Origin of the sequence: Aquitalea palustris, assembly GCF_003693445.1 — a bacterium.
Lineage (GTDB): Bacteria > Pseudomonadota > Gammaproteobacteria > Burkholderiales > Chromobacteriaceae > Aquitalea > Aquitalea palustris.
In genome coordinates, this window is the sequence record NZ_RFAR01000003.1 from 1 (window position 1) to 55,352 (window position 55,352).

Here is a 55,352-nt window from a genome sequence, read left to right on the forward strand (position 1 = left end):
GTACCAGCAGGCGGTTGGCGCAGACGCAGGTCTGGCCGCTGTTGCGGAACTTGGCAAACAGCGCGCCCTGCACCGCTGCGTCCAGATCGGCATCGTCGAATACGATGAAGGGCGCATTGCCGCCCAGCTCCAGCCCCAGCTTTTTCACTGTGTCGGCGCATTGGCGCATCAGCAATTTGCCCACGGCGGTGGAGCCGGTGAAGCTGAGCGCCCGCACCAGCGGATTGCTGGTCAGCTCGCCGCCGATAGCCACGGCGTCGCTGCCGGTCACGACATTGAATACGCCGGGTGGCAGGCCAGCCTGCTCGGCCAGTGCCGCCAGTGCCAGTGCGGACAGGGGCGTTTCGGCGGCCGGTTTCAGCACCACCGTGCAGCCTGCCGCCAGCGCCGGGGCTACCTTGCGGGTAATCATGGCGTGCGGGAAATTCCACGGCGTGATGGCAGCCACTACGCCGATGCCCTGACGGATGGTGAGCAGCCGCTTGTCAGTAAAGGGGCTGGGAATCACCTCGCCGTAGACGCGCTTTCCTTCTTCGGCAAACCACTCGATATAACTGGCACCGTAGGCGATTTCGCCCAGGCTCTCGGCGGGTGGCTTGCCTTGTTCCTGGCTGATCAGATCGGCCAGTTCCTGCTGGTGTTGCAGGATCAGCGCATGCCAGCGCTGCAGGATGGCGGCACGCTGTTTGGCGCTGAGCGCTTGCCAGGCGGGCAAGGCCGCATGGGCGGCGGCAATGGCGGCGCGAGTGTCCTGCGCATCCAGATCGGCAACTTCGGCCAATAGTTGGCCACTGGCCGGATTGCGCACGGCAAAGCGGCGGCTGCCGGGCAACCACTGGCCATTGATATAGGCTTGCTCGCGCAGCAGGGAAAGAGGTTCGCTTTGCATGGGGTTCATTTCTGCCTCAGGGGAAGGCGGATCAATTGCAGGCATAGCCAGGCAGCGACTCCGCAGGCCATTACCAGCAGGTTCATGGCGCGCGGGCTGCTATCGAACAGGCTGGCCACCAGCGCACTGGCCAGCATGCCGCAGCCAAACTGGCCGGATACCGCCAGCGCCATCACCGCACCGGCACGGTCGGCGTGCAGTTGCAGCAGCCGCGCCATGGCATTGGGGCCGATGCTGCCGGTCATGCCCACGCTGAACAGCAGTGGCAACACGGTCAGCCACAGGCTGTGCCCGCCCAGCAGCCACAGTGCCAGCCCGGCCAGGGCCACCACGCCGCATTGCCACTGCAACAGGGTGTCGATGGCATGGCGCTGCAGCAGCTGGTGGTTGAGCAGGCTGAACAGCACGATGGCGACGATATTCAACCCGAACAGATAGCCGTAATGCTGGGGTGCCATGCCAAAGTACTGGATGTAAACAAAGGGCGAACCAGTGATGTAGGCGAACATCGCGCCAAAACTCAGGCCCAGCGCCAGGCTATAGCCCATGGTGGGCAGGTCTCGCAGCAGGTGGCCATAGGCACGGAAGGCCTTGGCCAGCGTGATGTCATGACGCCCGCTGGGCGGGTGGCTTTCCGGCAGGCGCAGCGTCACCACGCCAAGGCAGATGGCGCCAATCACCGCAAGCAGCAAAAACAGGCTGCGCCAACCGGCCAGCAGCAACAGCCAGCCACCCAGTAGCGGGGCCAGCAAGGGAGCGATCATGGTGATCTGCTGCATCAGGGTCAGCACATGGCTGGCCTCGCTCAGCGGAAAGGCATCACGCACGATGGCACGCGCCATCACCGTGGCCGCCCCTCCACCCATGGCCTGCAGCACACGCAGGGCAATCAGTTGCTCTGCGCTTTGCGCCGCAGCGCAAGCCAGGCTGGCGGCCAGATACAGGCTGAGGCCGGTCAGCAATACCGGGCGGCGGCCATAGCGGTCGGACAGCGGGCCGTACAGCAACATGCCGCCGCAAAAGCCAGCCAGAAAACCGCCGATGGTCAGCTGGATGCGCGCTACCGGTGCGGACAGGTCTGCCGCGATGGTGGGCAGGGCGGGCAGGTACATGTCGATGGATAGCGGACCAAAGGCCACCAGTACCCCCAGCAGCAAGATCAGCCGCACCTGCTGCTGTGCATGGCTAACGGTATGCATATTGGCTTATCTGAAGCGTTGATGGACGTTGTTGTGCTTGTAGCTGAGCTTGGCATCCAGTTCGCTCAGTTCGAAGGTGAGCGCCAGATAGCGGGCATCAAACAGCGGCGCGAAGTGTTCCTTGATCAGTGCAAACAAGCCCTGCGCGGTGCGCTCGCGCTCTTCAAAAGTGCGGCCGTGGCCGATTTTCAGGCTCATGTGGACAAAGGCGTAGTCAGCCTCGCCATCGGCCATGCGCCAGGTGTCCAGCCAGATGGCGCGGCTGCGGATGCCGGCCACCGGATAGAGACCGGTGCCAATCAGGTAGGCATGGGCTTTTTCGAACAGGCCGGGCAGGTCGGCTTGCTCACGAATATTGTCAGTACATTCGACGATGAAGTGCGGCATGGAATCCTCCGGGGAAAAACGGCCAGCCTGCCGGGGCAGGACTGGCCGTGCGGGATGGCTGGATCAGACCGGCAGTACCACGTTGATCTGGCCGGTGCCGGAGCTGCCAAAGTAAGGCGTGATCACCTCGGCCTTGCCCTGGTATTCGTCCCAGCCCAGCGCGCCCAGCAGCATGGCGGTGTCGTGCATGAAGCCTTCGCCATGGCACTTTTCCGCATACTCCGGCAGCATGGCGCAGAAGGTTTTCCAGTCGCCGCGCTGCCACATGGCCACCACATCGTGGTCGAAGCTTTCCAGGAAGGGGCTCCATACCTTGTGCAGGTATTGCTCGGCCACGCCGTTCTGGGCAAAGCGGTGCGATAGCGAACCGCTGGCCAGAAACGCCACCTTGCCCTCGTACTGTTCTTCCACCGCCTGACGCATGGCCATGCCCAGGCGGGCGCTGTCGGCCAGACTGTGTACCGTGCACATGGCGGACACCGACACCACCTTGAAATGCTGGTCGGGATTCATATAGCGCATCGGCACCAGCGTGCCGTATTCCAGTGCCAGCGTGGTGGCGTCATGGGCGCGGGTATGCACGCCGGCCTTGGTGGCGGCATCGGCCAGCAACTGACCCAGCGCCGGATTACCGGGGTAGGCATAGGGCAGGTTCTTGATGAAGTGCGGCAGTTCGTTGGAGGTGTAGACCCCTTCAAACGCCGGGGCGCAATTGACGTGATAGCCGGAATTCACCAGCCAGTGGGTGTCGAACACCACGATGGTGTCTACCCCCAGTTCGCGGCAGCGGCGGCCGATTTCCTTGTGGCCGTCGATGGCGGCCTGACGGCAGCCCTGATGCTGGCCGGGCAGTTCGGATAAATACATCGACGGCACATGCGTGATCTTGGCCGCCAGGGCGAGTTGTCCCATGGTGTGTCTCCTTTGTAGTCGTGAGGGCGGTGGGGCTGATGTGTGCCACTGCCAAGAGGCCGGGCGTTCTGTGGCGCCCTGACCATCTGTTGTCTTACTGTTGTCTTAAGAGCTGCTAACAAAATAGCGCAGCGTCCCTGATGCAAGGCGCGCCGACGCAGACAGTACAAGTAGTACGGCTAGGAGGCGCAACGCCGCAGCTGGGTTTTTGTTAGTAGCGATAAGTTCACAGGCCCCAGCGCGGAATATGGTGGCTGCCCATGGAAATGCAGACGTTCTTGATTTCGGCAAATACCTCGAAGCTGTACTCACCACCTTCGCGCCCGGTGCCGGAGGCCTTCACGCCACCAAAGGGCTGACGCAGATCGCGTACATTCTGGCTGTTGATGAACACCATGCCAGCCTCGATGCCACGCGCCAGACGGTGCGCCTTGCCGATGTCCTGGGTCCAGATATAGGACGCCAGGCCGTATTCCACATCATTGGCCAGGCGCAGCGCGTCGGCTTCATCGTCAAACGGCATCAGGCAGACGACCGGGCCGAAGATTTCTTCCTGGGCAATGCGCATGCGGTTGTCCACATCGGCAAACACCGTGGGCTGGATGAAGTTGCCGCGCGCCAGATGGGCGGGCAGACCAGCCGGGCGTTCCAGACCGCCAGCCACCAGCCGGGCACCTTCTTCCATGCCGATGCGGATGTAACCGGTGACCTTGTCGTAGTGTTGCGGGGTGATCATGGAGCCGACCTGGGTGGTCGGGTCTTGCGGATCACCAACCTTCAGGCGCTTGGCGCGGGCAGCGAATTCCTCGACAAACTTGTCGTACACCGGGCGCTGGATGAAGATGCGGCTGCCGGCGGTGCAGCGTTCGCCATTGAGCGAGAAGATGGTGAACAGCGCGGCATCCAGTGCACGGTCCAGATCGGCATCGGCAAAAATCAGCACTGGCGACTTGCCGCCCAGCTCCATGGAAAACTTCTTCAGTCCGGCATTCTGCATGATGCGCTGGCCGGTGGCGGTACCGCCGGTAAAGGACACGGCGCGTACATCAGGGTGGCGTACCAGCGCATCCCCTGCGGTGGCGCCATAGCCCTGCACCACGTTGAACACGCCGGGCGGTACACCGGCTTCCAGCGCGAGGCGACCCAGCTCGTTGGCCGTGAGCGGCGACAGTTCGGACATCTTCAGCACCGCGGTATTGCCCAGCGCCAGGCAAGGCGCGGTTTTCCAGGTGGCGGTCATGAAGGGCACATTCCACGGCGACACCAGGCCACACACACCTACCGGCTGATACAGCGTGTAGTTGAGCATGCTGTCGTCCACCGGATAGCTGTGGCCGTTCATGCGGGTACACACTTCGGCGAAGAAGTCGAAGTTGTGCGAGGCGCGCGGAATCAGCACGTTTTTGGTCTGGTGGATGGGCAGGCCGGTGTCCAGTGTTTCCAGCTCGGCCAGCATCGGCACGTTCTGGTCGATCAGCTCGCCCAGACGACGCATGATTTTGGCGCGCTCCTTGGCCGGGGTGCCCGCCCACTTGGGAAAGGCTTCCTTGGCGGCGGCCACGGCGGCGTTGATTTCGTCGGCACCGCCAGAGGCGACTTCGGTAATCACTTCGCCGGTGGCCGGGTTGACGGTTTCAAAGACTTGCTTGCTCTCGACCTCGCGGCCATTGATCCAGTGCTTGATCATCTTGTGTTCTCCTGTGCAGGCGCGCCGTCTACCGGGCCGCGCCGGATAATGTTTCACACGGTTTGTGCCTGGCGGGCTGCGTATTGCGCCTCGCTGACAATGTGGTTCACCAGACGGCCCACCCCTTCCACCTCGACAATCACCTCATCGCCCGGCACCACATCGGCCAGCCCTTCCGGCGTGCCGGTGGCGATCATGTCGCCGGGGGACAGGGTCATGAAGCTGCTGAGGTATTCGATAAGGAAGGGAATGTCGAACACCATGTCGCTGGTGTTGCCCTGTTGGCGCAGCTCGCCATTCACCCAGGTACGCAAGGTGAGCGCAGCCGGGTTGGCCACGTTGTCGCGGTCCACCCACCACGGACCTATCGGGGTGAGGGTGTCGCGGTTTTTCACCCGCAGATTGGGGCGGTAGTAGTTTTCCAGGTAGTCGCGCACCGCGTAGTCATTGCACACGCTGTAGCCGGCTACATAGTCCATCGCCTGTTCACGGCTGACGTTCTTGGCGGTCTTGCCGATGATCACCACCAGCTCGCACTCGTAGTGCATGTAAGTGATGTTGTCCGGCCGTACCGATAGCTGCCGGTGGCCGGTGAGCGTGGCCGGTGACTTCAGGAAAACCAGCGGCTCAGTCGGCGCCTTGAAGGCCAGTTCGGCGGCGTGGTCGGCATAGTTCAGCCCCAGCGCGAATACCGTGCCTTCGGCTGGTGGCAGCCATTCGACAGCGTCTTCGGCCAGGCGGCGGCCATCGGCCAGTTGTACTGAGTGGTCGTCATTCACCAGAACGGCATGAATCTCTGCCTCGCCGGGCAGGCGGATGCGGGCGTGTTTCATTGGGTGCTCTCCTCGGCAATCAGGTGGTTTTCCAGGCGGCCAATGCCGGCTATCTCCACGGCTACGGTGTCGCCGGGGCGGATTTCCAGTTGACGCAGCGGGGTGGCGGGGATGATCAGGTCGCCCGGCTGCAAGGTCATGAACTGGCTGAGGGCGGCAATCAGTTGCGGCACGGAGCGCAGCCAGTCGCGGCTGTGGTTGGTTTCAGCCAGCTCGCCATTCAGGTAGCTGCGGATTTCCACGTTCAGCGGGTCGAGGGCAGCAGCATCCACCAGCCACGGCCCCATCGGGCAGAAGCCGTCGCGGCACTTGGCCTTGACGGCCGGGCGGTAGAAGCTGCTTTCTTCCAGGCTGATTTCATTCACTACGGTGTAGCCAGCCACCACCTCCAGTGCCTGTTGTTCTGTCAGCTTGCTGGCTACCTTGCCAATCACCACACCCATCGCACCACCGGCAAACACCTTGCCCGCCTGGGTGGGCAGGGCGATGGTGCAGCCGTGGCCGGCGTGGGTATTGCGTGGCTTGATGAACAGCACCGGCGTGGCCGGGGCTTTCTGGTAGGGCGGCTGCTGGAAGTCGGCTTCCAGCTTGTCCAGCAGGCTGCGGTGGTTCAGTGCCACGCCATAGACGGTGCCGGTAACGGGTGCCAGCCATTGCGGCTGGTCCGCCAGTGGGTTGCCGTTGTCCAGCAGCAGCTTGCCAGCGGCCAGCGGCGTCACGCGGCGGGCTTGCTGGTCCAGCACGATGCGGCCTTGCTTCATCGGTCTCTTCCTTGTCGTGGGCATGGCCTGCGACTGCTAGCCATTTATTTAATATGTTAACTTTATACGGTTGCGCTAACGGGTTTGTCAACGCAGCCACCCGGCCAGCGGCTGCCCTGACTGCCACTATGCCGGCAGTGAAGCAGTACTTTCTGGACGAATAACTGTACTTTCCATGAGTATATGGATGGCACTGGCTGATAACTTAAGCCTGGTTGATGCTGGATTTTTCAGTTAAGTTGATGAAAATAAATGGATTAAGCTTTAATGCTGGTGTCGGTGGCAAATGCTGGCTGTACAAAAGCCGACATGGCCGGATGGCTGTAGTATTTTCAGCACAGCGATGCACTGGAGTGGACATGGGGCAGAACAGACGTACACCGATACCCAATATCGACATCGGCAAGGTATATGACAGCCGCTATGGCGAGTCGGACATCAATATCGAAGCCTTTGGCAAACTGGCGGAATTCTTTGGCCGCAATATGCCGGTGCATCGGCACGACCGCTTTTTCCAGCTGCATTATCTGGCCAGCGGGCAGATCCGCCTGTATCTGGAAGAGCAGCAATACCTGGCGCGGGCCCCGCTGTTTTTCTTTACCCCGCCCACGGTGCCGCATGCCTTTATCACAGAGACGGATGCCGAAGGTTTTGTGCTGACGGTCAGGCAGGAGTTGGTGCGCCTGCTCTTGCACACCCTCCCGGCAGCGCAACTGGAGCCATGGTTGATGCAGCCGGCCTGCGTCGAACTGCAAGACGAGGTGGCAGCCCAGCGTCTGCCCTTGCTGCTGGGGCTGCTAAGCGAGGAGTTCATGGGCGAGGGGCGGGGGAGGGAGGCGGCCATGCAGGGCCTGACTCAGCTGATTCTGGTAGCAGCCCTGCGCTTGTCGCAGCATGCCGGGCCTACCGCGCACTTTCGCCGCGAAGATCTGCAAATCTTCCACCGCTTCAATGCGCTGATCGAACAACATTACCGTGAGCACTGGTCGCTATGGTGCTATGGCGAAGCCATGGGAGTGACCGAGTCGCGGCTGAATGACATATGCCGGCGCATGGCGGACCTGCCGTCCAAGCGGCTGATTCACGACCGCCTGCTGCAGGAAGCCCGGCGGCTGCTGATTTTTTCTGCCAGTTCGGTCAACGAGATTGCCTATCACCTGGGCTTCAAGGACCCGGCTTACTTCTCGCGCTTTTTCCTGCGGGAAACCGGACTCAAACCCAGCGATTACCGTCGGCGCAACAGTTGATGCCTAGCTATTGCAGCAAGCCGCGGCTGCGGGTGTCCGACGGCAACTCGCAAAACAGCTTGCGGTAGTCACGGGCAAAGTGGCCCAGATGGTAAAAGCCCCAGTACCCGGCCGCTTCACGTATGCCCCGGGCAGCATGCTCGGGCGACAGCAGCATGCGCCGCACGGCATTGAGCCGGATCGAGCGCAGATAGTCCACCGGTGTGGTGTTGGCAATCAGCTGGAAACTGTTTTGCAGGGTGCGCCGGCTGATGCGCAATTGCTGGCACAGGTCGAGCACGGTGACCGGCTCGTCGCTGCTATCCATCACGATGGCCTGGCTGCGCCGCACAATATCGCTATGCGTGGCATAGGTCAGATTCAGCCGCTGCTCCGGCACACTGTCATGCAGCATGTCCAGCAGCAGGCTGATCAACTGGTGCTGCACCAGTTTCTGGCTACCGGCAAACTCCAGCAGGTCGGGGTTTTCCAGCGCCTGTTCGAACACGCCAAGCAAGGTGCTGCGGGTCGTGGCCAGTTGCTCCGGCCGCACCTGTATCACCGGCTGCCAGTGGCGTTTGCCCGATAGCTGCTGGTAAAACTCCGGAGCCAGTGCAGCCAGGTCTTCGTTGCGCACCGACAGCTGGATGGAGTCCACCGCTGGTGGCACGTGCATGATGAATTCTTCATTGCTGCGCAAGGCGGTAATGGCATGGCTGCCTACCGAGCGCCCTTGCAGGGTGAGTGGCAGCGGGGCGTGAATGGGGATGGCAAAGTGCACCATGTTGGCTGGCGCACGGCCATATTGCACCACGCGCTGGTTGAGTACTTCGCGAAACACCTCCAGATGGCCGGTGTTCAACAGCGATAGCGAGCTGCAAAAGCGGCCGCTGCTGATCTGGTCGTAAACCTGTTGCCAGCCGGGCAGATGGGCGGCATGGTGCTGTGCATCGTTGAAATGACGGATTTCGGCCAGCATGGTGGACCTCCTGAAGCATTGTCTCTCTGGCGGCGGGGCGGGCCCGGCCACTCCATTTCTCTATTGGCGTTTCTTAGTGATGGCTGACCGCTGGGCGGACATGGCGGGCGGCATCTTGGTGTCGCTTCTGCCGGTTGGGCGTGCCGAACAGCTTAAAGCAAATTCGGCCTGCCTTCGTATCTTCAGGGATTTGTCTGCTACCCGCAAAAAATACTTAACATATTATCTAATTTGACAGGGCGCAGCGGATGCCGCACCAAGCCAAGCCTTGTCTGGCAAGGCTTGCGTTGCCGTGCTGCTTGTTTCATCTCTGCAACAAGGCAGCCGTTTTTCAAGCTCGTCCATCCGGCCTGTCTTTCTGCCGAGGTCGCTGCAGGCTTTGCCGATTTGGGATAAGCCCACGAAAAAGTGCCGCGTATATTGACCTGCAACAAGATACCTCGGGAGGACGCCTGCTAGGGCGGCGCCAAGGGGACATCAGAACACATTGCCGCGCGCGCTGGCCTGGCCGCAGCGATTGGCACATCTACTGAGGAGTAAAGCGTGATGGATCAAAACCTGGTGGCAGTACTGCCGCAAGTAACGGCATTTGTGCAGAAGGAGCATGGGCTATTGATCGATGGCCGCTCGGTTACGGCCTTGTCCGGCCAGCGCAGCGAGGTGCGCAATCCGGCAACAGGGCAGGTGATCGCCAGTGTGGCGGATGGCAATGAACAGGATGTGGATGCCGTGGTGCAGAGCGCCCATCGCGCCTTTCGCTCTGGCGTGTGGTCCGGCCTGCGCCCGGCTGACCGCGAGCGCATTCTGCTGAAGCTGGCCGATGTGCTGGAAGCCCATGCCGAGGAACTGGCCCAGCTGGAAACGCTGAATCAGGGCAAGTCCATCCATATTTCACGCGCCATCGAAGTGGGCGCGGCCATCGAATTTGTCCGCTATATGGCCGGCTGGGCTACCAAGCTTGGTGGCGAAACCATGGATGTGTCGATTCCGGTACCACCCGGCACCCGCTACACCGCCTATACCCGCCGCGAGCCAATTGGCGTGGTGGCCGGCATCGTGCCGTGGAATTTCCCGCTGATGATTGCCATCTGGAAGATGGTGCCGGCCTTGGCGGCTGGCTGTACCGTGGTGCTCAAACCCTCCACCGAAACCCCGCTGACTGCACTGCGCCTGGGCGAGCTGGCGCTGGAAGCCGGCATTCCGCCTGGAGTGGTGAATGTGCTGACCGGGCGTGGTTCCCGCGCCGGTCAGGCGCTGGCAGCTCACCCGCTGGTCAGCAAGATTTCCTTTACCGGCTCTACCGAAATCGGCAAGACCGTTGGCCATGCTGCCATCGACAACATGACCCGTTTCTCGCTGGAACTGGGTGGCAAAAACCCGATGATCATGCTGGGCGACATCGATGTCGACAAGGCCATCCAGGGCGCCTTGATGGGCGGCTTCCTCAATCAGGGCCAGGTGTGCGCTGCGGCCTCGCGCCTGTACATCCATCGCAGCAAATTCAACCAGGTGGTCGAGGGGCTGGCTGCCGTCGCCAACAGCATGACGCTGGGCAGCGGGCTGGACCTGAACGCCCAGGTCAATCCGCTGGTGTCGGCACGGCAGCAGCAATCGGTGTGCCGGCTGATCGAGGCAGGTCGCAGCGAAGGTGCCAGCATTCTGGCAGGCGGCGGCGCGGCCGATCTGCCGGGTTACTTCGTCAAGCCCACCATCATGATCAATGCGGCACAGCACAGCACCATCGTGCAGGAAGAGGTATTCGGCCCGGTGCTGGTGGCGCTGCCTTTTGACAGCATCGAAGAAGCCGTTGCCATGGCCAATGACTCGCGCTATGGCCTGGCCGCCAGCCTGTGGACCAACGACCTGTCCGCCGCCATGCACATCGTGCCGCAGATCCAGGCCGGCACGGTGTGGGTCAACAGCCATATTCCACTCGACCCCAGCCTGCCGTTTGGCGGTTTCAAGCAGTCCGGCATCGGCCGCGAATTCGGCCGCGGCGCAGTGGAAAACTTTACCGAGACCAAGTCGGTCTGCATCGCGTACTGAATCAGTAGAACCCCCGCTCCTGCCTGGCCATCCATCGCGTGATGCTGGCAAACAGGCAAGCAGAGCCGGGGGATGTCTCAGATTTTGTCGGCCACGACTGGCCACGAACTGTCTTCAAAGGAGCAATACCATGTCTTACGACAAGTCCCGTTTCTGGCACCCCATGCTGCACCCCAATGAAATGAAGCAACGCGAGCCCATCCGTATCGTGCGTGGCGAAGGCTGTCATGTATTTGATGACCAGGGCCGCAAACTGGTGGATGGCGTGGCTGGATTGTGGAACGTCAACGTCGGCCACAACCGCCCCGAGATCAAACAGGCCATCGTGTCCCAGCTGGATGAGCTGGAGTACTTCCAGCTGTTTGACGGTATTTCGCACCCGCGCGCCGAAGAACTGTCCGCCACCATCATCGACATGCTGCAGCAGGAAGACATGGCGCGCGTCAGCTTCAGCTCTGGCGGGTCGGATGCGGTGGAAACCGCACTCAAGCTGGCCCGCCAGTACTGGCGTGTTTGCGGTCAGCCAGACCGTACCAAGTTCATCTCGCTCAAGCAGGGTTACCACGGCGTGCATTTTGGTGGTGCTTCGGTCAATGGCAATACCGTGTTCCGTCGCAACTACGAACCCTTGTTGCCAGGCTGCTTTCATGTGGAAACCCCGTGGCTGTACCGCAACCCCTTCACGGATGATCCGGAAGAGCTGGCACAGATGTGCGCGCAGATGCTGGAGCGGGAAATCCAGTTCCAGAGCCCGGACACCGTGGCCGCCTTTATCGCCGAGCCCATCCAGGGCGCTGGTGGTGTCATCGTGCCGCCGGCCAGCTACTGGCCGCTGATCCGTGCCGTGTGCGACAAGTACGGCGTGCTGCTGATTGCCGATGAAATCGTCACCGGCTTTGGCCGTTCCGGCTCCATGTTTGGCAGCCGGCTGTGGGGGGTGAAGCCGGACATCATGTGCCTGGCCAAGGGCATTTCTTCCGGTTATGTGCCGCTGGGCGCCACCGTGGTGAACCAGCGCGTAGCCGATGCCTTTGCTAAAAACCAGGATTTTGGCGGCGTCATCATGCATGGTTACACCTATGCCGGCCATCCGGTGGCCTGCGCAGCGGCCATTGCCAACCTCAAGATCGTGCGTGAGGAAAACCTGCCGGCCAAGGCGGCAGTGCAGGGTGAATACTTGCTGAACAAGCTCAAGCCGTTTGCCGACAAATACGCCGCTGTGGGCGAAGTACGTGGCAAGGGCCTGATGATTGCGCTGGATCTGGTACAGGACAAGCAAACCCGTGAACCCATCGACCCGATGGGTGGCTATGCCGGCAAGGTGGCCGAGATCGCCCGTGAGGCTGGTGTTCTGGTGCGCCCGGTTGGCACCAAGATCATCCTGTCGCCACCGCTGGTGATTGGCCAGGCCGAGTGCGATGCCATCGTGTCGGCACTGGCGGCCGGTTTCGACGCCGCCTGAGTTGTCTGATGACCGGGGGCGCGCTTGCCGGTGCGTCCTCTGCCTGCTGAGGGGGGCTTGTCATGCACACTCTGGTCGACTCCGCACCCACGGAACCGCAGTTGCAACGCAGTCTGGACGTGCTGCAGGATTTGCTGCCCTTGAGCGCCTGCGCCTTTTATCGGGTAAACCGGCAGCAACAGCCACATGGCTTCGTGCTGCGCAGCATGCCGGATGCGGTGCATCAGCGCTATGTCAGCCGTTACATGCAGCACGACCCCTTGCATCCGGCACGGCTTGCCGTACAGCCACGCAATGTGGTGGCTCTGGGCGAGGTGCTGGCTGCACCCTTGCAGCCGGTATCCCGCTACGGCCCCTTCCTGGCCAGCAGCCGGGTGGTGGACGTGGTGGAAATCCTGCTGCGTCGTGGCGGGCGGGTGGTGGCCGGTTTTTCGCTGCTACGGCAGGGCCGCATGCAGGGTTTTGCTGCCGAGGAGCTGCGGTTGCTGCAGCAGGTTTACGGCCTGCTGGATATGGCGCTGGAGCCCTGCCTGCAGCCTGGCCGCGAGCCAGGCGCGCAGGTGGCACTCACCGGGCGTGAGGCCGAGATAGCGCGACTGCTGTGTGCCGGTGCCTGTAACAAGAGCATGGCCCGTGAGCTGGATATTGGTCTGGCCACGGTCAAGACCCATTTGCTGCACCTGTTTCGCAAGTTTGCCGTATCCAATCGTACCGAACTGGCCTGCGCACTGTTTGCACAGCAGCAAGCGGCAGCGCCGGGCGCAGCCAGCCAGGTCTTCGCCGGAAGTCATCCATAACAACAAGGATTTCCGGCTTTAGCGTGGGAAAGAAAGCAGTGGTGCGCCACAGACGGGCCAGCAGCCCGCTGCCCTGCTGACTTTGCCATGGTTAGCGTATTTTCAGGAGGAGAAACCAGATGTCGATTGAGAAGAAACTGACCCAGCACCTGCAGCAAGGGGTGGTGGGCTTTCCGGTGGCGCTGGCCAGTTCGGTCGGCGTGGTGATGGCCAGTCCGGTCATCCTTACCGTTACCAGCGGTTTTGGCATGGCTGGCAGCACCTTTGCCCTGGCCATGCTGATTGCCTTCATCATGATGCAGGCGCAGGCCACCACTTTTGCCGAAGCGGCATCGATGATGCCCACCTCGGGTGCGGTCTACGATTATATTTCCGGTGGTCTGGGGCGCTTCTGGGCCATCACCGGCACCATCTCCGCCTATCTGCTGGTGCATGTGTTTGCCGGCACTGCCGAAACCATCCTGTCCGGCATCATGGCGCTGGTGAATTTCGAACACCTCAACACCATGATGGAGCACAGCGGTACTTCCTGGATGGTGGGGGTGGGGCTGGTCATCCTGTTCGGCCTGCTCAATGCGCTGGGCATCACCATTTTCGGCAAGGCAGAGATCATCCTCACCTTCGTGATGTGGGCCACGCTGACGGTATTCGGCGTCATCGGCCTCATCAAGGCACCGGCTGTGTCGCTGCAGGGCTGGTTTGGCAACCCGCTGGATCTGTCCGACCCCAGCGGCGTGCTCAGTCTGATCGGCATGGCCATGTTCATGTTTGTCGGCTTCGAGCTGGTGACGCCACTGGCTCCCGAGTTGAAAAACGCTGGCCGCAATATCCCGCGTGCTGCCCGCTTGGGCCTGACCGGCGTGGCGGTGACCATGGCCATTTATGGCGCAGCCATGGTGCATCAGGTGGCCAATGTGGCGATGGACCCGAAAAATCCGGCCGGCCCGCATTTGCTGGATACACCGATGGCCATTCCCGCTTTTGCCGACCAGGTGATGGGCCCGTTCGGCAAGATCTGGCTGGGCATCGGCCTGCTGTTTGCCGGGGCAGCCACCATCAATACCCTGATTGCCGCCTTGCCGCGCATCCTGTACGGCATGGCCATCGATGGCGCGCTCCCGCGTGCTTTCACCTATCTGCATCCGCGTTTCAAGACCCCGCTGCTGGGTATTCTGGTGGCTGTCATCATTCCCTGCAGTCATGCCTGGTTCATCCAGGGGGACCTGGACCGCATCATGCCGCTGGTGCTGGCTGCCGTCTGTGCCTGGGGCGTGGCTTATCTGCTGGTCAATCTGGCGGTGGCGCGCTTGCGCTTTACCCGGCCTGATTTCCCGCGCGCCTATCGTTCGCCGTGGTTTCCGCTGCCGCAGATCGTGTCCTCGGTGGGCATTCTGATTGCCATCTGGTACATCACCCCGCCGGGTATGCATGCGCGTGATATCTATCTGCCCTTTGGCATCATGCTGGGCCTGACCGCGCTGTATGCGCTGGTGTGGACGGTGTGCGTGCAGAAGGTTAATCCCTTCCGTGCCGTGGCGCTGGAGGACATTCTCACTGCCGAGTTCGGCAAGGTGGGTGGCCATGCCTCGCTGATCGACGAGGAGCTGAAGCGTGTGGCAACGAGCGCTTGATTTTGCCTTGCGCCCCCGGCTGCCCAAGGGCTACCGGCCGGGGGCAACCCTGGCGCGGCTGCAGCGAGACCTGAGCGGGCTGGACTACCTGGGAGAAGAGGATGGCCAGCGCCGCTATGCACTGCCCGGCAGTAGCTGGAGCGTGCTGGTGAGCGAAGTGGTGGACAGCCAGTTGCTACTGCATACCGTCAGCTGCCGCTTCAGCCTGCAGTTGCCACTGGCCGCTCCGATCCAGCCCTGCCGACTGGCTTTCAGCCATCGTGGCCACTGGCGGCGCAAGGGCATTGCCTGCCGTGTGCAGCGTGGTGATGCCGACGCGCTGGCTGCCTTGCGACAGCAGCTGGAGCAGGATGCCGACCTGCACACCGCACTGATGCCGCTGGATTTCAAACGTTGCGAGCTGCTGGGCGATGCCGCAGGCTGGCGCGTGGAGATAGAACCTTTCGCCGCCAGCGAAGTGGTCGGCAGGTTTCCACCATTTCGCCGCTATATCCGTCTGATCAACACCCAGAAACTGGCAGTGCTGGCCTGTATGGCAGCATTGCGCCGCCTGCTTTTGGCGCAAGATGGCCCTCCCCTGAAACAAGACTGAGGGCGGCTGCCAGGGTAGTCCGTCCGGGAGGATGGACATGCGGCAGAGCAGATTTGTACTGGGCAGCGTGCTTCTCTGGCTGGCCACGGCGGTGCAGGCCGCCGGGCCGGCAGCACGGCCCAATATCGTACTGCTGGTGGTGGACGATATGGGCTATTCCGATCTGGGGGCGATGGGCGGCGAAATCGACACCCCCCACCTGGATGCCTTGCTGCGCGAAGGCCGGCTGTTATCCAGCATGTTGGTGGCGCCCACCTGTTCACCCACCCGCGCCATGCTGCTGGCCGGCATGGACAATCATCTGGCTGGTGTCGGCAATATGGCCGAGATGATGAGCCCCACGCTGACCCCGCATCAGCTGGGGCAGGCCGGTTACGAAGGCTATCTGGCCAGCCGGGTGGTGGCCCTGCCGCAGCTGCTGCGCGAGGCCGGCTATCACACTTATATGAGTGGCAAGTGGCATCTGGGCATGGCCGATGGCCAACGACCGGAGAGCCGTGGCTTTGAGCGCTCTTTTGCGCTAATGAATGGTGGTGCCGCGCATTTCAACCAGTCGGCCCCGCAACAGATTGTGGCTGGCACGCCAGCGCCGACCTATCGCGAAGATGGCCGCCTTGTCTCCTTGCCCGCCGATTTTTACTCCAGCACTTTCTTTACCGACAAGCTGATCAGCTATCTGGACAGCCAGTCCGCCGACGGCCAGCCCTTCTTCGCTTATCTCGCCTATACCGCGCCGCACCTGCCCCTGCAGGCTCCGGACCGCTTCTTGCGGCAATATCGCGGGCGCTATGCCGCCGGTTACGAGGAGATTTCCCGCCAGCGCATTGCCCGCATGCAGCGGCTGGGGCTGATTGGCAAGCAGGTCAAGCCTGTTCCCATGCCAGCGGGTGTCCGACCCTGGGCCAGCCTCAGCCCGGCCGAGCAGGCCCGTTCCGCCCGTGATATGGAAGCCTATGCTGCCATGCTCAGTGCACTGGATGTCGAAGTGGGCAAGCTGGTTACGCACTTGAAGCAGCGCGGCCAGTTTGACAATACCGTCATCCTCTTTCTGTCCGACAACGGGCCGGAAGGCAATGACTGGGCGGCAGATGGCGGCAACAAAAGCTGGATACCCGCCAACTTTGACAACCGGCTGGAGAATATCGGCCGGCCTGATTCCTTTGCCTTTCAGGGGCCGGCCTGGGGCCAGGTCAGCGCCCAGCCTTTCCGTTATTTCAAGGCCTTTACTTACGAGGGGGGAGTGCGTTCGGCTTCCTTCATCCGCTATCCCTCTGCCATCCATGCTGGTCGCAGCACCCAGCTGCTGACCGCCATGGACGTGATGCCCACCCTGCTCGAGCTGGCAGGGGCGCGTCATCCCGGCCTGCTGTGGCAGGGACAGACCGTGCTGCCTGTGCAAGGGATGTCGATGCTGCCTTATCTGCAAGGCCGTGCTGCCGTGCACAATCCTGATTATGTGTGGGGTATGGAGCTGATGGGGCGGCAAGCCTTGCGCAAGGGCCACTGGAAAATCGTCTACCACTACCAGAATCGCAACCAGGGGCACTGGGCCTTATACGATCTGCAGCAAGATCCGGGCGAACAGCATGATATCGCTAGCCGCCATGCCGCCAAGCTGGACGAACTGCTGACGGAATGGGCGCAGTATGTGCAGCGCAATAATGTGCGCCCCGGTATGCGTGACACCGGCTATCCACTGACCGGAGACGAATGACATGCGGCGCGGCTTGATCGCAGGCGGGCTGCTGTGGGTGAGTCTGGCGGCGGCAGCCGCACCACTGCTGGGTAGTGCTGCGGCCTGCCGGCGCTATGGCGGCATGCCGGATACGGCTGCCATGGCACAAGGCTGGGTGCCGGGTGGGCGCTTCATCATGGGAGCGGATGATGCCTATCCGGAAGAAGCGCCGGCGCGCGAGGTCACCGTCGCAGGCTTCTGGATGGACAGACAGGAAGTCAGCAATGCCCAGTTTGCCCGCTTTGTGCGCGCCACCGGCTATCGCACCCTGGCCGAGCGCGGGCTGGATGTTAGGCGCTATCCCGCCGTGCCGGCCAGGCTGCGCCAACCCGGCTCCATGGTGTTTATCATGCCGACCCGGCTGGCGCCGGACCAAGTCAACTGGTGGCACTTTGTCCCAGGTGCCAACTGGCGGCAGCCGGAAGGACCGGGTAGCAGCTGGCGCGGACGGGAGAACCACCCGGTGGTGCATATCGCCCGTGAAGATGCCACAGCCTATGCCCGCTGGGCCGGGCGCAGCCTGCCTACCGAGGCTGAGTTCGAATATGCCGCGCGTGGCGGTGCCGACAGTCGTTTTCCCTGGGGGGATAGCCTGCAGCGGCAAGGCCGGCAGATGGCCAATACCTGGCAGGGGCCTTTCCCCTTCAAGAACAATACTGAGGATGGCTTTGCCGCTACCGCACCGGTGGGCTGTTTTGCCGCCAATGGCTATGGCCTGTTCGACCTGATCGGCAATGTGTGGGAATGGACGGCAGATGACTGGAGCACGCCGCTGCGCGGTGCCACGGCGCAGCCGGCGTTGAATCTGGAGGATGCGCTGTCATTGCAGGCGCGTGGCCGCCAGCTTGGCACCATCAAGGGCGGTTCCTTTTTGTGCTCGCCGCTGTATTGCCAGCGTTACCGCCCCAGCGCCCGTCATGCCCAGGAGCTGAGCCTGGGCAGCAGCCATATCGGTTTTCGCACCGTATCGCACGCGCCCGGCCCGGCAGGGCCTTAAGCTTCCTCTAGCGTGCTGCTTGGCAGCACACCGGGTTGGGGGGCGGGTAGCTGTTCCAGCTCGCTTAGCAGGCTGATCAGCAGCTCCAGTTTTTCCTCGCCGAAATGGGCTTCGATCTGTTCGTAGCAGGCGGTGGACAGCGGGGCCACCTGGCGGGTCAGGCGGCGCCCCTCCTTGGACAAGGACACGATCAGCCGGCGGCTGTCCACCTTGTCGCGGCTGCGCAGCACCAGCCCGGCCTTTTCCATGCGCACCAGGATGCCGGTCAGGCTGGGCGACAGGATGCAGGCCAGGTCGGCAATCATGCCGGCTTCCATTTCGCCGCGATCATCCAGCAGCCGCAAGATGCGCCATTGCTGTTCAGTCAGGCCCACGCTATTGAGCAGGGGGCGGAAATAAGCCATCACTGCTTCGCGGGCGCGCAGCAAATGTTGGGGCAGGCGGTGCTGGTGCTGGGGGTTCTGTTTGGGCATGGGCTAGGGATGAGCAATGTTTTTAACATCTTAACATTCAGTTTCCTGCAACCCAAGTTCGCTGCTGCGTGCACCGGGTGCTCTCCACCATTTGATGGATAGGGCGCTGCCGCGCTGCAGCCTAGACTGGTCGCTTATCCACCAACAGGAGCAAGACATGAGCGAACAGGCCCGAGTCATCGTCATTACCGGAGCCGGCAGCGGCATTGGTGCCGCCTGCGCCCGCCTGCTGGCCGCCGATGGCCACGCGCTGGTGCTGATAGGCCGCCGCTCCGCGCCATTGCAGGCAGTGGCACAGGATTGCGGTGCGCTGGCACTGGTGGGCGATGCCGCCAGCAGTGCCGACTGGGAAGCGATGCAGGCCCAGATCATGCAGCGCTACGGGCGGATTGACGGCCTGCTGTGCTGCGCCGGCGGGCTGGGCATGGGCAGTGCGCTGGCTACCGACGATGTGGCATGGCAGGCAGCCATGCGTGCCAATCTGGATTCGGCCTTTGTCAGCACGCGCGCCTGCCTGCCGGACCTGATAAACAGCCGGGGGGCTGTGGTGTTGCTGGCGTCGATTGCCTCGCTGGCCGCCGGCCCGGAAGTCTGTGGCTACACCACGGCCAAACATGCCCTGATCGGCCTCACCCGTTCGCTGGCGCGCGACTATGGCCCGCAAGGGGTGAGGGTGAATGCTGTCTGCCCCGGCTGGGTGACCACGCCGATGGCCGACGAGGAAATGCAGCCGCTGATGCAACACTACGGCGACAGCCTGCAACAAGCCTATGCCCGGGTGACGGCCGACGTGCCCTTGCGCCGCGCCGCTGCAGCGGAGGAAATCGCCACGGTATGCCGCTTTTTGCTGTCGGAGCAGGCCAGCATCATCACCGGCGCCGCCATTGTGGCGGATGGCGGCTCCAGCATTGTCGATGTGCCGACGCTGGCGTATGGCCGGCTCTGACACCATTACAAGCAGCAAGACCGCCGGGTGGCGGTCTTGCTTCGCGCTGCGAACAAATCCCTGTGGCGGCCTTGCGCCTCCTGGCGGTACTGCTGCTACTGTCGGCGCGCCTCGTCCCAAGGACTGTTGTTGATTGCTCTGAATTGGCTAAACCGTTTTGGGTCAATGCATGACGGCGCTGCTCTCCGGCAGCGTGGCCCCGCCATCCACCACGATGGTCTGGCCCGTGATATAGCCGGCAGCATCGGAGGCGAGAAACAGCATCGCCGCTGCGATATCTGTCGGCTCGCCCAGCCGGCCCAGCGGAATGCTGCCGGCAATGGCCGCATTCAGGCCGGCATCGCCCAGATTGTCCATGGCTGGTGTGCGTATCATTCCAGGCTCCACCCCGTTGACGGTAATGTGATCAGCTGCCAGTTCCAGTGCGGCGGCACGAATAAAGCCGTTGACCCCGGCCTTGGACGCGGCGTAATGCGCCAGCCCCGGATAGGCAACCCGCGGGCCGGTCACCGATGAAGTGGCAATGATGCGCCCGCCACCCTGGCCACGCATGGCAGCTTGTGCGGCCTGGCTCAGCCAGAACAGTGCCTGCAGGTTGACGGCCAGCGTGCGTTGCAGCAGTGCCGGGCTGATATCGGCAAACGCCGTTAGCGGGAAATAAGCGGCATTGTGGATCAGCACATCCAGCCGGCCCTGTTGTTCCAGCACACGGCCTACCAGTGCGGTGGCTTGTTCTGGCTCGGCCAGATCGCACTGGCAGGCGCTGGCCTGCAAGCCTTGCGCCCGCAAGGCTGCAGCCGTGGCCAGGGCCAGTTCTCCCTGCAAGTCCGCCACCACCACCGTGGCGGCATGGCGGGCAAACAGCTGGCAGATGGCCGCACCTATGCCTTGCGCGCCGCCGGTCACCAGTACCACCTTGCCGGCAAAGTCGAGCTTGAGCATGGCTAGTCCTCAGTCGTGCAGCAGGTGGCTGGTGCGGTTGAGGACCTGCGCCTTTGCGCCCACCGGGAAATTGGCAATGGCAGTGAAGTCATTGCCCTGATAGCCGAAAATCTTGCCATCGGTTTTCAGTTGCTGCAGGTCGATCAGCACCACGCCCAGCGTGGGGATGATTTTCTCGCGCCAGACAAACAGGTAGAGCGCCTCGTCCAGCTTGAAATAATGGCAACGGTCCACATCGGCCAGCCCCTGTTCCACGCCTTGCAAGCACTGCCAGGTATAAAAATGGCTGTTCAGATAGATATGCTCGTAACACTCGGTGGGGCTGTAGCGGTACTGATTGCGCAGGCCGATCAACTCGTCGCTGACGTGGTGCAGGGCGGTGCTGGCCGTAAGCGGCTGATTCAGGCTGCCATGGGCAAACTGGCAGCGCACTGCGGTCAGCTCCTGACCCTGATTGACGCGACTGAAGGCGGATTGCCCCACTTCCTGTGCGCTGGGTAATTGGCCGGCGATGGCGGTAAACACGGTACGTTCAAGATCCAGCACCAGGCTGAGCGAGTGGCCATGTTGCTGGAACGGGATGAAATCCAGCAGCACGATGCCGGGGCGCAGGCTGCTGGCGCGGTAAGCGCCCTGGCCGACAAAGCCCTCGGCACTACCCTTGCTCATGGTTTCCAGCTGGCAATCCTGCTCGCCCACCTGCAGGCTGGCACTGCTGCCATCGGCAAAGTGCAGCACAAATTGCCGCCCTTGCAGGGCAGTACTGTTGGGAAGGATGTGGCTGTCCGGGGCGAAACCATCGGCCAGATCGCCGACGGGGATGAATACGGGCTGGCTGCTCATGCTGTTCTCCTGATTGGGTAAAGGCCCGATCAGTGTGCGAGAGCGGCACTGCTGACACCATCCACCATTTGGTTGAACCCGCCGGGCTCACCATGCAAAACGGGGCAGCTTCCGGTCAAGGAAGCCGCCCCGTGGCAGCGATGTCAGCAGCGCAGCCAAGCTGCGCCAGGATGCATCAGGCGTCCGGTACGTTCATCGAGTTGATGCTGAAGCCGGCATCAACATAGGTGATTTCGCCGGTAATGCCGGAGGACAGGTCGGACAGCAGGAAGGCGGCAGTGTTGCCCACTTCCTCGGTGGTGACGTTGCGGCGCAGACAGGACTGGCCGGCAGCAATCGACAGCAGCTTGGAGAAGCCGGAAATGCCGGCAGCAGCCAGGGTCTTGATCGGACCGGCGGACAGGCCGTTGACACGGATATTGTCCTTGCCCAGGCTGGCAGCCATGAAGCGTACCGACGATTCCAGGCTGGCCTTGGCCAGGCCCATCACGTTGTAGTTCGGGATGGCACGGATGGCACCCAGGTAGGACAGGGTCAACAGGGCGGCATTGCGGCCTTGCATCATCGGGCGGGCAGCCTTGGCCAGTGCCGGGAAGCTGTAAGCGGAAACATCGTGCGCGGTGTGGAAAGCTTCGCGGGTCAGTGCGTCCAGGAAGTCGCCTTCCAGCGATTCGCGCGGGGCGAAGGCAATGGCATGCACCAGGCCGTCCAGACCATCCCACTGTTTGCCCAGATCGACAAACAGCTGGTTGATTTCATCATCGCTCTGCACATCGCAGCGGAAAACCAGCTCGCTGCCGAAATCCTTGGCCATTTCACGTACACGGTCTTCCAGCTTGTCCACCACATAGGTGAAAGCCAGCTCCGCGCCTTGCTTGTGGCACGCCTGGGCGATGCCATAGGCGATGGAGCGGTTGGAGATCATGCCGGTAATCAGAATTTTTTTGCCTTGCAGAAAGCCCATTTGGAGTCCTTCTTGGTAGAAACAGGGGGGCATTATACCCAAGCCTGCGCTACGCTGTCGTGGGGATTGTCCGACAGCCGTCGTGCACGCGGCGGCAAGGCCGCGAATCGCGCGTCCGGCAGACGGTCGGAAAAAGGTTTATATCGTGGTAACAGGCCGTGTGCCACGGGCTGGGGCGTTCCGCCGCCAGCCGGAAACAGGCTATCCTGTCCACAATGCATGATTATCCCGTTCTGCCCGGGCTGGGCGGCAGACTGTTGCCGGCAGACGCAAAACGGAAAACCGCAATGATAAGCTAGTCATGATTAATGCGTAAGCAGTCACAACAATATGAAACAACAACATTGGCTAGGGGTTTTGCTGCTGCTGTGGGCTGCCAGGGGGATGGCTGCTCCGGCTCAGGCCATGGGCTATACCCCGAAATACGCCGCCGGTTTTACACATTTTGACTATGTCGAGCCGCAAGCCCCCAAGGGCGGGCAGCTGGTATTGCCGGCGCAGGGCAGTTTCGACACGCTCAATCCCTTTACGCTTAAAGGGGACAAGGCCGATGGCGTGCAGGCGCTGTTGCTGGATACCCTGGGCGTGTCCAGCGAGGACGAACCCTATAGCTGCTATGGCCTGCTGGCCGACGACATGCAGCTGGCCGCCGACAAGTTGTCGGTACGCTTTCACCTGAACCCGCTGGCGCGCTTTGCCAATGGCCGCCCGGTACAGGCTGCCGATGTGGTGGCCTCCTTCAATACCCTGACGCGCGACCCGGCGGCCACGCCGCTATACCGCGTCTACTGGGCCGATGTGCAGCAGGCGGTGGCGGTGGATGCCACAACCGTGCGCTTTGACTTCAAGCGGCGGAATTCCGAGCTGCACATGACGCTGTGCCAGTTGCCGGTGTTTTCCCGGCAATGGATTGCCGCCGGCAAATCGCTGGCCGATGTGGCCTTGCAGCCACCCGTCGGCTCCGGCCCCTATGTGCTGGAGCGCTATGACCTGGGCAAGAACATCAGCTTCAAGCGCAATCCGCAGTACTGGGCAGCCAGACTGCCGGTACGCCAGGGCATGTTCAATTTCGACCGCATCAGCTATCGCTATTACCAGGACGAAACTGCCCGGCTGGAAGCCTTCAAGGCTGGTGAATTCGATGTGTCGGCCGAAAACATGGCTAAACAATGGGCGCGTGGCTATGTCGGCCCCAAGTTTGACGATGGCCGCATCATCAAGAAAACCCTGCCGCACCAGCGCAGTGCCGGCATGCAGGGCTTTGTGTTCAATCTGCGGCGGCAGCAGTTTGCCGACAAGCGCTTGCGCCAGGCCATCAGCCTGGCCTTCGATTTCGAATGGGCCAACCGTAACCTGTTTTATGGCCAGTACCAGCGCAGCAACAGTTTTTTCACCAATAGCGATCTGGCAGCCCGTGGTCTGCCGGGGCCGGATGAGCTGAAGCTGCTCGAACCCATCAAGGAAAAACTGGACCCCGCCGTGTTCGGCCTGCCGGTGGAACCGCCGTTTACCGATGGCCGCTATGGCATCCGCCGTAATCTGCGGCAGGCGCGCCAGCTGTTGTTCGAGGCGGGCTGGCGCTACGAGGGCGGCCAACTGGTGGATCACCGTGGCCGGCCGCTACGCATCGAGTTTCTCACCTATTCCAAGGTATACGACCGGGTGGCCAGCGGCTGGCAGCAGAATCTGGCCAAGCTGGGTATTACCTTGACGGTGCGGCTGGTAGATCCGGCCATCTACCAGCGCCGGCTGAATGATTTCGACTACGACATGACGGTGGTGGTGTACGGCGCCAGCAATAGCCCGGGTAACGAGCAACTGGACTACCACAGCTGTCAGGCGGCGCAGACCCCCGGTTCGCAAAACTGGGCCGGGCTGTGCGACCCGGCGGTAGAGGCACTGCTGCCCAATTTCCAGCGGTTTGCCGACCGTCGCCAGTTGCAGGCGGCCAGCCGCGCGCTGGACCGGGTCTTGCGTGCCGGCTATTACCTGCTGCCCAACTGGTATCTGCCTTATTACCGCATGGCCTGGTGGAACCGCTTTGGCCAGCCGGCCAAGCTGCCTTTGTATTACAGCCCGACCACGTGGGCCATCGAAACCTGGTGGGAGAAGAAATGAGCATGTGGCGCTATATCCTCAAACGCCTGTTACTGATGATTCCCACCCTGATCGGCGTGCTGGCGCTCACCTTTGCCATCATCCAGCTGGTGCCGGGCGGGCCGGTGGAGCAGATGGTGCAGCAACTGGGCCACAGCGGTGTGGCCGGCGAGACGGTCAGCAGCGGCAGCCCGTATCAGAGTCGTGGTGGCCTGCAGCCGGAAGAGCTGCAGGCACTGCGCAAGCTGTATGGCTTTGACCAGCCGCCCTTGCAGCGCTTTGGCCACATGCTGGCCGGTTTTGCCCGCTTTGATCTGGGTGAGAGCTTTTTCCATCACCAGTCGGTGGCGCAGCTAATCCTGTCCAAGCTGCCGGTGTCGATGAGCATCGGCCTGTGGACATTTTTCATCACCTATCTGCTGTGCATTCCGCTGGGCATCGCCAAGGCGGTGCGCGACGGCAGCCTGTTCGATCTGGCCAGCAGCACGCTGATTCTGGTTGGCTATGCCATTCCCGGTTTCGTGCTGGGGGTGGCCTTGCTGGTGCTGTTCGGCGGCGGCAGTTTCTGGCAGCTATTCCCGCTGCGCGGGCTGGTGAGCGACAACTGGTCCAGCCTCAGTCTCGTCGACAAGCTGCTGGATTATCTGTGGCACATCGTGCTGCCAGTGACTGCCTCGGTAGTGGGGAATCTGGCGGTGATGACCATGCTCACCAAGAATGTGTTTCTGGAAGAAATCCGCCGCCAGTATGTCTACACCGCCCGCGCCAAGGGTTTGTCCGAGCGCGCCATCCTGTACCGCCATGTATTTCGCAATGCGCTGATCCCGCTGATTACCGGTTTCCCGGCGGCCTTTATCGGCGCGTTTTTTACCGGCAGCCTGCTGATCGAAACCCTGTTCTCGCTGGACGGGCTGGGCCTGCTGTCTTACGAGTCGGTGATGCGCCGCGATTATCCGGTGGTGATGGGCAGCCTGTATGTGTTCACCCTGCTGGGCTTGCTGGCCAAGCTGCTGTCCGATCTGAGCTATGTGCTGGTGGACCCGCGCGTCAGTTTCGATGGAGGTGAGCGATGAGCCATGCGCCCAGCCTCACTCCCGGCCAGCGCGCCTGGCGGCGCTTTTGCCAGCACAAGCGCGGCTTTTTCAGCTTGTGGCTGTTCTTGCTGCTGTTTGTGCTGTCGCTAGGGGCCGAGCTGCTCTCCAACGACCGGCCACTGGTGGTGCGTTATCACGACCAGCTGTATTTCCCCTTGCTGTTCGATTACCAGGAAACCACCTTTGGCGGCGACTTTGATACCAACACGGATTATCTCGACCCCTTCATCCAGGACCAGTTTGCCCGGCCAGGCAATTTCGCCATCTATGCGCCCAATCCCTACAGCTACAACACGGTCAATTATTTTGCCGACAGCCCCAATCCGGCGGCGCCGTCGGCCGACAATGTGCTGGGCACCGATGATCGCGGGCGGGACGTGCTGGCACGGCTGATCTACGGCTTTCGGGTATCGGTGCTGTTTGCATTGGCGCTGACCGTGTCCGGCACCCTGCTGGGGGTGCTGTTCGGCTCGCTGCAGGGTTTTTTCGGCGGCAAGTTCGATCTCGTGCTGCAAAGGCTGCTGGAAATCTGGGGCAGCCTGCCCGAGCTTTACCTGCTGATCATTCTGGCCTCGTTGTTCAAGCCCAGCCTGCTGTTGCTGTTATTGCTGCTGACGGTGTTCGGCTGGATGGGGCTGGCCGATTATGTGCGGGCCGAATTCCTGCGCAACCGCCAGCTGGAATATGTGCTGGCGGCCCGTTCGCTAGGGCTGAACAGCCTGCAGATCATGTGGCGGCATTTGCTGCCCAACAGCCTGACGCCGGTATTGGCCTTTCTGCCCTTCCGGGTGAGCGGGGCGATCCTGGCGCTCACCAGCCTGGATTTTCTCGGTCTGGGTGTGCCGTCCAGCACGCCCAGCCTGGGCGAGCTGCTGGCACAGGGCAAGGACAATCTGGACGCCTGGTGGATTGCCCTGCCCACCTTCGCCGTCCTCACCACCACCCTGCTATTGCTGATCTTCATCGGTGAAGGGCTGCGTGCCGCCATGGATACCCGGAAAGGCTGAGATGGAAACCCTGTTGACCATTGCCGCGCTCAATGCCCACTTTGGCCGCCAGCAAGTGTTGTCCTCGGTGGGCTTTAGCGTGGCTGCTGGTGAAAAGGTGGCGCTGGTGGGTGAATCCGGCTCCGGCAAAACTGTGACTGCCCAGGCCCTGTTGCAGCTCAATCCTGATGTCCGGCTCAGCGGATCCATCCGCCTGGCCGGTGAGGAGCTGCTGGGGGCCGGCGAAAAGCGCCTGCGCCAGATACGTGGCCGCGATATCGCCATGATTTTCCAGGAGCCGATGCATGCGCTGAATCCCTTGTTCACCATTGGCCGGCAAATCGGCGAAACCCTCACCCTGCATCTGGGGCTGACGGCGCGTGAAGCCCGTGCCGAAGCCATCCGCCTGCTGCTGCGTACCGGCATCAGCGAAGCCGCCGACAAGATCGACAGCTACCCCTTCCAGCTGTCCGGCGGCCAGCGCCAGCGCGCGATGATCGCGATGGCCCTGGCTTGCCGGCCGCGTTTGCTGATTGCCGACGAACCGACCACGGCACTGGATGTGACGGTGCAGGCGCAAATCCTGCAATTGCTGGACGAATTGCAGCAGGAGCTGGGCATGGCGGTGCTGTTCATCACCCACGACCTCAATCTGGTGCGGCGTTTTGCCGACAAGGTGGTGGTGATGCGCGGCGGCCTGGTGGTGGAAAGCGGCAAGGTGGCACAGGTGTTCCGCCAGCCTTCCCATCCCTATACCGCCGAATTGCTGGCCAGCCGGCCGGATGTGCTGGATGACGCAGCAGCGCCTGCCGCGCCGCCGCGGCTGCAGGTGCGCAATCTGGCGGTCAGCTATCTACAGAAACGCGGCCTGCTGCGCCGGCACGAGCAGACGGTGTTGCAGGATGTGTCACTGAGCGTGCCGGCCGGGCGGACGCTGGGCATTGTCGGGGAGTCCGGCTCAGGCAAAACCACGCTGGGCCTGGCCCTGTTGCGGCTATTGCCATGCCAGGGCGAGATCAGTCTGGATGATGTCGATTTGCAGGGCTTGCGTGGTGGCGCGCTGCGCCGGGCGCGCAAGGATTTCCAGGTAGTATTCCAGGACCCGTTCGCCGCGCTGTCGCCACGGCAGACCGTGGGCCAGATCGTGGCCGAAGGGCTGGAGCTGCATCAGCCGCAGCTCAGCCGTGCCGAAATCCGTCAGCAGGTGGTGGCCACCCTGGCCGAAGTGGGCCTGCATCATGAATTCATGGAGCGCTATCCGCATGAATTCTCCGGCGGCCAGCGCCAGCGCATTGCCATTGCCCGGGCATTGATTCTCAAACCCAAGCTCTTACTGCTGGACGAACCCACCAGTGCGCTGGATGCCACCTTGCAAAAACAGGTACTGCAGCTGTTGCGCAGCCTGCAGCGCAAATACGGCCTCAGTTATCTGTTCATCAGTCATGATCTGGCGGTGATCCGCGCGGTAGCGCATCAGGTGCTGGTGTTGCAGGGCGGGCGGGTGGTGGAGCAGGGCGATGCTGCCCAGCTGTTCGCTGCGCCACAGCAGGCCTATACCCGCCAATTGCTGGCGGCGGCCTTGCCGGACTCTTGAAAAGCGCCGCTGGCGCTCCCATTGTCTATGGATGGCCGTGGCTGACCGCACTGCGCAGGCCGGCAGAGCGGCAAAACCGCGGTTGCCCCGCAGGCAGTCAATTGTTAACATCAGCGGTTAACGACACTGCAAACCACCCCGAATACTAGAGGAAGCCATGAGCGATCTTATCCTGCACGTAACCGACGACTCCTTTGAACAAGACGTCCTGAAGGCCGATGTGCCGGTACTGGTCGACTACTGGGCGGAATGGTGCGGTCCGTGCAAGATGATCGCCCCCATCCTGGACGAAGTGGCCAAGGAATACGCCGGTCGCCTGAAAGTGGCCAAGCTCAACATCGACCAGAACGAGCTGACCCCGCCGAAATTCGGCATTCGCGGCATCCCGACCCTGATGATTTTCAAGGACGGTCAGGTTGCCGCCACCAAGGTGGGCGCACTGGCCAAGAGCCAGCTGGCCGCCTTCATTGACAGCCACATCTAAAGCGTCTATTCTCGACTGAACATTCTTCAAGCAGGCGGCGCATCAGCCGCCTGTTTCGTATCCGCATCTACACCCCACAAACAGCGTTCTGCTCAATCTTTACGAGTCGACCAACGGCCGCTATGCATTTATCTGATCTCAAACACCTTCATGTATCCCAGCTCGTGGAAATGGCTATTTCCAACGAGATCGAGGGCGCGAACCGCCTGCGCAAACAAGACCTCATTTTTGCGCTTCTGAAAAACCAGGCCAAAAAAGGCGAAAGCATCTTCGGCGAGGGCACCCTGGAAGTGCTGCCGGACGGTTTCGGTTTCCTGCGCAGCCCGGATACCTCGTATCTGGCTGGCCCGGATGACATCTATGTCAGCCCGTCGCAGATTCGCCGCTTCAATCTGCACACCGGGGACTCCATCGAAGGCGAGATCCGCACCCCCAAGGATGGCGAACGCTACTTCGCCCTGGTGAAGGTGGACAAGGTCAACGGCGAGCCGCCGGAAAACTCCAAGCACAAGATCCTGTTTGAAAACCTCACGCCGCTGTTCCCGACCGAGCAATTCAAGCTCGAGCGCGACATCCGCAGCGAGGAAAACATCACCAGCCGCATCATCGACCTGATTGCCCCCATTGGCAAAGGCCAGCGCGCCTTGCTGGTGGCACCGCCCAAGTCCGGCAAGACGGTCATGCTGCAGCACATCGCGCATGCCATCACCACCAATCACCCGGAAGCGGTGATGATTGTGTTGCTGATTGACGAGCGTCCGGAAGAAGTGACCGAAATGCAGCGCTCGGTAAAGGGCGAGGTCGTATCCTCCACCTTCGACGAGCCGGCCACCCGCCACGTGCAAGTGGCTGAAATGGTGATCGAAAAAGCCAAGCGTCTGGTCGAGCACAAGAAAGATGTGGTCATCCTGCTGGACTCGGTGACCCGTCTGGCCCGCGCCTACAACACCGTGGTACCGGCCTCCGGCAAGGTGCTGACCGGTGGTGTGGATGCCAACGCCCTGCAGCGCCCCAAGCGTTTCTTCGGTGCTGCCCGTAATGTGGAAGAGGGCGGCAGCCTGACCATTATCGCCACCGCGCTGATCGATACCGGCAGCCGCATGGACGATGTGATCTACGAAGAATTCAAGGGTACTGGTAACTGCGAAATCCATCTGGATCGTCGCATGGCAGAAAAGCGCATTTTCCCGGCACTCAACATCAACCGTTCCGGTACCCGTCGCGAAGAACTGCTGGTGCCGCAAGACCAGCTGCAGCGCATCTGGGTATTGCGCAAGCTGCTGTACCCGATGGACGACATCGAGGCGATGGAATTCCTGCAGGACAAGATCAAGGCCACCAAGTCCAATCTGGCCTTCTTCGACTCCATGCGCCGCTAAGCCGGCAAGAACGGCATTCTGCGGAATGCATAAGCAAAACCCGACGCCGGGCCTGACAAGGTCTGGCGTTTTTGTTGATGATGGTCTGTGATGGAAATCAGTAGCCGCTTTTTTCAGATGGAAGTGTTTTCCGCCCTGGGTACGGTTGCCTTTGCCTTTTCCGGTTATCTGATCGGCGTGCGCAAGCAGCTGGACCTGCTGGGCATCGTGGTGGTGGCCCTGCTCACCGCCATTGGCGGTGGCATCATCCGCGATGTGCTGGTGGCCAGGGTGCCGCTGGTGTTTTTCGATTACACCAGTCTGGCCATCATCGCCGCCACCTTGCTGGTTTCGGCGCTGTTACGCCTGCACCGCCGGCAAAGCCGCACGCTGGAGCGGCTGTTCATCATCGCCGATTCGCTGGGGCTGGTGGCCTTCAGCATCACCGGCGCGCAGGTCGGGCTGATGTATGACCTGAACGCTTTCGGCGTGGTATTGCTGGGTTTCATCACCGCCGTCGGTGGTGGCGTGGTGCGCGACATGATGGTGAATGACATTCCCTTCATCCTGCACAAGGATTTTTACGGAACGGTGTCCATACTGGTAGCAGGTGGACTATTTGTGCTGGACCAGCTGACCTGGGTCAGTACCTTGCTGTTGCAGCTGTTGTTTCTGGGTGGGCTGGCGCTGCGTCTGTTTGCACACTGGAGCGAACTGGCCCTGCCCAAGATAGGCCCGCACACCAAATAAGAAGGATGACAGCCATGTGGCCGGCGGACAGAGAAAAAGCCCAGGACTGGATACGCCAGCGCCTGGCCGGTTTTGTCTTTGATGGACAGGCGGGTGACATTCCCTGGCGCGGGGTACAAGAGGGCCAGCGACCGGCCGCAGTGCTGGTGCCGCTGGTCTGGCACGATAGCGGCCCCACGGTGCTGCTGACCCGGCGTACCGAGTCCTTGTCGACGCATGCCGGCCAGGTGAGTTTTCCGGGTGGCAAGGTGGATGCCGAGGACAGTTCGGTCATCGCCGCCGCCCTGCGCGAAGCGCGCGAGGAGATCGGTCTGGCGGAAGAGCAGGTGGTGGTGCTGGGCACTTTGCCGCAGTACGTGACCATCACCGGCTTTGTGGTGACGCCGGTGGTGGCCATGCTGCAGCCGCCCCTGCAGCTGCGTCCGGAGCCGGGCGAGGTGGCCGAGGTGTTCGAGCTGCCGCTGCAGCTGGCGCTGGATGGCCGGCAGTATGAAAAGCACAGCTATGTGCGCGATGGGGTGGCCGGGCATTATCTGGCCATGCAGTGGCAGCAGTTCACCATCTGGGGGGCGACGGCGGCCATGTTGCGCCTGCTGTCGCAGGCGCTGGAGGCGTCCCGCTGAACTACTCGGCGTTGCCGTCGCTCAGCATCAGGTCGCGCCCGGCCATTTTGGCCTGATAGAGCAATTTGTCGGCGCGGCTGAGCATGCCGGATGGGGTGTCGCCGGGGCGCCAGTCGGTAATGCCGCCGCTGAAGGTGACTTTCTCGTCGGTAAAAGGGAACACCGTGCTGGCCAGCACCTGCTGCACCCTTGCCATGACTTTTTCCGCATCGCGCAAGCGGGTGCAGGGGAAAATCACCAGGAATTCCTCGCCGCCGATACGGGCGCACACATCGGTGCTGCGTGTGCAGTCCACCGCGGCATTGGCCACGGCCAGCAGCACATTGTCACCTGCCTGATGGCCAAAGCTGTCATTGAATTGCTTGAAGTGGTCGATATCGAACACGGCCACCGACATCGGCTGGCTGTAGCGTTCGCAGCGCTGTAATTCTTCCTTGAGGGTCTGGTCGGCATGGCGGCGGTTGCTCAGCCGGGTCAGCGGATCGGTAATGGCCATCTCGTTCAGCAGGCGGTTCTTGTCTTCCAGTTCGTTTTCCAGGGCCTTGCGTTCGGAAATGTCGTAGAGGGCAATCAGTGCCGCCGGAATCTGCTGCTGCGGCATCAGCTCTACCGAGACGATGGCCCACAGCTTGCTCTGGTCGGCGCGTTCCAGTTCGGCCTCACGGTTGGAGACGATTTCGCCACTGCGCAGCCAGTCGCAGACCGGGGCCAGTTGTAGTGGCAGATCCAGCATGGCTGACTGGCCATCGGCACGCTGCGGGGCTGCCGGCAGCTGCAGCATGTCGCGTGCTGGCGCGTTGGCACGCAGGATGCGCAGGGTGTCGGTGGCCACCAGCAGCAGCGCCACCGGCGCGGTGTCCAGGGTGAGCCTGGCCAGCTCCTCGCTTTCGCGTATGCGTGCGGCGCTGGCAGACAGCAAGCGGTTCTGGCGGATGCTGGCCAGATGGTTGCGCAGGGTCAGCATGGTCAGGCCGGCGGTAAACAGCCAGGCCAGAATGGCCAGCGTGGCCTTGTCGTTGTAGGCGCGGGTGAAATCGCGTTCGGCAATGCCCACCACCACGCGGAAGGGAAAGCCTTCCATCAGGCGCGAGCTGTAGAGCCGCATTTCCTGATCCAGGATGGAAGGGGCTCGGAACTGCAGATAATTGTCGTGACGGTCCAGCACTTCCGTGCTTTGCAGCTCGTTCAGCGCCTGTTCGGTCCTGCCTGTCTGGGCCGGCCAGCTGGCTTGCAGCACCTGGCGCTGATCCAGCACCAGGATTTCACCGAAACGTCCTACCGGCAGCTTGGCTACTTCGGCCTGAAAGAAATGCCTGTCCAGCACGCCCACCACCATGCCGATGGCCTCGTCATCCTGATTCAGCAGCTTTTGCACCAGCACGATGCCATCCTGTCCCTGCTCCTGGCGGGTGGAGGTAAAGCTGTTGTCCTGGCTGCCATTGCGGTGATACCAGCGGCAATAGTCGGTTTTCAGCTGGGAGGATGGGCTGTGTTTCTTGCTGGAATATAGCAAGTAGCAGGAGCTATCCAGAATGTCGATCTGCTTCAGGTAAGGCATCTGGCGCAGCTTGCTGCGCATCTGCACGTCGATACGCTCCTCTTGCTCCTGCGACAGCATGTGCTTGTTCAGCAGCAGCTGCACCAGATTGCTGTCGCTGGCACTTTTCAGGATCAGGCTGGTTTCACGCAAGCCGGACGATAGCCGCTCTTCCAGTAGCTCGGACAGGCCGGCCGCCTGGTTGCGTGCCTCGCTCTCGCCCTGGCGGCGGGTTCCGGCCAGGTCGAGCACGACCACCAGCAAGGTGCTGGCCAGAAAGATCGCCGCCAGCCATTTGGCGCGCTTGCCCTTTGCCTGTTGTTGCTTGCGCAAGATGTACTTTTCCCCGTTTGAATGATCGCGGCCTGCATGGCCGTCTGACTGGTATGCTCTATCCGGTATACCTCGTAAATCCGTAAATGGACACTTTTCCGTTGAGCACCTTGCCTGCCGCCCTGCGGGCCTCAATGCTGAAAGCGCATGGACAGGTCGATGGCCTGGATATCCTTGGTGAGCTTGCCGATGGAGATGCGGTCGACCCCGGTTTCGGCGATGGCGCGCACGCTGTGCATGTCCACGCCACCTGAGGCCTCCAGCAAGGCGCGACCGGCGCTTAGCGCCACGGCGGCACGCATGTCGTCCAGCGACATATTGTCCAGCAAAATGAGTTTGGCACCGCCATCCAGGGCCTGTTGCAGCTCGTCCAGGTTTTCCACCTCGATCTGCAGCGTGACGCCGGGGGGAATGAGGCGGAAAGCCTGCTCCAGCGCCTGGCGGATGCCACCGGCGGCCATGATGTGGTTTTCCTTGATCAGGATGCCGTCGTACAGGCCGATGCGCTGGTTGTCGCCACCGCCCACGGTGACCGCGTACTTCTGCGCCAGACGCAGGCCGGGCAGGGTTTTGCGGGTATCCAGAATGCGGGCGCGGGTGCCGGCCACCACATCCACATAGCGGCGGGTCTGGGTGGCCACGGCCGACAGGGTTTGCAGGAAGTTGAGCGCAGAACGTTCGGCCGTGAGCAGGGCGCGGGCCGGGCCGCTGATTTCGCACAGCACGCTGCCGGCAGCAATCTTGCGGCCTTCGCGGACCTGCCAGATGACGCTGCAGCGTTCATCAACCTGGCGGAAACACTCTTCAAACCACGCCTTGCCGCACAGGACGGCCTCTTCGCGCAGCACGACGGTGGCACAGCCTTCCTCGGCCTGCTCGATCAGCTGGGCGGTCCAGTCGGCCTGACCAATATCCTCGGCCAGCGCAATGCTGACCTGTTGGGCGATAAGGTGGTGGGCTGGCTGCTTCATGTCGGAACCCTGATGGCAAAAGCGCTATTGTACCCAGCCATGCCGGTGCTGTGGGGCTAATCGTCGCGGTGGTATCATGCGCAACACCTTGTCGGGCTGGAGTATTCATGGATTTGCCTGCTGTGTTGTTTCCCCTGTGGCTGCTGTGGACGGCGGCGGCCGTGGCCGGGCTGGTGCTGGGTTTTGCCGCCACCCGGGTGCGCTGGCGTCAACTGGATGCCGCTGCCTGTAATGCCTGGATGGGTGCCGTGGTGTTGCTGCTGGGTCTGTGGCTGATGAAGGGCGGGCTAAAGCCTGGCCTGTCTTTCCACTTGCTGGGCGCCACGGTGCTGACCCTGCTCATGGGCCCCTGGCTGGCCTTGCTGGCCATGGCGCTGCTGTTGCTGGCCCTGGTGGCTGGCGGCCATGGCGACCTACCGGCGATGGGGCTGAACTGGGTGCTGGCCGCTGCGCTGCCGGTGGCGCTCAGCAGCCTGCTGTTGCAGCTGGCGCGGCGGCATCTGCCGGCCCAGCTGTTTGTCTATGTTTTCCTCAATGCCTTTGTCGCGGGTGGGCTCAGCCTGTTTCTGAGCGGTGCCGCCGGCATGCTGGCGCTGGGGCTAGGCGGTGCTTACGCGGCGGACTATTTGCTGGAAGAAGCGCTGCCGTTTTATTTTTTGCTGTCCTGGTCCGAGGCTTTCATCAGCGGCCTGGTGATGGCCATTCTGATCGTTTACCGGCCGCAATGGGTTGCCAGCTTCGATGACGCGGCCTATCTGGGGCGCGGACCGGAAATCTGAGCCGGCTGCTGGCCGATGAATCACCCTTTTTCAGGAGAAACAGTCATGCCTTTTGCCCTGTGGAGTATCTTGCTGGTGTCCTTGCTGCCGCTGTTGTGGACCTTGCTGGCCAAGGCAGGTATCCCGTATGACAACCATCGACCACGGGTCGGTCTGGCGGCGGCCACAGGCTGGCGCCAGCGTGCCAACTGGGCGCAGCAGAACGCCTGGGAGGCTTTCCCCAGCTATGCCGCAGCCATGTTGCTGGCCTGGATGATGAAGGTGCCGCCAGCTCGACTGGATCTGCTGGCCGGACTGTACCTGCTGCTGCGGCTGGGGCATGGCCTGTGTTATATCGCCGATCAGGCCACACTGCGTTCGCTGTGCTGGCTGGGGGGCATGGCCATGGTGGTGCTGCTGTTTGTCAGTGCGGCTGGCGTGTTTTAAGCACAGATAGACATCAAGTGCTTAGCAGGCCTTGTGCCTGCAAAGCCTGTTGCACTGCCGGCAGGCCCACGGTGTGAAATGCCTGCCAGCCGGCTTGCCGGGCCGCCTGTACGCATTCGATGTTGTCATCGAAAAACACGATGTGCCCTGCTGCCACTTGCAGTGCTTCTTGCACGTAGCGATAAGCGGCGGCATCCGGCTTGCGCAGGCCGATCAGGTGGGAGGCAAAGCAGGCTTCGAAGTGCTGCAGCACATCGAATTCGCGTTCGATCTTGCCCCAGTGCAGGGCATTGTTATTGCTCAGCACGGCCAGCCGGTAGTGCTGGCCCAGCTGCTGCAGCAATGTATGGGCGCCGGCAAACGGCCCTTGCAGCCAGTCGTCCAGCGCCTGCAGCATGGCCTCGCTGCTGATGCCCAGTTGCAGCTTGTCTGCCATCAGTGCGGCGAACTCTCGCGGTGTGGCCCGGCCGGTGTCCAGCAGGGCCACCTCTGGTGTGTGTAGCCAGAATTGTCTGGCCTGTTCGCGGCTGAGACGGCCTTGCGACAGCGCCATCAGTGGATCGATGCCGTTCCAGTCCACCAGGACACCACCCAGATCGAAGACCAGTACCGGCGCGTGTTGCAGTGTTTGTGTCTGTTGCATGATGGTTCGCTTTGTCGTGGCCGGGTTTTACCAGACCAGTGGTTCGGCTTCCAGTTCCACGCCATAGCGCTGCCGTACCGTCTCCTGCACATGGCGCGCCAGTGCCCACATCTGGCTGCCGCTGGCCAGGCCATGGTTGACCAGTACCAGGGCCTGGCGCGCATGCACACCGGCATCGCCCTGGCGATAGCCTTTCAGGCCCGCTTGTTCAATCAGCCAGCCGGCCGCCAGTTTCACCCGGCCCGGGCCGGCCGGGTAGTGCGGCAGGGCAGGGAAGCGCTGCAACAGGGCATCGGCCTGACTCTGCTCAATAACCGGGTTCTTGAAGAAGCTGCCGGCATTGCCCAGCACGGCCGGGTCGGGCAGTTTGCTGGCGCGAATGGCCATCACCACATCGCTGACATCCAGCGGTGTGGGCTGCTGGATGCCGCGTTTTTCCAGCTCTTGCTGGATGTCGCCATAGCCGGTTTTCAATTGCGGCTGGCGCGACAGCCGGAAGCGCACTGCTGTCACCAGCAGCCGCCCGGCGGCCTCCTGCTTGAAAACGCTGTCACGATAGGCAAAGTGGCAGTCGGCATTCTCCAGTAGCAGCGGCTTGCCATTGGCTTGCAGATCGGCACACACCACCTGGGCAATGCGGTCCTTCACTTCCACGCCGTAGGCACCGATGTTCTGCACCGGGCAGGCCCCCACGGTGCCGGGAATCAGGCTGAGGTTTTCCAGCCCGTACCAGCCCTGTTGCAGGCTGTAGCGCACGAAGTCATGCCAGTTCTCGCCTGCTGCGGCTTCCACCAGCACGCTGTCGGCGCTTTCTTCCAGCAGGCGGATGCCACCTAGTGCCACCTTGATCACCAGGCCGGGGTAATCGCGCGTCAGCAGCAGATTGCTGCCACCACCCAGCCACAACACCGGGCCGGCCTGATAGGCGCTGCTGGCCAGCAGTGCCGGCAGCTGCGCGGTGTCATCCAGCTGGCAGAAGTGGGCCGCCTCTACCTCCATGCCAAAGGTATTGTGCGGTTTGAGCGAGATATGCGACTGAATGGCGAATGTCATCTTCAGCTTTCTTATGGGGTTTGACGGTGCAGGCGGCGGCGACTCTCGCGCGCCAGATAGCTGACCAAGAGCAGGGCGGCAATGCTCAGGCTGAATACCAGTGCCAGCCAGAAGCCATAGATGCCCATGGGGGCGACCAGCCAGTCGGTTAGCCCCAGGGTGATGCCCAGACCCAGGCCGATGCCCCAGAAGGCGGTGATGTGAATGATCATCGGCACCGTGGTCAGTTTGTAGCCGCGCAGTGCGCCAGAGGCGATGGTCTGGGCGGCATCGGTGAGCTGGAATACCGCAGCAAACAGCAGCAGGGCCGAGCCCATGGCGATCACCTGCGGGTCAGGCGAGTAAACCGCCATGATGTCCTGGCGCAGCCACAGCACCAGCAACATGGTGCACAGGGCAGTGGCCAGCCCCACCAGCAAGCCCACGCCAGCGACGAAACGGGCGCCGTGATAATCGCCGGCTCCGGCACGCTGGCCCACGCGCACGGTAAGGGCGGTGGAAATGCTTTGCGGCAACATGTAAATGATGCTGGAGAAGTTAAGCACCGACTGGTGGCTGGCCACCACCGTCATGCCCAGCTTGGCAATCAGCAGGGCGATAAAGGAAAACAGGCTCACTTCCACAAAGAAGGACAGGCCAATGGGCAAGCCCAGCTTGAGAAAGGCGCCATAGCGCTTCCAGTCCGGCCAGCTCATCTGGCGGGTCAGGCCATAGGGGCGGAAATGACGATGCCAGCAGATATAGGCAAACAGGGTGAGACAGTTAAACCAGAACACGATGCCGGTGGCCCAGCCGCAACCGGCTCCCCCCAGGCGTGGCAGGCCGAACAGGCCGTGGATCAGGGCGTAATTGAGCGGAATGTTCAGCGCCAGCGCAATCAGGCTCACCACCATGATGACGCGTGGCCGGTTCAGGCTGGAAGCATAAGCGTGCAGGGCGCGGTGCATCATGGCCGCCGGCATGCCGATGGCGGTGCCGGTGATGAACAGCATGACTTTGTCTTCGACATCGGTGGGTAATTGCAGCCACAGCCGCAAGGGGTGTTCGGCCAGCAGCATGGCAGCGGCACCCAGCAGGCCGACGAACAGGCCGAACCAGATGCCTTGCCGGCCGGTTTCGCCAAGTTGCTCGGTCTGACCTGCGCCCAGTTGATGGGACAGTACCGGATTGAGTGCAGTCACCACGCCCATCAGCGTGACATAGACGGTGATGAAAATGCTGGCACCCAGCGATACAGCCGCCAGATCATCGGTGCTGACCCGGCCGGCCATCACGGTATCGACAAAGCCGGTGGCGACCTGGGCGACCTGGGCGATCATCATCGGCAGGGCGAGGCGGCTGATCTGGCGGGCTTCGCTGCTGATTGCACCGGGTGGGGCGCTTTTCAGTTGCTGCAACATGGCGGTGCGTCAATTCGGCGGGGTGGGCAAGCGCTCCATTATAAGGAGCGCCCGGCTAGCCTGTCTTGCCCAATGGCGACGCAGCGTGACAGCACCGGTGCGCAATGCGGCGCAGCGGCTGTTGCAGGGGGGCGGCTCAGAAGCGTACTGGCGTCTCGCGGCGCAGATCACAGCTGATGATCAGCTCCTTGCCAAAACGGCTGTTGATGGTCAGTGCATCCATCAGGCCCACGTCATGAATGGTCAGCAGCCGGTTGTCCAGCTGGCTGTCATAGCCTAGCTGGCTGGCGAAGTCGATCAGGGCTTGCAGCGGCAGGGTGGTGTCGGCACACAGGGGGGTGGCAGTCAGGCTGCCTTGTAGGGGGCGTTTTCTTCCCACGGCATCGTATACGGCAAAGGAAAAGTCGCTACAGCTATCTTGCAGGCAATCGTACATGGTGAAACTCCATCGGGTATGAGTGAGCGCTGTTGCGTGCCCGACTCTCCGTCAGGCGACGCTTTAGCAGGATTTTTGGGCGCCCTGCAAGTTGTCGATTAACTCGGCGCCTGTGTCCCGGCCACGGCCGGAGACGGTAAAACCAAAACAGCTTAAAACAAGCAACATGCCCGATGTCGCATAGCGAGCGCACTATAAGGTGAACAAGCGGAAAAAGAAAAACCCGCCGGCCAGAAGAGCGCAGCGGGTTATCCGACTCACGCTTTAGCTGGCATTTATAGTGCGCCCAGCAAGCTGTATCAAATCGGCGCATGAGAAAAGATTATTCCTGACCAGATGGCCTGTCAACCCCTGTTGTGTGCAGGCCACTGTTGCAGAAAGTCCTGCCAGTGCCCGCCAGCCTGTGTCAGCAGTTGTGCCAGTTTTTGTTCGTGCTGGCTGCGGGTGAGGGCGGAAATCTGCCCCTGCAGCGCGGCCAGGCGCAGCCACATCAGGTAATGGCAGGCCGCACGCTGCGCGCTGTGCTCCAGTAGCTTGGGCAACTGTCCGGCGCTGGCTGCGGCCCAGGACTGCGGCGCATCGTAATCGGCGAGGCGCGGCAGGCCGCACAGGCCGGCCATTTCCTGCTGCGGTACGCAGCCGGGCTGTGCGCCCTGGCACAGCAGGCGGCTCAGTTCCAGCGTCTGGCCGAACAGGCCGGTGGGGCCGCCGGGGAAGGCCACATTGTGCAACATGGCGCGGTGACGCAAGACCGGCAGCAGCAACTGGGAACCCTGCCAGCTGACAATTTGCGGCATGTGTTCATTCAGCAGTGCCGCCAGTGCCTGCAGCATGGCTGCTTCGTCCTGGCCGGCGGCCGACTGGTGCAGTGCCACTTCCTGCCGGCTATGCAGTACGGCATTGACCGCGACCACGCGATGCAGGTGATAGGGCATGAATTCATCAGCGCGGCTGGCCCGGCTGCGCTGCAGAGCAAAATAGACGACATCGGCATCGCTGATTTGCGTGTCCAGCTGATACAGGGTACGGATGCCGGCGACATCGGGCAGGGTCTGGATATCCAGGGCGAGTAAAGGAATCACGTGGTGTCTTCACACAAAATTGGCGGCAATGGTGTGCGATTCTAGGCCGGCAGCACACGGTGGGCAATCACGTCATCACGATTAAATGGGCCATGGCGGTGTATCTTGTCAGAAGATTCAGGCTATAATCTGCCGCTTGAATTCCTTTCTTGCGAATCCCTTCATTCCACGTCCTTATTCCTCTAAATGATCCGCAAGCTTATCCGTAAAGTATTGGAGCTGCCGTCAGGCATGGGCAAACGCCGTAGCAAACCACGCGTGATTCCGCTGTCCCAGCATGGCGTACGCCGCGATCAGCTCAGCAATGCTGCGCTCAAGGTGACTTCCCGACTGCAGGAAGCCGGTTTCTCTGCCTTTGTGGTAGGGGGAGCCGTGCGCGACCTGTTGCTGGATGTTTCTCCCAAAGATTTTGACGTCGCCACCAATGCCACGCCGGAGCAGGTGCATCATCTGTTCCGCCGCTCGCGCATCATTGGCCGTCGCTTCCGCATCGTGCATGTGATGGTGGGGCCGGAAACCATCGAGGTCACCACCTTCCGTGGCGGTGGCATCGATGATCAGAATGAGTCGGGCCGCATCATGGCCGACAATACTTTCGGCAGCCAGGAAGAGGACGCACATCGCCGTGACTTTACCGTCAATGCCTTGTTCTTCGATCCTTCCGACGAGTCCATCATCGACTATCACCACGGGGTCAAGGACCTGAAGGCGAAGAAGCTGGTGATGATAGGCCAGCCGGCACGCCGCTATCAGGAAGATCCGGTGCGCATGCTGCGCGCGGTACGCCTGGCGGCCAAGCTGGGTTTCGAAATCGACGACGACACCCGCAAGCCGATTCGCGCCCATGCCCATCTGCTGCGCAAGGAGCCGCCGGCACGGCTGTTTGATGAAATGCTCAAGCTGCTGATGTCCGGCCATGCCTATGCCTGCCTGAAGAAATTGCGGGACGAAGGCTTGTCGCGTGGTGTCTTCCCGCTGCTGGATGCGGTGATGGGCGAGGACGGTGACGACTTGTTCCTGCAACTGGGGCTGCAAAGCACTGATGCGCGCATTCGTGCCGACAAGCCGGTATCGGTGGGTTTCCTGCTGGCCACCTTGCTGTGGCAGCAGGTGAAGCAGCACTGGGAACAGCATATCGCTGCCGGCGAGAAGCCCTTGCCGGCCTTGCAACTGGCCATTTCCGATGTGGAAAACGAGCAGGACAACGATTTTGCCATCCCGCGCCGTTTCAGCGTGACCATGCGTGAAATCTGGACGCTGCAGGCGCGTTTCGACAGCCGCAGTGGTGCCCGTCCTTACCGTTTCCTCGAACAGCCGCGTTTCCGTGCTGCTTTCGACTTCATGGCCTTGCGCGCCGAAGCCGGCGAGCTGCCGCTGAGCCTGGTGGAGTGGTGGGAAGCCTTCCAGCGTGGCGATCAGGCCGAGCGTGAAGCGCTGATCAATGATGCCAAGAATAGCGGTGAGGAAGAACCGGCGAAAAAACGCCGTCGCCGTCGCCCATCCGGCCGTCGCCGTACCGATCAGGCCGGCGGAGGGGGAGAGGCCGCGTGAGCCTAGCCTACGTCGCTCTGGGCAGCAACCTGGAGCAACCGGCTGACCAGATCAGGGCCGCGCTCGCGGCCCTTGCTGCTCTTGACGGCAGCCAGCTGCTCAGCCACTCCTCGCTCTACCTCACCACGCCGGTGGGTTATCTCGACCAGCCCGACTTCATCAATGCCGTTGCCCTGCTGGACACCGCGCTCACGCCTTATCAGCTGCTGGATGCGCTGATGCAGATCGAGGCCGGTTTCGGCCGTGAACGCAGCTTCCGCAACGCACCGCGGGTGCTGGATCTGGACGTTTTGTTGTATCAGGACACCGTGCTGGACGATCCGCAGCTGCTATTGCCGCATCCGCGCATGCACCAGCGGGCCTTTGTCATGGTACCGTTGGCGGAAATTGCCCCCGGCCAGCAGGTGGGGGAACACGGCCTGGCCGCCGATATCGCTGCTGCACTGGATTGTGCCGGCGTGGTGCGGCTGGAGTCGTCAGCTCAGCCAAGGAGACAAGCATGAGTCAGAGTCATTTGCGCTATGTGGTGGTGGAAGGGCCGATCGGCTCCGGCAAATCGGCGCTGGCGCGCCGTCTGGCCAACTACTGGGGTGTACAGCTGCTGGCGGAAGACCCGGCATCCAATCCCTTCCTGCCGCGTTTTTACCGCAATGTGGCCTCGCACGGTCTGGCCACCCAGCTGACTTTTCTCATGCAGCGTGCCGACATGACGCGTGGCATGTTGCTGGGCGATAGCCTGGCCAGCCCGGTGGTGTCGGATTTCCTGTTCGAGAAAGATGCCCTGTTTGCCCGGGTGAATCTGGACGAGCAAGAGCTGGCCCTGTATCAGCGCCTGGCGCAGCAATTGCTGCCGCAATACCCGGTGCCAGACCTGGTGATTTACCTGCAGGCTTCCGAGCAGGTCTTGCTCGATCGCAGTGCGGCGCGCGCCAGCGAACTGGAACAGGATTTTCCGGAAGGCTATCTGAAGCGCGTGCATGCCGCTTACAGCGAGTTCTTCCACCAATACGAAGCAGCCCCCTTGCTCATCGTCAATACCGACCACCTCGAGCTGGTTGATGGTAACGAGGATTTCGAGCTATTGTTGCGCTGCATCAGCGAGATGCGCGGACAGCGCAGCTATTTCAACAAGAGCGTCTGAATACAAGTGACGCCTTGCATTTCCCGACCACACCGAGGAAGTACAGGTATGAAAATTACCGTCAACACCCTGCAGAAGATGGCCGCCGAAGGCCAGAAGATCGTCATGCTCACCAGCTATGACGCAAGCTTTTCCACCCTCCTCGATCAGGCGGGTGTGGAGATTCTGCTGGTGGGTGATTCACTGGGCATGGTGATCCAGAACCGCGATTCCACACTGCCGGTCACCATGGAAGAAATGGTTTACCACACCCGCTGTGTCGCCGCCGGCGCTGGCGATGCCATGGTGCTGAGCGACCTGCCCTTCGGCAGCTATCAGGAAAGCCCGCAGCAGGCTTTCGCCAATGCCGCCCGCCTGATGCAGGCCGGTGCGCACATGGTGAAGCTGGAAGGTGGCCGTTTCATGGCGGAAACCACCCGTTTTCTGGTGGAGCGCGGCATTCCGGTCTGTTCGCACATCGGCCTCACCCCGCAGTTCGTCAACACCTTTGGCGGCTACCGGGTGCAGGGCAAGAGCGAGAGCGACGCCGAACGCCTGCTGGATGACGCCCGCCAACTGGCCGAAGCCGGTGCCAGCCTGGTGTTGATGGAATGTGTGCCGGCCGATCTGGCTCGCCGCGTGACCGAAACGGTTGCCGTACCCACCATCGGCATTGGTGCCGGTGCCGAAGTGAGCGGCCAGGTACTGGTATTGCACGATATCCTCGGCGTCTATCCGGGCAAGAAAGCCCGCTTCGTCAAGAATTTCATGAATGAGGCAGGCAGCATCCAGGGTGCGGTCGAAGCCTATGTCAAGGCAGTCAAGGCCGGCAGCTTCCCCGCTGCCGAGCACACCTTCTAAGCCAAAAGGGTAAGGAAATGGAAATCATCCGTAGCGTGGCAGCCATGCGTGCATGGCGTCGCCAGGCCGGCAAGCTGGCTTTTGTCCCCACCATGGGCAATCTGCACGAGGGCCATCTGGCTCTGGTCGAGGCGGCGCACCAGCACGCCGACAAGGTGGTGGTCAGCATTTTTGTCAATCGCCTGCAATTTGGTCAGGGCGAAGATTTCGACGCTTATCCGCGCACCTTTGAATCCGACTGTGCCAAGCTTGAGGCGGCCGGGGTGGATGCGCTGTTCTTCCCCACCGAGCAGGAGCTGTACCCGCGGGTGAAGCAGGATTTCAATGTCGAGCCGCCACATATCCAGGACGAGCTGTGCGGCGCCTTCCGCCCCGGTCATTTCCGTGGCGTGGCTACGGTGGTCAGCAAGCTCTTCAATATCGTGCAGCCGGATGTGGCCTGTTTCGGCAAGAAGGACTTCCAGCAGCTGCATGTGATCAAGGCCATGGTGGACGACCTGAATATTCCGGTGGCGGTCATTCCGGTGGATACCGGCCGTGCAGAAGATGGTCTGGCCTTGTCCTCGCGCAATGGCTATCTGACGGCAGAAGAACGTGCCGAAGCGCCGCGCCTGTATCGCAACCTGTCCGCCATGCGTGCAGCCCTGCTTGCCGGTGACAGCGATTACGCCACGCTGGAAGCCAAGGCCAGTGCCGATCTGCAGCAGGCTGGCTGGGTAGTGGATTATGTCGAAGTACGTCAGGCCGATACCCTGGAAGTGGCCCATGCCGGCGAAAAGCGCCTGGTGGTGCTGGCTGCTGCCCGCCTGGGCCGTACCCGTCTGATCGATAATGTGGAAGTGTCCCGCTAAGCCGGGCAAGGAAAGACCAGTACCATGCAACGCATCATGCTTAAATCCAAGCTGCACCGTGTCACCACCACGCATGCCGAACTGCATTACATCGGCTCCTGCGCTATCGACGAAAACCTGCTGGAAGCCGCGGATATTCGCGAATACGAAGAAGTGCAGATCTGGAACGTCAACAACGGCGAGCGCTTTGCCACCTATGCCATCAAGGCCGAGCGTGGTTCCGGCGTGATTTCGGTGAATGGCTCGGCCGCGCGCCGCGCCGCGCCGGGCGATCTGCTGATCATCGCCTCTTTTGCCCAGTACGAAGATGCCGAGCTGGCCAATCACCAGCCCAAGCTGGTGTTCGTGGACGAGCGCAACCAGATGACCGCGCTGGACAACAAGACCCCGACCCAGCCCGCCTGAGCGCAGGATAAGCAGGCAAATCTGGCAAAAGCGATGCTGCGGCATCGCTTTTTTCATGGCTTGTTTCAGCCGCATCCACGCGCTAAAAGCCTGGCGCGGACCGGGCTTTGCATCGTTGTTTATAACTGTCTATAGTTTCTAATGAATTGCCGCACCAGTCCGGCCGGCTGGTTCGCCTGTCACGACGGGAGCATGACATGAGCAGCATTCTGCATGGCGGCTGTCTGTGTGGTGCCGTGCATTACCGGGTGCATGGCCAGCCTTTTCATGTGACCCATTGCCATTGCGTCAGTTGCCGCAAGGCTAGTGGTGCGGCGTTTGTCACCTGGTTCACCGTGCGGCTGATCGAACTGGAGTGGCTGGGCGAAAAGCCGCTGTTCTATCACTCGTCTGCTGCCGCCATGCGCGGGTTCTGCCCGCATTGCGGTGCCACGCTCAGCTACCAGCACGAGTCTGATCCGGATGATATCGATCTTACTGCCGCATCACTGGACATACCGGAGGTGCTGGCGCCGGAATTCCATATCTGGTGGCAGGACCACATCAGCTGGGGCGAGCCAGAGCAGCAAGCAGCCTTGCCGGTACATGCGCGCAGCCGTGACTGAGCACGGCTGCATTGCTGTCTTTACAGCAGCGGTGTGGCGGAGACGATCACACCATCTTCATCGGCATACAGCCATTCGCCCGGCACGAAGGTGACGCCAGCAAAGCTCACCGCCAGGTCACGCTGACCTTCGCCACGTTTTACCGATTTGAGCGGGTGAGTATTCAGTGCGCGAATGCCCAGCGGCAGCTGGTTGAGCGCCACCGAATCGCGGATGCAGCCGTAGATCACCACGCCATCCCAGTGATTGGCCACCGCCAGATCGCCGATCTGGTCGCCCAGCAGGGCACAGCGCAGCGAGCCGCCGCCATCCACCACCAGTACCTTGCCGTGGCCATCCTGCGCCAGGGTTTCCCGGACCAGGGTGTTGTCTTCAAACAGTTTGAGGGTGACGATCTGACCATAAAAACGCTGATGATTGCCATAGCGCTGGAACAGCGGCTCCAGCACGCGGACACGGCCTTCGTTGGCGTCGCACAGATCGGTTGTCAGAAAACTCATGCTCTTTCTCCTTGGCAGTTTATGGTTATGCCGGATGGCGGACGCAAAAAAGCCGCCTCGCGGCGGCTTGTTGCATGCATCAATCCAGGCGTAGCGGTACAAACAATGTACTGTCCTGGCGGCGTACCAGCAGGGCGATATTGCCGCGCGCACTGGCCAGTGCCTTTTCAAAGCTCTTCACTGTGGTGATTTCATTCTGGTTCAGGCCCATGATGATATCGCCATGTTGCAGGCCGGAGCGGGCGGCGGCCCCCTGCGCCTTTTGCACCAGCAGGCCGCCGTTCATGCCCAGTTCGCTGCGCTGCTTCGCGGTCAGCTCGGTGACGGTCAGCCCCAGCTTGCCGAACTGGAAGTTCTGCGGGGCGGCTTCATCTTGCTGTTTGGCCTGCGGCGCCGCTTCCGGAGCCAGTTCGCCCAGCGTGGCCTGAATGGTTTTTTCTTCACCCTTGCGCCATACCGACAGCTTGACCTTGGCACCCGGTTGCAGCGAACCCACCATCATCGGCAGATCCTTGGAGCTTTCGATGGCACGGTCATCCAGCTTGAGGATGATGTCCCCGGTCTGCAGGCCGGCCTTGCCGGCCGGGCCTTGCGGATCCACCCGTACCACCAGTGCACCGCTGGGACGCGGCAGGCCGAAGGATTGCGCCAGCTCCTGCGACACTTCCTGGATATTGATGCCCAGCTGGCCACGGCTGACCTTGCCCTTGGCCTTGATCTGCTCGGCCACATTCATGGCCAGGTCGATCGGAATGGCAAAGGAAATGCCCATGAAGCCGCCGGAGCGGCTGTAGATCTGCGAATTGATGCCGACCACTTCACCCTTCAGGTTGAACAGCGGGCCGCCGGAGTTACCCGGATTGATGGCGACATCGGTCTGGATGAAGGGCACGTAGTTTTCATCCGGCAGGCTGCGACCCTTGGCCGAGACAATGCCGGCGGTGACGGTATTTTCAAAACCGAAGGGCGCGCCGATGGCGGCCACCCATTCGCCAACCTTGAGCTGGGACGGGCTGCCAATCTTGACCACCGGCAGGCTGGAAGCATCCACTTTCAGCAGTGCCACGTCGGTACGCTTGTCCAGGCCGACCAGGCGGGCTTTCAGCTCGCGCTTGTCGGTCAGCATGACCTTGATCTGGGTGCCGCCATTCACCACATGGGCGTTGGTCATGATGAAGCCATCATCGCTGATGATGAAACCCGAGCCGAAGGAGATGCTTTCTTCCGGAGTCTGATCCTGCTGATTGGGCTGGTTGGGGATGAAGCGCTTGAAGAAATCGAACAGCGGATCGTCTTCCGGCACCGGGAAGGGCATTTCACTTTGCTGTGGCGCCGCATCGGTGCGATTGGCCTGGATATTCACCACGGCCGGTCCGTCGCGTTCGACCAGTTGGGTGAAGTCAGGCAGCAACATGGCGACGCGACCGTCCGACTGGGCAGGAACAGCAACCGGGGCCGGCTGGTTCTGCTTGTGGAACAGGCTTTCGATCTTGTCGCAACCCGAGAGCAACGACGCAGCCAGAAGGGCGCCGACAATGGTGCGAAGATACGGAGTCACAGAGTTATCCTTTCGGGGAGGCTTTCAGACGGATATAAGGGTGATCCGCTGTTTTTCCAGGAGATCCAGCCTGAATTGTCATCAGGCCCAGACTGTTTTCAATCATACCGGTTTTGCCGGATATTCGCAGAGATCGACAATCACGCAGTGCTGGCAGTCCGGTTTGCGTGCCTTGCAGACATAGCGGCCATGCAGGATCAGCCAGTGGTGGGCATCCACCCTGAATTCCGCCGGCACGTACTTCAGCAGCTTGTCTTCCACCTCGCGCACATCCTTGCCCGGAGCCAGCCGGGTGCGGTTGGATACGCGGAAAATATGGGTATCCACGGCGATGGTGGGGTGGCCAAAGGCGGTGTTGAGCACCACATTGGCCGTTTTGCGGCCAACGCCGGGCAGCGCTTCCAGCGCAGCCCTGTCATCCGGTACCTCGCCACCGTGTTTTTCCAGCAGCAGGCGACAGGTGGCAATGACGTTTTTGGCCTTGGTGCGGAACAGGCCGATGGTCTTGATGTAATCAGACAGCGTCTCTTCGCCCAGCGCCAGCATGGCGGCCGGGGTATTGGCCACGGCATACAGCGGGCGGGTGGCCTTGTTGACGCTGACATCGGTGGCCTGGGCCGACAGCAACACGGCAATCAGCAACTCGAAGGGCGTGCGATATTCCAGCTCGGTAGTCGGCTTGGGAGTGTGCTCGCGCAGGCGGCGGAAAATCTCGTAGCGCTTGGTGGCGTTCATGGCATGTCGGCTTGGGGCTGGTTCGGTACAGGGGGCCGCTGCGGCTAGGCTGTCAGGCGGTGGCGGCGGCCTGCATCATTGTAACGCAGGCCGCCGCTGGCTCGTATGCCCTGCGGTTTCTACGTGCGGCGGCCCGGCGACAGGGTCAGACTGTCCAGCAGGGGGGCGCTGGCGCTGAGCAGCAGCAGGCAGGCGGCCAGCGTCACGCCGGCATCCGGATGGGTGGTCAGCGTCACCACGCTGATGCACAGCATACCAGCAGCCTGGCCATGGATCAGCCGGCCACGGGAGGTGATGGGGGTACTGCTGCCATCGCTCATCACCCAGCCGGCCAGCAGCCACAGCGCACTCTGGCCGAGCAGCCAGCCGCTGCCCACCGGCAGGGCGATCAATACCACCAGCAGCAGTCCCAGTGGGGCGTGCCAGCGCAGGAGGCCGCGCCAGAGCAGCCACAGGCCGCCGGCCAGCAAGGCTAGCGTCAGCGGGAGGTTGGCATGGGGCAGGCTGGCGGGCAGCCAGGGCGCTGCTAGCAGCAGGCCGCCGGCCACCGGGTGAAACAGGCTGCCGCTGCCGCCAAACAGCTGGCGTAGCAGCAGGATGGCTGCACCAGTACATATGCACAGCAGCGGCAGTGGCGTGGCCGGCAGCAGCAAGCTCAGCAGTACGGCCGACAGCAGTGCATCACCCTGGCGCAAGCTTGGCCATATGGCTTGGCGGCGCCAGGCCAGGCCCAGGCTATCGGCAAGCAGGGCCGTGGCCGTGGCTAGTAGCAGCGCCAGCAAGGCCTGTGGCCCCAGTTGCCAGAGCTGGATGGCGATGGCCGGCAATAGCGCCAGCAGTTGCTGACGATTGCGGCTTGCCAGCGTGGGGGCGAGTCTTATCAACGGAGTGCTCATCATTTTTCCTGCTCTCCGGCATCACGTGCGGCTTTCTGGGCTGCGGCGCGGGCCATGGCGGCGGCAATCAGCGCCTTTTTGTCTTCATCCATGGCCGCTGGGCTATTGCTAGCCGCAGCGGCCTTCTGCGCATTGGCCCTTTGCATGGCGGCCTGAATCAGCGCCTGTTGCTGCTGGTTCAGCCCAGCTTGCTCACTGCTGTCGGCTGATGTTTCCGCTGCGGCTGCCTTGGCTGCATCCTGTGCCGCCTTGCGCGCAGCGGCGCGTGCCATGGCGGCGTCGATAGTCGCCTGACGGTTGGCCGCAATGGCGGCATCCCGCTCACTGCTGCTGACGGACGCTGCCGCATCCGGACGCTGTTGTTGTCGTTGTGCCGCACGGGTCATGGCGGCGGCGATGGCGGCCTGTTTGTCTGCAGCACTGGCCGTTGGCGTGGTGCTCTGGCTGGGGGCGGTAGCTGCTTGTTGCGCCAATTTGGCCGCTTGTTGCGCAGCACGTTCGGCCAGCCGCTGGGCTTTCTCCTGCTTGTCGCGTTCCAGGCGGAACTGGCGGAAGCGATGGCGCTGGCGGGCTGCGTCGGTGGCGCTCTGTTGCTGTTCGGCTAGCAGCAGTTGCTGGCTGGTCTGGCGGAAGGTCTCGAGCAAAGGCAGCTGGCTGGGGCAAACGGCGCTGCACAGGCCGCACTGGCTGCAGTCGGCCAGCCGCCAGTGCTGTGCTTGTTCCAGTTGTTGCTCGCTGCAATGCCAGTACAGCTCTTGTGGCTGTAACTGGCTGGGGCAGATGCTGGCGCAATCGCCACAGCGGACGCAGGGCTGGGCAATCAGCTCAGCCTGAGCGGCTAGGGCCAGCAGGCAGTGGCTGTGCTGGTGGATGCCAATGGTGGTATCGGGCAAGGCAAAGCCGCGCAGTCCGCCGCCATGGACAATGGCATGTTGCTGTGAGGGCAGGCCGGCGCAGGCCAGCAGATCGGCCACCGGGCTGCCGAGCAAGGCCAGGATGTTCTGTGGCTGCCCGACGGCACCGCTGACGGTGACGATGCGGCTGATGCAGGGCTCGCCATGCAGGATGGCCCGGCCGGCTGCATAGACGCCGGCTAGCGGCAGGCACAGGCTGTTGCTGCTTTCTTCGGGCCGTGCCAGTGACTGAAGCAGAGGCGCGTCATCGCCTGCCGGGTAGGGGGCTTGTATCACTTCCAGCTGCCAGCATTGGTTTGCTGCCAGGCTGCGCAGGGCATTGATGGCCGCGCCCTGTTCTTGCTGGATGGCCAGTACCAGCCGCACCGGCTGCAGTATGCGCCCCAGCATGGTCATGGCCTCGGCCACGGCAGCAGCCTGTTCGCGCAGCAGCATGCTGTCGGCCTGCAGAAAAGGCTCGTTTTCTACAGCATTGATGATGAGCAGTGCCAGTGGTGGCGCGGCTGCGGCCCAGGCCAGCGGCAGTAGCGGGCCGTGCTGGCCCATGACCCCCATGTCTTGCAGCCGGATGGCCAGCGCCAGTGGTGACAGTGCAGGCCAGTCGGTATCTGCTTGCAGGGGCAGTGCTTCGTCCTGCCCGTCTGGCTGCAACTGCAGGCCATCCAGCAGCGGCGCGTCGGGCAGGGCCTGCGGCAGCGGGCCGATGGCACGGATATGGCCCGAGGTCGGGGCATGCAGGGCCACGCCGAATTCACTGTCGGCCTCGGCCAGCAACTGGTGTTTCAGTACGCGCTGGCCTACTTCGACACAGCAGCGACTGCCTTGCAGCCACAGGTTTAGCTGGGCAGGCAAGGGCAGGGTGGCCAATGGCTGTTGGCTGGCGGCAGTGTACGCCGGCGGTATGGATAGGCGGCTCATGTGCTGCTACCTGGCTTGATGGCCTTGATGGCAATGACCGGGTAGCCCCAGCGCCAGTCGGCTGGCTGGCTGGTGGCCGGGCGCATGCTGATGCAGTCCACCGGACAGGGGGCCAGACACAATTCGCAGCCGGTGCATTCATCGGCCAGCACGGTATGCATTTGTTTGGCCGAACCCAGAATGGCATCCACCGGACAGGCCTGGATGCACAGGGTACAGCCGATACAGGTGGCTTCGTCTATCAGTGCCACCGCCTTGGGCTTTGGCGGCGGGGCATCGGCGGCGAAGGGCAGGTAGTCAGTGTGTAGTAGCGCTGCCAGCTTGCGTATGCCGTCCTCGCCGCCAGGCGGGCAGCGATTGATGCTGTCTTCGCCGCGTGCCAGTGCCTGGGCATAAGGCTGACAGCCGGCGTGGCCGCACTGGCCGCACTGGGTTTGCGGCAGCAAGGCATCGATGCGATCAGCCAGCGGCGGCAGACTGGTGGTGGCAGGGCGCAATTTCTGTGCGCTGCTGCGCAGGATTTTTCCCAGCAGCCAGATGGCCAGCAACAGCAGCAGCAAACGAAGAACGAGGGTCATGACAGGCGGGCTCCAAGGCCGTGCAAGGCCAGCGCGATGATGAGGGCACACAGCAGCAGGGCCGGCCGGCCGCGCAGCCATGCGGGCAGGGCGCAGCGTTGCAGGCGTGCTGGCAGGGTGGCGAACTGGGCCAGCAGCAAGGTGAACAGCGCGGCGCTCAGCAAGCCGGTGAACAGCGATGCCATGGTGCTGCTGACGGATGGCAAGCAAGACAAGGGCAGGCCTGCCACCAGGCTATTCAGCAACAATATGGGCCAGCCCAGCCCAAGCTGGGCGGCTTCGCCTGCGGCAAGGCGCTGCAGTGCGCCGGCCAGCAACAGGGCGCTGGCGGTTTGCAGCACGATGGCGATGAGCGGCAGGGGCAGTCCAAGGCGAGCGCTGTCTGCTAGCGTCAGCAGGCCGCCGCCGAGCAGCAGCATGATGGCAGTGGCCAGCCCCATGGCCATGGCGGCCGGCAGTGCCAGCGTAGCAGCCTGGCTGTCATCGGGGCGGCGGCAATGATTGCACAATGCCAGCCCGGCAAGCAGCGGCAGATAGAGCCCAAAATTCATGGCCGGATAATCCAGAAAGCAAAACCGCAAAATTATCCGGGTTTCCCGGCCGAACCACAACCTTGCTACCAAGAGGGCGGGGCGGCTTTGCCTGCCGGATCAGGGCAGATACTGTGCCAGCCAGGCGTGCAGCTTGCGTGCCTGGCGCAGGGTTTCTTTCAGGATGCGCGCATCCAGCGCGCCCAGCTCGGCCGGGCGGATCAGATTGTCCAGCCGGGCAGCTGCCTCCTGACAGGCCAGTTGGTGGCGCAGGCGCAGCTCTTGCAGGAATTGTGCGCTGTCGGCAAACGACTGGCAGGCGCTGGCGGACAGGCCGGGCAAGCCGGCTGCGGCAGCAAAGCGTTCGCTGGTGCGGCTGGCGGCCGAGCCGGCATGCAAGGCCAGAATGCGGGCGGCGTCGACGAAAAAGTCAACGGCGGCTTTCAGGTCGAGTTGTTCATTCTGGTCAGTCTGCAGGCGTCCGCTCCAGCCCAGTGGCGGCTGATAGCGGCGGGCACTGCGGCTGAGTGCACTCAGCACGGCCGGCTGACTGGCTACCTGGCGCAGTTGTCCGGCCAGTTCCAGCCCCAGTTTGTGCTGACCCCAGGCCGGGCGCAGGTCCAGATAAAGGCCGATATGCCCGGCATCCGGCGCCGCGTTCTGCAACTGCTGGATCACGGTGTCGCTCCAGTCGGCGTAGGACAGGCAGTGACTGGGTTTACCCGCCATCAGCCCGTTGCGGCACAGCGGAATGCCACAGGCGCTCAGTGCCGAGTTGATGCGCTGGGCGATAGCCGGCAGTTGCTGGGCCAGTTGTTGCTGGCGCAAGGCATTGTTGCAGCGGAAAACCAGTGCGCTGTCCTGATCCGAGCTCAGGGTGTTTTCCTGGCGACCGCTGCTGCCCAGTTGCAGCCAGCAGATTTCCACCTCCTCCTGCCCGGCTGCATTCAAGTGCAGCTGGCATAGCCGGGTCAGCAACTGATCATTGAACAGACTGAGCAGGCGGGTGGTGGCATTGGCATCCATACCCTGCTGGAACAGCGCCAGTACCTGGCGCCGGAAGGTCGCCGCCACACCGGACAGGGCTGCGGTGCTGTCGCAGCGGCTCAGGCGTTGCAGCATTTCCTTCATGTCCAGCCGTGACAGGCGGTACAGATCATGCTCGGACACGATGCCCACCAGGGTCATGCCTTCACACACCATCACATGGCGTTCACCACTCTGGACCAGGGCCAGCATGGCTTCGCTGGCCAGGGCACTGGGTGGCAGCAGGCAGCTGGGCTGGCGCATCAGCTGCTGTACCGGGGTATCGTCTCCGTGGCCGGCCAGATGGGCGTCCAGCAGGTCGCGCAGGGTGAACAGGCCGAGCAGGCGCTGTTCGGGACTGGTGATGACCACCGAGCCCACCCCTTCCTGTTGCATCAGTTGCAGCAAGGGGCGCAGCGTGGTTTCCGGGCGGCAGCAGACGGCCGGCCTCTGGATCACCGCAGCAAGCGGGGTGTGCAGGCTCAGCCCCTGCCCACCCAGCGCTGCCGGGTGCAGTTGCCGGGCGCGTGACAGCAGGTTGGCCAGCCGCTGGGTGCAGAATAGCTGGAAGGCGGCCGACTGCTGGCACAGGGCGACAAAGGCAGTCAGTGGCAGCTGCAATACCATGCAGTCGCTATCGGCGCGGTAGTGATTGGTGACCGGGCGCTGCGCCAGCAAGGCACCCAGTGGAAACATTTCACCCTGACCCAGCAAGGCAAAGGCCTGGCCGCTGTAGATGTCTTCGGCCAGCACCTGGCCTTCCAGCACGATGAACAACTGACTGGCGGGGCCAGCTTGCGGACTGGTGAGGCTGGCTCCACGCGGATAGTGCTGGCGGCGCGCCTGTCCGGCCAGCAGCGCAAGCTGCTCAGCGGGCATGGCGGCAAAGGGTTCGTGCTGGAGCAGGGCCTGCCAGTCGGCCGGAAAGGGGGTTGGCATGGTAAGGCTCCGGTGAGGGCTGGGCCGAGATGGCAGCCTTAATATAGTGAGCGGCGTGCCTGCCCGGTATTGGGGAAATCCGCCCATCGACCGGGCTGCAGCAGTAAGCGGCCGCCAGGGCCGGACTGTCTAGCCGTTCTGGCTGAGGATTTTCTGATAGCGGCCATCACGCTTGATGGCCTCCAGTGCTTTGCGGAAGGCATCTACCGTGGCGCGCGGTGTGCCGAGGCTGAAGGCCATGGACATGCCCTGTGGCAATTCGCGGAAGACAAAGGCGGTTTGCAGCAGGCGGGCGGGGTCATCCTGCAGCTGGCGCACGGTGGAAATGGCGGTCAGCTGATTGGCAGCCCACAGGTCAATCCGCCCGGCGCGCAGCATCTGATAGCCCTGGGTGTAGCTGGCAAAGGGCTCCAGTGCGGTAAATCCATGCGCCAACAGGTATTTTTCCTGATAAGAACCACGCAGCACGCCGATGGTGTAGCGGCGGTAGTCGTCCAGCCGGCCATCAGTGGGCAGATGCTGGCGATTGTCGGCCAGCATCAGCAATACCGGCGGCGAGTGAATCACTTCGCCCACCCACTGGAACAGGTTTTCCCGTTCCGGCGTGCGCGCCATGGCGCAGACCAGGGTATTGGGCTGGTTTTGGCCCATGGCATAGACCCGGCTCCAGGGAAACAGGTGAATGGCATCGCTCAGGCCGAGATCCTGGGTGATCTGGCGAATGATTTCCACCACGATGCCGTGTTCCTGGCCACTGGGGCCGCTGGAAAAGGGTGGCAGATTGTCTTCGCAGGCGATGGTGATGGCGGCAGCCTGCGCGGTGCCGACATGCAGCGCCAGGCCCAGCGTCAGTGCCAGCAGGGTGGGGGACATGGATTCCATCAATCCACTGTAGATCATGGCGGGAGTGGTGCAAGTCCGGATGATGCTGCTGTTATTTTGCACTGCAACAAAAACGGCAATGTCTTATCATGCCAAAATCTCAGCCTCTGATTGATATTTGCCCATGATTGTCCGTTCTCCGGTGCCCTGGTTTCGTTTGCTGTTTGTGTGGAATGGCTCGGTTTTGCCGCGCATTCTGTCGCGCTTGCTGCTGGTGTTTCTGATTGCCTTGCTGGCGGCGGCTGCCCGGCATTGGTGGCTGAGCAGCCATGGTGATTCGGCCTTGAGCATTCCCACCTTTACCCTGCTCGGGGTATCGCTGGCGATTTTCCTGGGTTTTCGCAATTCGGTCAGCTACGAGCGTTTCTGGGAGGCGCGCAAGCTGTGGGGGGGCTTGCTGGTAGTGAATCGTTCCATTGCCCGGCAGGTGCTGGCAGCCGCACCGCAGCATCCACAAGTAGCACAGGTGCTGGACCTGATTTGTGCCTTTGCCTATGCCCTGAAGGCGCAATTGCGCGAGGAACCGGAGTGCGACC

Annotated in this window: 56 protein-coding genes (1 of these 56 running past the window's edge); 28 read left to right on the top strand and 28 right to left on the bottom strand. The window is 62.2% G+C overall.

From position 1 onward, the window contains the following. The 7 genes from EAY64_RS00505 to EAY64_RS00535 all read right to left on the bottom strand — a co-directional run. A partial coding sequence (locus EAY64_RS00505; RefSeq protein WP_122081940.1) for an aldehyde dehydrogenase family protein occupies positions 1-889 on the bottom strand: 889 nt, incomplete at its 3' end. A 5-nt stretch (positions 890-894) separates the two neighbouring features. After that, complete coding sequence (locus EAY64_RS00510; RefSeq protein WP_103522832.1) at positions 895-2,088, bottom strand: Bcr/CflA family multidrug efflux MFS transporter; 1,194 nt, start codon at positions 2,086-2,088, stop codon at positions 895-897. Between the two features lie 6 nt (positions 2,089-2,094). Then, a complete protein-coding gene (locus EAY64_RS00515; RefSeq protein WP_059285042.1) occupies positions 2,095-2,475 on the bottom strand; it encodes a 5-carboxymethyl-2-hydroxymuconate Delta-isomerase in 381 nt (126 codons plus the stop codon). A 63-nt stretch (positions 2,476-2,538) separates the two neighbouring features. After that, the gene (gene hpaD, locus EAY64_RS00520) at positions 2,539-3,387 is read right to left on the bottom strand and encodes a 3,4-dihydroxyphenylacetate 2,3-dioxygenase (protein ID WP_103522833.1); all 849 of its coding nucleotides are present in this window, start codon (positions 3,385-3,387) and stop codon (positions 2,539-2,541) included. Positions 3,388-3,613: 226 nt separating this feature from the next. Continuing rightward, entirely contained in the window at positions 3,614-5,074 is a 1,461-nt protein-coding gene (gene hpaE, locus EAY64_RS00525) for a 5-carboxymethyl-2-hydroxymuconate semialdehyde dehydrogenase (protein ID WP_103522834.1), read from the bottom strand. Between the two features lie 53 nt (positions 5,075-5,127). After that, on the bottom strand, positions 5,128-5,907 hold the full coding sequence (locus EAY64_RS00530; RefSeq protein ID WP_103522835.1) for a fumarylacetoacetate hydrolase family protein: 780 nt from the start codon (positions 5,905-5,907) through the stop codon (positions 5,128-5,130). After that, the gene (locus tag EAY64_RS00535; RefSeq protein WP_103522836.1) at positions 5,904-6,668 is read right to left on the bottom strand and encodes a fumarylacetoacetate hydrolase family protein; all 765 of its coding nucleotides are present in this window, start codon (positions 6,666-6,668) and stop codon (positions 5,904-5,906) included. Before EAY64_RS00535 ends, EAY64_RS00530 begins: the two co-directional genes overlap by 4 nt. Positions 6,669-7,027: 359 nt before the next feature. Here EAY64_RS00535 and hpaA point away from each other — a divergent pair, with 359 nt between their 5' ends. Continuing rightward, a complete protein-coding gene (gene hpaA / locus EAY64_RS00540) occupies positions 7,028-7,915 on the top strand; it encodes a 4-hydroxyphenylacetate catabolism regulatory protein HpaA (RefSeq protein ID WP_103522837.1) in 888 nt (295 codons plus the stop codon). 7 nt (positions 7,916-7,922) lie between these two features. Here hpaA and EAY64_RS00545 read toward each other — a convergent pair whose 3' ends face one another. Continuing rightward, positions 7,923-8,873: a helix-turn-helix domain-containing protein gene (locus EAY64_RS00545; protein ID WP_103522838.1), complete on the bottom strand. Its 951-nt coding sequence runs from the start codon at positions 8,871-8,873 to the stop codon at positions 7,923-7,925. On the opposite strand from EAY64_RS00545, the gene EAY64_RS00550 reads away from it, so the two are divergent. The 8 genes from EAY64_RS00550 (at position 8,872) to EAY64_RS00585 (ending at position 18,133) form a co-directional block, all read left to right on the top strand. Further along, positions 8,872-9,108, top strand: coding sequence for a hypothetical protein (locus EAY64_RS00550; RefSeq protein ID WP_103522839.1), 237 nt, complete (start codon positions 8,872-8,874; stop codon positions 9,106-9,108). The two genes, EAY64_RS00545 and EAY64_RS00550, sit on opposite strands and share 2 nt — an antisense overlap. A gap of 311 nt (positions 9,109-9,419) precedes the next feature. After that, positions 9,420-10,919 (top strand): aldehyde dehydrogenase family protein, encoded by a 1,500-nt coding sequence (locus EAY64_RS00555; protein ID WP_103522840.1) that lies wholly within the window; start codon positions 9,420-9,422, stop codon positions 10,917-10,919. A gap of 130 nt (positions 10,920-11,049) precedes the next feature. After that, the gene (locus EAY64_RS00560) at positions 11,050-12,381 is read left to right on the top strand and encodes an aspartate aminotransferase family protein (protein WP_103522841.1); all 1,332 of its coding nucleotides are present in this window, start codon (positions 11,050-11,052) and stop codon (positions 12,379-12,381) included. A 62-nt stretch (positions 12,382-12,443) separates the two neighbouring features. Continuing rightward, entirely contained in the window at positions 12,444-13,178 is a 735-nt protein-coding gene (locus EAY64_RS00565; protein WP_103522842.1) for a helix-turn-helix transcriptional regulator, read from the top strand. Between the two features lie 119 nt (positions 13,179-13,297). Further along, entirely contained in the window at positions 13,298-14,809 is a 1,512-nt protein-coding gene (locus EAY64_RS00570) for an APC family permease (protein WP_103522843.1), read from the top strand. Continuing rightward, entirely contained in the window at positions 14,790-15,401 is a 612-nt protein-coding gene (locus EAY64_RS00575; protein WP_103522844.1) for a DUF3156 family protein, read from the top strand. Before EAY64_RS00570 ends, EAY64_RS00575 begins: the two co-directional genes overlap by 20 nt. A gap of 37 nt (positions 15,402-15,438) precedes the next feature. Further along, the gene (locus EAY64_RS00580; RefSeq protein ID WP_103522845.1) at positions 15,439-17,115 is read left to right on the top strand and encodes an arylsulfatase; all 1,677 of its coding nucleotides are present in this window, start codon (positions 15,439-15,441) and stop codon (positions 17,113-17,115) included. 1 nt (position 17,116) lies between these two features. After that, entirely contained in the window at positions 17,117-18,133 is a 1,017-nt protein-coding gene (locus EAY64_RS00585; protein ID WP_103522846.1) for a formylglycine-generating enzyme family protein, read from the top strand. Here EAY64_RS00585 and hpaR read toward each other — a convergent pair. After that, positions 18,130-18,606: a homoprotocatechuate degradation operon regulator HpaR gene (hpaR, locus tag EAY64_RS00590; RefSeq protein ID WP_103522847.1), complete on the bottom strand. Its 477-nt coding sequence runs from the start codon at positions 18,604-18,606 to the stop codon at positions 18,130-18,132. The two genes, EAY64_RS00585 and hpaR, sit on opposite strands and share 4 nt — an antisense overlap. A gap of 157 nt (positions 18,607-18,763) precedes the next feature. Here hpaR and EAY64_RS00595 point away from each other — a divergent pair, with 157 nt between their 5' ends. Further along, positions 18,764-19,552, top strand: a complete 789-nt coding sequence (locus EAY64_RS00595) for an SDR family NAD(P)-dependent oxidoreductase (RefSeq protein WP_103522848.1) — start codon at positions 18,764-18,766, stop codon at positions 19,550-19,552. Between the two features lie 162 nt (positions 19,553-19,714). Here EAY64_RS00595 and EAY64_RS00600 read toward each other — a convergent pair whose 3' ends face one another. From EAY64_RS00600 to fabI, 3 genes are all read right to left on the bottom strand, one after another. Continuing rightward, a complete protein-coding gene (locus EAY64_RS00600; RefSeq protein WP_103522849.1) occupies positions 19,715-20,494 on the bottom strand; it encodes an SDR family oxidoreductase in 780 nt (259 codons plus the stop codon). A 9-nt stretch (positions 20,495-20,503) separates the two neighbouring features. Next, positions 20,504-21,337 (bottom strand): MoaF C-terminal domain-containing protein, encoded by an 834-nt coding sequence (locus EAY64_RS00605; protein WP_103522850.1) that lies wholly within the window; start codon positions 21,335-21,337, stop codon positions 20,504-20,506. A 175-nt stretch (positions 21,338-21,512) separates the two neighbouring features. Next, on the bottom strand, positions 21,513-22,301 hold the full coding sequence (fabI, locus tag EAY64_RS00610) for an enoyl-ACP reductase FabI (RefSeq protein WP_103522851.1): 789 nt from the start codon (positions 22,299-22,301) through the stop codon (positions 21,513-21,515). 330 nt (positions 22,302-22,631) lie between these two features. On the opposite strand from fabI, the gene EAY64_RS00615 reads away from it, so the two are divergent. From EAY64_RS00615 to EAY64_RS00650, 8 genes are all read left to right on the top strand, one after another. Beyond that, positions 22,632-24,419 carry an extracellular solute-binding protein gene (locus EAY64_RS00615; RefSeq protein WP_103522852.1) on the top strand — a complete coding sequence of 596 codons (1,788 nt, stop codon included), beginning with the start codon at positions 22,632-22,634 and terminating at the stop codon, positions 24,417-24,419. Between the two features lie 2 nt (positions 24,420-24,421). Continuing rightward, on the top strand, positions 24,422-25,471 hold the full coding sequence (locus EAY64_RS00620) for a microcin C ABC transporter permease YejB (RefSeq protein WP_103522853.1): 1,050 nt from the start codon (positions 24,422-24,424) through the stop codon (positions 25,469-25,471). Then, positions 25,468-26,499, top strand: a complete 1,032-nt coding sequence (locus tag EAY64_RS00625) for an ABC transporter permease (protein WP_103522854.1) — start codon at positions 25,468-25,470, stop codon at positions 26,497-26,499. Before EAY64_RS00620 ends, EAY64_RS00625 begins: the two co-directional genes overlap by 4 nt. 1 nt (position 26,500) lies before the next feature. Next, a complete protein-coding gene (locus EAY64_RS00630; protein ID WP_103522855.1) occupies positions 26,501-28,072 on the top strand; it encodes an ABC transporter ATP-binding protein in 1,572 nt (523 codons plus the stop codon). Positions 28,073-28,229: 157 nt separating this feature from the next. Further along, positions 28,230-28,556, top strand: a complete 327-nt coding sequence (gene trxA / locus EAY64_RS00635; RefSeq protein WP_045847065.1) for a thioredoxin TrxA — start codon at positions 28,230-28,232, stop codon at positions 28,554-28,556. 122 nt (positions 28,557-28,678) lie between these two features. Further along, positions 28,679-29,935, top strand: coding sequence for a transcription termination factor Rho (gene rho, locus EAY64_RS00640; RefSeq protein WP_103522856.1), 1,257 nt, complete (start codon positions 28,679-28,681; stop codon positions 29,933-29,935). A gap of 90 nt (positions 29,936-30,025) precedes the next feature. Continuing rightward, positions 30,026-30,664: a trimeric intracellular cation channel family protein gene (locus EAY64_RS00645; RefSeq protein WP_059287586.1), complete on the top strand. Its 639-nt coding sequence runs from the start codon at positions 30,026-30,028 to the stop codon at positions 30,662-30,664. A 14-nt stretch (positions 30,665-30,678) separates the two neighbouring features. Next, on the top strand, positions 30,679-31,287 hold the full coding sequence (locus EAY64_RS00650; protein ID WP_103522857.1) for a CoA pyrophosphatase: 609 nt from the start codon (positions 30,679-30,681) through the stop codon (positions 31,285-31,287). A gap of 1 nt (position 31,288) precedes the next feature. On the opposite strand, the gene EAY64_RS00655 is transcribed toward EAY64_RS00650, so the two are convergent. Further along, the gene (locus EAY64_RS00655) at positions 31,289-33,157 is read right to left on the bottom strand and encodes a sensor domain-containing diguanylate cyclase (RefSeq protein WP_103522858.1); all 1,869 of its coding nucleotides are present in this window, start codon (positions 33,155-33,157) and stop codon (positions 31,289-31,291) included. 131 nt (positions 33,158-33,288) lie between these two features. Next, entirely contained in the window at positions 33,289-34,128 is an 840-nt protein-coding gene (gene nadC / locus EAY64_RS00660) for a carboxylating nicotinate-nucleotide diphosphorylase (protein WP_103522859.1), read from the bottom strand. 107 nt (positions 34,129-34,235) lie between these two features. Between nadC and EAY64_RS00665 the strand changes: the two genes are divergently transcribed. Then, the gene (locus EAY64_RS00665) at positions 34,236-34,907 is read left to right on the top strand and encodes an energy-coupling factor ABC transporter permease (RefSeq protein ID WP_103522860.1); all 672 of its coding nucleotides are present in this window, start codon (positions 34,236-34,238) and stop codon (positions 34,905-34,907) included. A 45-nt stretch (positions 34,908-34,952) separates the two neighbouring features. Continuing rightward, a complete protein-coding gene (locus EAY64_RS00670) occupies positions 34,953-35,333 on the top strand; it encodes an MAPEG family protein (protein ID WP_103522861.1) in 381 nt (126 codons plus the stop codon). Between the two features lie 13 nt (positions 35,334-35,346). Here EAY64_RS00670 and EAY64_RS00675 read toward each other — a convergent pair whose 3' ends face one another. From EAY64_RS00675 to EAY64_RS00695, 5 genes are all read right to left on the bottom strand, one after another. Then, positions 35,347-35,976, bottom strand: a complete 630-nt coding sequence (locus EAY64_RS00675) for an HAD family hydrolase (protein ID WP_103522862.1) — start codon at positions 35,974-35,976, stop codon at positions 35,347-35,349. A gap of 27 nt (positions 35,977-36,003) precedes the next feature. Then, on the bottom strand, positions 36,004-37,029 hold the full coding sequence (murB, locus tag EAY64_RS00680) for a UDP-N-acetylmuramate dehydrogenase (protein WP_103522863.1): 1,026 nt from the start codon (positions 37,027-37,029) through the stop codon (positions 36,004-36,006). Between the two features lie 11 nt (positions 37,030-37,040). After that, entirely contained in the window at positions 37,041-38,429 is a 1,389-nt protein-coding gene (locus tag EAY64_RS00685; RefSeq protein ID WP_103522864.1) for an MATE family efflux transporter, read from the bottom strand. Between the two features lie 136 nt (positions 38,430-38,565). After that, complete coding sequence (locus tag EAY64_RS00690; protein ID WP_103522865.1) at positions 38,566-38,865, bottom strand: hypothetical protein; 300 nt, start codon at positions 38,863-38,865, stop codon at positions 38,566-38,568. A gap of 344 nt (positions 38,866-39,209) precedes the next feature. Beyond that, positions 39,210-39,947 (bottom strand): 3'-5' exonuclease family protein, encoded by a 738-nt coding sequence (locus tag EAY64_RS00695; RefSeq protein ID WP_103522866.1) that lies wholly within the window; start codon positions 39,945-39,947, stop codon positions 39,210-39,212. Between the two features lie 186 nt (positions 39,948-40,133). Here EAY64_RS00695 and pcnB point away from each other — a divergent pair, with 186 nt between their 5' ends. The 7 genes from pcnB to EAY64_RS00730 all read left to right on the top strand — a co-directional run bounded on the left by pcnB (position 40,134) and on the right by EAY64_RS00730 (position 45,340). Further along, the gene (pcnB, locus tag EAY64_RS00700; protein WP_103522867.1) at positions 40,134-41,498 is read left to right on the top strand and encodes a polynucleotide adenylyltransferase PcnB; all 1,365 of its coding nucleotides are present in this window, start codon (positions 40,134-40,136) and stop codon (positions 41,496-41,498) included. Further along, positions 41,495-42,001, top strand: coding sequence for a 2-amino-4-hydroxy-6-hydroxymethyldihydropteridine diphosphokinase (gene folK, locus EAY64_RS00705; RefSeq protein ID WP_103522868.1), 507 nt, complete (start codon positions 41,495-41,497; stop codon positions 41,999-42,001). Before pcnB ends, folK begins: the two co-directional genes overlap by 4 nt. Beyond that, entirely contained in the window at positions 41,998-42,639 is a 642-nt protein-coding gene (locus tag EAY64_RS00710) for a deoxynucleoside kinase (protein WP_103522869.1), read from the top strand. Before folK ends, EAY64_RS00710 begins: the two co-directional genes overlap by 4 nt. Positions 42,640-42,687: 48 nt before the next feature. Next, complete coding sequence (gene panB / locus EAY64_RS00715) at positions 42,688-43,479, top strand: 3-methyl-2-oxobutanoate hydroxymethyltransferase (RefSeq protein WP_103522870.1); 792 nt, start codon at positions 42,688-42,690, stop codon at positions 43,477-43,479. 17 nt (positions 43,480-43,496) lie between these two features. Continuing rightward, on the top strand, positions 43,497-44,330 hold the full coding sequence (gene panC, locus EAY64_RS00720) for a pantoate--beta-alanine ligase (protein WP_103522871.1): 834 nt from the start codon (positions 43,497-43,499) through the stop codon (positions 44,328-44,330). 24 nt (positions 44,331-44,354) lie between these two features. Next, positions 44,355-44,735, top strand: a complete 381-nt coding sequence (panD, locus tag EAY64_RS00725; RefSeq protein WP_059286561.1) for an aspartate 1-decarboxylase — start codon at positions 44,355-44,357, stop codon at positions 44,733-44,735. 197 nt (positions 44,736-44,932) lie between these two features. Continuing rightward, entirely contained in the window at positions 44,933-45,340 is a 408-nt protein-coding gene (locus EAY64_RS00730) for a GFA family protein (protein ID WP_226034298.1), read from the top strand. 20 nt (positions 45,341-45,360) lie between these two features. On the opposite strand, the gene rraA is transcribed toward EAY64_RS00730, so the two are convergent. From rraA to EAY64_RS00775, 9 genes are all read right to left on the bottom strand, one after another. Further along, positions 45,361-45,840, bottom strand: coding sequence for a ribonuclease E activity regulator RraA (rraA, locus tag EAY64_RS00735; protein WP_103522872.1), 480 nt, complete (start codon positions 45,838-45,840; stop codon positions 45,361-45,363). 79 nt (positions 45,841-45,919) lie between these two features. Beyond that, entirely contained in the window at positions 45,920-47,398 is a 1,479-nt protein-coding gene (locus EAY64_RS00740) for a DegQ family serine endoprotease (RefSeq protein WP_103522873.1), read from the bottom strand. Positions 47,399-47,500: 102 nt separating this feature from the next. Next, positions 47,501-48,133, bottom strand: coding sequence for an endonuclease III (nth, locus tag EAY64_RS00745; RefSeq protein ID WP_103522874.1), 633 nt, complete (start codon positions 48,131-48,133; stop codon positions 47,501-47,503). 119 nt (positions 48,134-48,252) lie between these two features. After that, positions 48,253-49,029 (bottom strand): RnfABCDGE type electron transport complex subunit D, encoded by a 777-nt coding sequence (locus EAY64_RS00750; protein WP_158604586.1) that lies wholly within the window; start codon positions 49,027-49,029, stop codon positions 48,253-48,255. Next, entirely contained in the window at positions 49,029-50,861 is a 1,833-nt protein-coding gene (rsxC, locus tag EAY64_RS00755) for an electron transport complex subunit RsxC (RefSeq protein WP_103522876.1), read from the bottom strand. The genes EAY64_RS00750 and rsxC overlap by 1 nt, the downstream gene beginning before the upstream one ends. Continuing rightward, the gene (rsxB, locus tag EAY64_RS00760; RefSeq protein WP_103522877.1) at positions 50,858-51,439 is read right to left on the bottom strand and encodes an electron transport complex subunit RsxB; all 582 of its coding nucleotides are present in this window, start codon (positions 51,437-51,439) and stop codon (positions 50,858-50,860) included. Before rsxB ends, rsxC begins: the two co-directional genes overlap by 4 nt. Continuing rightward, the gene (locus EAY64_RS00765) at positions 51,436-51,990 is read right to left on the bottom strand and encodes a hypothetical protein (protein WP_103522878.1); all 555 of its coding nucleotides are present in this window, start codon (positions 51,988-51,990) and stop codon (positions 51,436-51,438) included. Before EAY64_RS00765 ends, rsxB begins: the two co-directional genes overlap by 4 nt. 99 nt (positions 51,991-52,089) lie before the next feature. Beyond that, complete coding sequence (locus EAY64_RS00770) at positions 52,090-53,934, bottom strand: DUF294 nucleotidyltransferase-like domain-containing protein (RefSeq protein WP_158604587.1); 1,845 nt, start codon at positions 53,932-53,934, stop codon at positions 52,090-52,092. 129 nt (positions 53,935-54,063) lie between these two features. Then, a complete protein-coding gene (locus EAY64_RS00775) occupies positions 54,064-54,807 on the bottom strand; it encodes a substrate-binding periplasmic protein (protein ID WP_158604588.1) in 744 nt (247 codons plus the stop codon). Positions 54,808-54,940: 133 nt separating this feature from the next. Here EAY64_RS00775 and EAY64_RS00780 point away from each other — a divergent pair, with 133 nt between their 5' ends. Continuing rightward, a protein-coding gene (locus EAY64_RS00780; RefSeq protein WP_103522881.1) for a bestrophin family protein crosses the window boundary here: on the top strand, positions 54,941-55,352 show its start. Its footprint extends 506 nt past the window's final position; only the first 412 of its 918 coding nucleotides appear in the window; the start codon lies at positions 54,941-54,943; its stop codon lies off the right edge, out of view.

What these genes read in the sequence shown, in the direction of transcription:
- EAY64_RS00510 (WP_103522832.1), bottom strand. Translation starts at nt 2,088, where the DNA reads ATGCATACCGTTAGCCATGCACAGCAGCAGGTGCGGCTGATCTTGCTG.
- EAY64_RS00515 (WP_059285042.1), bottom strand. Translation starts at nt 2,475, where the DNA reads ATGCCGCACTTCATCGTCGAATGTACTGACAATATTCGTGAGCAAGCC.
- hpaD (WP_103522833.1), bottom strand. Translation starts at nt 3,387, where the DNA reads ATGGGACAACTCGCCCTGGCGGCCAAGATCACGCATGTGCCGTCGATG.
- hpaE (WP_103522834.1), bottom strand. Translation starts at nt 5,074, where the DNA reads ATGATCAAGCACTGGATCAATGGCCGCGAGGTCGAGAGCAAGCAAGTC.
- EAY64_RS00530 (WP_103522835.1), bottom strand. Translation starts at nt 5,907, where the DNA reads ATGAAACACGCCCGCATCCGCCTGCCCGGCGAGGCAGAGATTCATGCC.
- EAY64_RS00535 (WP_103522836.1), bottom strand. Translation starts at nt 6,668, where the DNA reads ATGAAGCAAGGCCGCATCGTGCTGGACCAGCAAGCCCGCCGCGTGACG.
- hpaA (WP_103522837.1), top strand. Translation starts at nt 7,028, where the DNA reads ATGGGGCAGAACAGACGTACACCGATACCCAATATCGACATCGGCAAG.
- EAY64_RS00550 (WP_103522839.1), top strand. Translation starts at nt 8,872, where the DNA reads ATGGTGGACCTCCTGAAGCATTGTCTCTCTGGCGGCGGGGCGGGCCCG.
- EAY64_RS00545 (WP_103522838.1), bottom strand. Translation starts at nt 8,873, where the DNA reads ATGCTGGCCGAAATCCGTCATTTCAACGATGCACAGCACCATGCCGCC.
- EAY64_RS00555 (WP_103522840.1), top strand. Translation starts at nt 9,420, where the DNA reads ATGGATCAAAACCTGGTGGCAGTACTGCCGCAAGTAACGGCATTTGTG.
- EAY64_RS00560 (WP_103522841.1), top strand. Translation starts at nt 11,050, where the DNA reads ATGTCTTACGACAAGTCCCGTTTCTGGCACCCCATGCTGCACCCCAAT.
- EAY64_RS00565 (WP_103522842.1), top strand. Translation starts at nt 12,444, where the DNA reads ATGCACACTCTGGTCGACTCCGCACCCACGGAACCGCAGTTGCAACGC.
- EAY64_RS00570 (WP_103522843.1), top strand. Translation starts at nt 13,298, where the DNA reads ATGTCGATTGAGAAGAAACTGACCCAGCACCTGCAGCAAGGGGTGGTG.
- EAY64_RS00580 (WP_103522845.1), top strand. Translation starts at nt 15,439, where the DNA reads ATGCGGCAGAGCAGATTTGTACTGGGCAGCGTGCTTCTCTGGCTGGCC.
- EAY64_RS00585 (WP_103522846.1), top strand. Translation starts at nt 17,117, where the DNA reads ATGCGGCGCGGCTTGATCGCAGGCGGGCTGCTGTGGGTGAGTCTGGCG.
- hpaR (WP_103522847.1), bottom strand. Translation starts at nt 18,606, where the DNA reads ATGCCCAAACAGAACCCCCAGCACCAGCACCGCCTGCCCCAACATTTG.
- EAY64_RS00595 (WP_103522848.1), top strand. Translation starts at nt 18,764, where the DNA reads ATGAGCGAACAGGCCCGAGTCATCGTCATTACCGGAGCCGGCAGCGGC.
- EAY64_RS00600 (WP_103522849.1), bottom strand. Translation starts at nt 20,494, where the DNA reads ATGCTCAAGCTCGACTTTGCCGGCAAGGTGGTACTGGTGACCGGCGGC.
- EAY64_RS00605 (WP_103522850.1), bottom strand. Translation starts at nt 21,337, where the DNA reads ATGAGCAGCCAGCCCGTATTCATCCCCGTCGGCGATCTGGCCGATGGT.
- fabI (WP_103522851.1), bottom strand. Translation starts at nt 22,301, where the DNA reads ATGGGCTTTCTGCAAGGCAAAAAAATTCTGATTACCGGCATGATCTCC.
- EAY64_RS00615 (WP_103522852.1), top strand. Translation starts at nt 22,632, where the DNA reads ATGAAACAACAACATTGGCTAGGGGTTTTGCTGCTGCTGTGGGCTGCC.
- EAY64_RS00620 (WP_103522853.1), top strand. Translation starts at nt 24,422, where the DNA reads ATGTGGCGCTATATCCTCAAACGCCTGTTACTGATGATTCCCACCCTG.
- EAY64_RS00625 (WP_103522854.1), top strand. Translation starts at nt 25,468, where the DNA reads ATGAGCCATGCGCCCAGCCTCACTCCCGGCCAGCGCGCCTGGCGGCGC.
- EAY64_RS00630 (WP_103522855.1), top strand. Translation starts at nt 26,501, where the DNA reads ATGGAAACCCTGTTGACCATTGCCGCGCTCAATGCCCACTTTGGCCGC.
- trxA (WP_045847065.1), top strand. Translation starts at nt 28,230, where the DNA reads ATGAGCGATCTTATCCTGCACGTAACCGACGACTCCTTTGAACAAGAC.
- rho (WP_103522856.1), top strand. Translation starts at nt 28,679, where the DNA reads ATGCATTTATCTGATCTCAAACACCTTCATGTATCCCAGCTCGTGGAA.
- EAY64_RS00645 (WP_059287586.1), top strand. Translation starts at nt 30,026, where the DNA reads ATGGAAATCAGTAGCCGCTTTTTTCAGATGGAAGTGTTTTCCGCCCTG.
- EAY64_RS00650 (WP_103522857.1), top strand. Translation starts at nt 30,679, where the DNA reads ATGTGGCCGGCGGACAGAGAAAAAGCCCAGGACTGGATACGCCAGCGC.
- nadC (WP_103522859.1), bottom strand. Translation starts at nt 34,128, where the DNA reads ATGAAGCAGCCAGCCCACCACCTTATCGCCCAACAGGTCAGCATTGCG.
- EAY64_RS00665 (WP_103522860.1), top strand. Translation starts at nt 34,236, where the DNA reads ATGGATTTGCCTGCTGTGTTGTTTCCCCTGTGGCTGCTGTGGACGGCG.
- EAY64_RS00670 (WP_103522861.1), top strand. Translation starts at nt 34,953, where the DNA reads ATGCCTTTTGCCCTGTGGAGTATCTTGCTGGTGTCCTTGCTGCCGCTG.
- EAY64_RS00675 (WP_103522862.1), bottom strand. Translation starts at nt 35,976, where the DNA reads ATGCAACAGACACAAACACTGCAACACGCGCCGGTACTGGTCTTCGAT.
- murB (WP_103522863.1), bottom strand. Translation starts at nt 37,029, where the DNA reads ATGACATTCGCCATTCAGTCGCATATCTCGCTCAAACCGCACAATACC.
- EAY64_RS00685 (WP_103522864.1), bottom strand. Translation starts at nt 38,429, where the DNA reads ATGTTGCAGCAACTGAAAAGCGCCCCACCCGGTGCAATCAGCAGCGAA.
- EAY64_RS00690 (WP_103522865.1), bottom strand. Translation starts at nt 38,865, where the DNA reads ATGTACGATTGCCTGCAAGATAGCTGTAGCGACTTTTCCTTTGCCGTA.
- pcnB (WP_103522867.1), top strand. Translation starts at nt 40,134, where the DNA reads ATGATCCGCAAGCTTATCCGTAAAGTATTGGAGCTGCCGTCAGGCATG.
- EAY64_RS00710 (WP_103522869.1), top strand. Translation starts at nt 41,998, where the DNA reads ATGAGTCAGAGTCATTTGCGCTATGTGGTGGTGGAAGGGCCGATCGGC.
- panB (WP_103522870.1), top strand. Translation starts at nt 42,688, where the DNA reads ATGAAAATTACCGTCAACACCCTGCAGAAGATGGCCGCCGAAGGCCAG.
- panC (WP_103522871.1), top strand. Translation starts at nt 43,497, where the DNA reads ATGGAAATCATCCGTAGCGTGGCAGCCATGCGTGCATGGCGTCGCCAG.
- panD (WP_059286561.1), top strand. Translation starts at nt 44,355, where the DNA reads ATGCAACGCATCATGCTTAAATCCAAGCTGCACCGTGTCACCACCACG.
- EAY64_RS00730 (WP_226034298.1), top strand. Translation starts at nt 44,933, where the DNA reads ATGAGCAGCATTCTGCATGGCGGCTGTCTGTGTGGTGCCGTGCATTAC.
- rraA (WP_103522872.1), bottom strand. Translation starts at nt 45,840, where the DNA reads ATGAGTTTTCTGACAACCGATCTGTGCGACGCCAACGAAGGCCGTGTC.
- nth (WP_103522874.1), bottom strand. Translation starts at nt 48,133, where the DNA reads ATGAACGCCACCAAGCGCTACGAGATTTTCCGCCGCCTGCGCGAGCAC.
- EAY64_RS00750 (WP_158604586.1), bottom strand. Translation starts at nt 49,029, where the DNA reads ATGAGCACTCCGTTGATAAGACTCGCCCCCACGCTGGCAAGCCGCAAT.
- rsxC (WP_103522876.1), bottom strand. Translation starts at nt 50,861, where the DNA reads ATGAGCCGCCTATCCATACCGCCGGCGTACACTGCCGCCAGCCAACAG.
- rsxB (WP_103522877.1), bottom strand. Translation starts at nt 51,439, where the DNA reads ATGACCCTCGTTCTTCGTTTGCTGCTGCTGTTGCTGGCCATCTGGCTG.
- EAY64_RS00765 (WP_103522878.1), bottom strand. Translation starts at nt 51,990, where the DNA reads ATGAATTTTGGGCTCTATCTGCCGCTGCTTGCCGGGCTGGCATTGTGC.
- EAY64_RS00770 (WP_158604587.1), bottom strand. Translation starts at nt 53,934, where the DNA reads ATGCCAACCCCCTTTCCGGCCGACTGGCAGGCCCTGCTCCAGCACGAA.
- EAY64_RS00775 (WP_158604588.1), bottom strand. Translation starts at nt 54,807, where the DNA reads ATGTCCCCCACCCTGCTGGCACTGACGCTGGGCCTGGCGCTGCATGTC.